This is a genomic window from Streptomyces sp. NPDC088097 (assembly GCF_044741845.1).
GTDB lineage: Bacteria > Actinomycetota > Actinomycetes > Streptomycetales > Streptomycetaceae > Streptomyces.
In genome coordinates, this window is the sequence record NZ_JBIUTJ010000004.1 from 280,269 (window position 1) to 336,926 (window position 56,658).

Genomic DNA, 56,658 nt, shown 5'->3' on the forward strand with positions numbered 1-56,658 from the left:
CCTGATCCGGCTCGGCGAGTCCGCCTCGCGGCTCCTGGGTACGTGGGCCCGCCCCTACCTCGCCCGCCTGGTCGAGGAGACCGGGGAGACCGCGAACATGGCCCTCCTGGACGGGGACGAGATCGTCTACGTCGCCCAGGTGCCGTCCAAGCACTCGATGCGCATGTTCACCGAGGTCGGCCGGCGGGTGCTGCCGCACTCCACCGGCGTGGGCAAGGCGCTGCTCGCGTACACCCCCGCGGACGAGGTGCGTGCCCTGCTGGCCCGTACCGGGATGCCGGCCGCGACCGAGAAGACCATCACCACGCCCGAGGGCTTCCTGGAGGCCCTGGAGAAGGTCCGGCTGGCGGGCTACGCGGTCGACGACAACGAGCAGGAGATAGGAGTCCGCTGCCTCGCCGTCTCGGTGCCGAACTCGCCGACCGCCGCCGCGATCTCCATCTCGGGCCCGGCGGGACGCGTGACCGAGGCCGTGGCCGAGTCCTTCGTGCCGATCCTCCAGGGAGTCGCCGCCGAGCTGTCGGTGGCCCTCCAGAGCCAGAACCCGGCCTAGGCCGGGCCCGGCCCGTACGTCGAAGGGCCCCGGCCCCCTCACACGGAGGGGGCCGGGGCCCTTCGACGTACGCGGACGCCGCGCCCCGCGCTCAGGCGGTGAGGGACTCCACCGCGAGGCTGCCGTCGGCCATCACCGCCGTACGGTCCATCCGCTCCAGGTGGGCGTGGTCGTGGGTGACCAGCACGGTGGCGGTCGCACGCTCACGGGTCAGGTTGACCAGCAGGTCGAGCACGGCCGCGCCGCGCTCGTGGTCGAGGGCGCTGGTGGGCTCGTCGACGAGGAGCACGGAGGGCTCGTTCATCAGGGCCCGGGCGATGTTCACGCGCTGGCGCTGCCCGCCGGAGAGCTGGTGGGGCCGCTTGTCGGCCTTGTCGGCCAGACCCACCGCGTCCAGCAGCTCCAGCGCGCGCCGGCGCAGCTGACGGGCAGGGCGCCCGGAGAGGTGGGCCATCACCTGGAGCTGCTCGGCGGCCGTCAGCGAGGCCAACAGGTTGGGCTGCTGGAAGACGATGCCGATCTCCTCCCGGCGCAGGGCCGCCTTCTCCGCGGCGCCGATCCGCGCGGTGTCCCGGCCCGCGACCACCACCCGCCCGGAGTCCGGGGTGACCAGGGTGGCGGCGACGGCCAGCAGGCTGGACTTGCCGGAGCCGGAGGGGCCGACCACGGCGGTCAGGGTGCCGGCGGGCACCTCCAGGGACACCGCGTCGAGGGCGGTGAGCCGGCCGTCCCCGTCGGGGTAGGTCAGCGTGACGTCGTGGACGAGGAGGGTCATCGGGCGCTCCCGAGGGCGGTCAGCGGGTCGACGGCGGTGATCCGCCGGATGGACAGGGCCGCGCCCAGCGCACCGAGCGCGATCATGATCGCGGCGGGCACCAGCACGGTGGCGGTGTCGAGCACGAAGGGCACGTCACCGCCGCTGATCAGCGCGCCGAAGCCGGCCGCGAGGGCGGTGCCGGCGCCGGTGCCGATCGCCAGCATCACGACGGCCTGCCCGAGGGCGTCCTTGAGGAGGTACGGGGTGGAGGCGCCGAGCGCCTTCAGGACGGCGATGTCCCCGCTGCGCTGGATGGTCCACACCGTGAAGAAGGCCCCTATGACCAGCGCGGAGATGGCGAAGAGGAACCCGCGCATCAGCTGGAGGGAGCCGTTCTCGGCCTGGTAGGACCCTATGGCGCCGAGCGCCTCGTCGACGGTCAGCGTGCTGCTGCCGGCCGCCTTGTCGCCGGCCGCCCAGTCCACGTTCCCGGAGCCGGTGAGGGCGATGACGGTGGCGAGCGTCTCCGGGGACGTGCCCGGGTTCCCGATGCGCTGCCAGTCGTTGAGGTCCATCCAGACCACGGGGGTGTGGCTGTAGGAGGCGGTCCCGGAGACGGCGGCGACGGTCAGCTCCAACGGGCCGATCTTGAGCTTGTCGCCGGCGCCGATCCCGCCCAGCTCCTCGGCCGCCTTCTCGCTCAGGACCACGGAGCCCTGGGCGAGACCGGCTCCGGCGGGCGCGAGCGTTCCGGTCGACTCGACGCCGAAGACGGAGACGCCGACGGTGCGCTCACCCGAGAGGGCGTTGGTGGTGCGGATCCCGAGGGGCTGCGCCGAGCCGACCCCCGGGCGGGCGCGCCAGTCCCGCCAGGCGCTCTCGGGCAGCTGGGAGTTGGTGAAGGAGACCTTCTGGTCCCCCGGTGGCGCGGCGAAGGCCAGCCGGGAGGCCGGCAACGAGGTGATCCCCGAGACGTTCTCCCGGGCCAGGCCGGCCGTGAGCCCGGACAACAGGCCGACCAGCAGCGTGATCAGCAGGACGACGGAGCCCATCAGGGCGAAACGGCCCTTGGCGAACCGTAGATCTCTCCATGCGACGAACATGTTCCCCACCCTGGTCTTCCGCGTGGACACAAGGCATCGCGCCACAGTAGAGATCCTCGTATCGAAGGAGGTACCGGGACATCGAACTTTCGGTTGACCGGGGGCCCCTCCCGGCGACTTACGCTGGTCCGGCCATGTCTGCTCCCCCGCGTACGCGCCCCCTCACCCCCGTCTCCCGTGTCCTGCGGCTGTGTCTGCACGCGCTGCTCCTCGGGCTGCTCGCGCTGGCCGCCGGGCGGGCCGTCACCGACTCCGCGCCCGGCGCCGGGTGGGTGATCGGCGCCTGCGCGCTGGTGGCCTGCGTCTACGCGGCCGGCGTACGGGCCCCCGTGGTGCGGCGCTCCCCGCGCGGCGGCGCGCTCTGGCTGGCAGCGCTGGGCCTGGCGTGGGCCGGGCTGCTGGTGGTCTCCCCCGAGGGACTGTGGATCGCCTTCCCGCTCTACTTCCTGGAGCTGCACCTGCTGCGGCTGCGGTGGGGGGTCGCGGCCGTCGCGGTCACCGCCTGCGCGGCCATCGGCGGGTTCCTCGCGCACAGCGACGCCCCCACCCCCGGCGCCTTCCTCGGGCCGCTGCTGGGCGGGGCGGTCGCGGTGGCCACGGTCCTCGGCTATCAGGCCCTGTACCGGGAGAGCGAACGCCGCCGCGAGTTGATCGAGGAGCTGATCGCCACCCGGGCCGAGCTGGCCGTCGCCGAGCGGGGCGCCGGGATCCTCGCGGAGCGCGAGCGCCTCGCCCGGGAGATCCACGACACCCTGGCCCAGGGCCTGTCCTCGATCCAGCTGCTGCTGCGCGCGGCGGAGCGCACCCTGCCCGAGGACGCACCGGCCGCCGAGCACATCGCCCGGGCCCGCGAGGCCGCCCAGGAGAACCTGGCCGAGGCACGCCGGTTCGTACGGGCCCTGACGCCCCCGGACCTGGAGCACGGCTCGCTCGCCGGGGCCCTGGAGCGGTTGTGCTCGGGGGTGCCCGGGCCGCGCGTGCGGTTCTCGGTCAGCGGCGCGCCCCGGGTGCTGCCCACCCCCTACGAGGTGGCCCTGCTGCGGATCGCCCAGTCGGCGCTGGCCAATGTGGTGCGCCACGCGGGGGCGGGCCGCGCCGAGATCACCCTGACCTTCATGGAGGCCTCCGTGACCCTGGACGTGGTGGACGACGGCAGGGGCTTCGAGCCCTCCTCGGCCCCCTCCGGCGACGGCGGCTTCGGACTGCCGGCGATGCGGGCGCGGGCCGAGACCCTGGGCGGGCTGTTCACCGTGGAGTCCGACCCCGGCCAGGGCACCGCCGTGGCCGTCACCCTGCCGTTGCCCGTGGAGGCACCGTGACCATCCGTCTCCTGCTCGCCGACGACCATCCCGTGGTCCGGGCGGGCCTGCGCGCGGTGCTGGACACCGAACCGGACTTCGCGGTGGTCGCGGAGGCCGCCACCGCCGAGCTTGCGGTGGAGCTGGCCGCCGAGGTGGAGGTGGACGTGGTCCTGATGGACCTCCAGTTCGGGGCCGGGATGCACGGCTCGGCGGCCACGGCGGCGATCACCGGGCGGGCCGGCGGGCCCCGGGTGCTGGTGCTGACCACCTACGACACGGACGCGGACATCCTGGCGGCGGTGGAGGCCGGCGCCTCCGGGTACCTGCTGAAGGACGCCCCGCCGGAGGAACTGGCGGCGGCGGTGCGCACGGCGGCGGCGGGGCAGTCGGCGCTGGCCCCGGCGGTGGCGCTGCGGCTGATGGACCGGATGCGGACGCCCTCGGAAGCCCTGACGAAGCGGGAGCTGGAGGTGCTCCAGCTGGTCGCGGACGGGCTGTCGAACCAGCAGGTCTCCAAGAGGCTCTTCCTCAGCCAGGCGACCGTCAAGTCCCACCTGGTGCACATCTACGCGAAGCTCGGCGTCGACTCCCGCACCTCGGCGGTGGCCGCTGCCGCGACCCGCCGCCTGATCCGCACCCCGTAGGGCCCGCGCCGCTGGGGGGGGGTGGCCGCGCCCGCAGGACGGGGCCCCGTCAGGCCACCCAGTACGGGCGCTCCACGCCCGGGGCGAGCGGGACGCCGTCGTGGAAGGCCTGCGCGAGGAGGCGTACGCCCTCGTCGAGGCGGTCGGCGGGCAGGGTGTACGGGATCCGCAGGCGGTGCTCGAAGGTGCCCGGGTCCACGCCGAAGCGGGCTCCGCGCCCGATGTGCACCCCGACGGCCGCGGCCCGTTCGGCCAGGGCGGAGCTGACCGGTTCGCCGAGGTCCACCCAGAGCGAGAGCCCGCCGGGCTGCGTCCGCCAGCTCCACTCGGGGGTGTGCCGCTCCAGGGAGGCCACCAGGGCCGCGCGCCGCTCGCGCAGCTGGTCGAGCCGCAGGGGCAGGCTCCGGTCCAGGTCCGCCAACAGGTGGAGGGCCACCAGCTGGTCGAGGACCGATCCGGTCATGTCCGCGGAGACCCGCAGGGCCGTCAGCTCGGTGATCAGCTTGGCGGTGGCGCGGACCCAGCCCACGCGCACGCCGCCCCAGTGGGTCTTGCTGAGCGAGCCGATGGTGAGCACGTGGTCGGCGCCGGAGCGCGGGGCGAGCGAGGCCAGCGGGGCGGCCGGGGGCACGTCCAGGGCGATGTCGGCGATGGTCTCGTCGACCACCAGCCAGGTGCCGGTGGCCCGGGTGACGTCGAGCAGTCGGCGGCGCTGCTCCGGTGGCATCAGCGAGCCCGTCGGGTTGTGGAAGTCGGGGATGACGTACGCGAGCCGGGGGACGGTCTGGCGCAGGGTGGACTCGGCGATGTCCAGGTCCCAGCCGGTGTCGGAGACGGCGATGGACCCGGTCCGCAGCCGGGCGTGGCGCAGGGCGTCGAGGGCGTTGGCGTAGGTCGGGTTCTCGGTGACGACCCGGTCGCCGGGGCGGCAGAGCAGGCCGACGACGAGGGCGAAGGCCTGTTGGGCCCCGGCGGTGACGAGGATCTGCTCGGGACGGGTGGGCAGTCCGCGTCGGGTGAAGCGGTCGGCGACGGCGGCGCGCAGGTCGGGCAGCCCGAAGGGGTGGTAGCCCGGGCTGCGGGCCAGGAGGGGCAGGCGGACAGCGGCCCGGGCGAGGGCGTCGGTGAGGCTGTCCTCGGGGGCTCCCATGGCGGCGATGGCCAGGTCTATGCCGGTGTCGCCGTCGGCGGAGTAGCCGCCCGCTCCGACGAGGGCGTGGGCGCCGACGGGCGCGTGGCCGTCGGGCAGCTCGGTCCAGGTGCCCGAGCCGCGCCGGCTGCGGACGTAGCCGCTCTGGCGCAGCAGGTCGTAGGCCGCGGTGACGGTGGCCCGGCTGGCGCCGACGGCCTCGGCGAGTTCGCGTTCGGCGGGCAGGCGTACGTGCAGGGCGACCCGGCCGTCGAGGATCAGGGTGCGGACGGCGTCGGCGAGCGAGCGGTAGCCGGGGCGGGCCACCACCTCGGCCGGGAGCAGCGCCGCGAGCTGGCGGCTGCCGATCATCCTGTCCGCCGTGTGGACCACTCGCCCGTTCGCCATGCCAACCTCCCCCGATTGGCTCTGCCGACCAGGCCAATCCAGGTCCAGACTCGCCTTATTGGACCGTGATTGGCAAGGAGAGACCATCATGTCGCACCGCCCGCTCACCGACCGTGACGAACGAGCGCTGCTGATCGCCGCGGAGAACCGCGTCGCGGAGCCGCTGCGGGTCGGGGCCGCGCTGGGTCGCCTCCTGCGACGTGCCCGCGGCTCCCTGAAGGGGCGAGAATCGCTGTCATGTCAGCAGCCGAACACCTCCCCGCCCCGCCCGCTCCCCCGGTAGCCCCCGAGGAGGCACCGGTGATCGCCGGCCTGCTCCTCGCCGCCGGGGGTGGGCGCCGCCTCGGCGGTCGCCCCAAGGCCCTGCTCCCCTACCGGGGCCGGCCGCTCGTCGAGAACGCCGTGCGCGTGTTGCGCGAGGCCGGCTGCGGCCCGCTCCACGTGGTGCTCGGCGCCTCGGCGGCCGAGGTCCGCGAGCGGGCCGACCTGAGCGGGTGCGTGGTCGTGGACAACCCGGACTGGGCGGAGGGCATGGGTTCCTCCTTGCGGGTGGGCCTGGCGTCCCTGGCCGGTACGGGGGCCCGCGCGGCCCTGGTCTCGCTGGTGGACCAGCCCGGCATCGGGGCGACGGCGGTGGCCCGGATCCGGGCGGCCTACGTCTCCCCGACGAGCCTGGTGGCGGCGGCCTACGACGGGGAGCGCGGGCATCCGGTGCTGTTCGGGTCGGACCGGTGGGCGGACATCGCGGCGACGGCCACCGGGGACCGCGGCGCGCGGGTCCACCTGAAGGAGCACGCCGGAGAGGTCATGCTGGTGGAGTGCGGGGACGTCGCGGCGGCCTTCGACATCGACACGCCGTCCGACCTGGCGCATCTGGCCTGAGCGACGCCGGCGTCTCGCTTGTGCGGGGCGTGACCGGCCTGGCACCGAGGGCCACCGGCAAGCGGAATCTGTCGACTCGGAGAATCTCGACATCAACAAACCATTGAACTTCCACCATGAGGAAATTACTATCCACTGGTCAGAAGCGCCCTGAACTTGAAGACGGCGCCCGCGACCGTTACCCGGAACTCTCCACACCCGACGGCACTGCGTGCCGTCTCGCGCGAGCATTCCCCGCGGCCGCCAGGCACCGCCGCTGAAGGAGTGACAGATATGTCCGCACCAGCGCCGTCCCCGCTGGCCATCGTCGACGCCGAGCCCCTGCCCCGGCAGGACGAGGTCCTCACCGAAGCGGCCCTCGCCTTCGTGGCCGAGCTCCACCGGCGGTTCGCCCCCCGCCGCGCCGAGCTCCTCGCCCGTCGCGGCGAGCGCCGAGCGGAGATCGCCCGCACTTCCACGCTCGACTTCCTCCCGGACACCGCACAGGTCCGCGAGGGCGACTGGAAGGTCGCGCCGGCCCCGGCCGCGCTGAACGACCGCCGCGTGGAGATCACCGGTCCGACGGACCGCAAGATGACCATCAACGCCCTGAACTCGGGCGCCAAGGTCTGGCTCGCCGACTTCGAGGACGCCTCTGCTCCCACCTGGGAGAACGTCGTCCTCGGCCAGCTCAATCTCATCGACGCCTACGAGCGCCGCATCGACTTCACCGACCCGCGCACGGGCAAGGCCTACGCCCTGAAGCCCGCCGACCAGCTCGCCACCGTCGTCATGCGGCCGCGCGGCTGGCACCTGGAGGAGCGCCACCTGCGCTTCGAGGGCGGCCCGGCCTCCGGCTCCCTCGTGGACTTCGGCCTCTACTTCTTCCACAACGCCCAGCGCCTGATCGCCCTCGGCAAGGGCCCGTACTTCTACCTGCCGAAGACGGAGTCGCACCTGGAGGCGCGCCTCTGGAACGAGATCTTCGTCTTCGCCCAGGACTACGTCGGCATCCCGCAGGGGACCGTCCGCGCGACCGTCCTGATCGAGACCATCACCGCGGCCTACGAGATGGAAGAGATCCTCTTCGAGCTCAAGGACCACGCGGCCGGCCTGAACGCGGGCCGCTGGGACTACCTGTTCTCGATCGTGAAGAACTTCCGCGACGGCGGCGAGAAGTTCGTCCTGCCGGACCGCAACGCGGTGACGATGACCGCCCCGTTCATGCGGGCGTACACCGAACTGCTGGTCAAGACCTGCCACAAGCGCGGGGCCCACGCGATCGGCGGCATGGCGGCCTTCATCCCGTCCCGCAAGGACGCCGAGGTCAACAAGGTCGCCTTCGAGAAGGTCAAGGCCGACAAGGACCGCGAGGCGGGCGACGGCTTCGACGGCTCCTGGGTCGCCCACCCCGACCTGGTCCCGATCGCGATGGCCTCCTTCGACGCCGTCCTCGGCGAGAAGCCGAACCAGAAGGACCGGCTGCGCGAGGACGTCTCGGTGGCCCCCGGCGAGCTCATCGCGATCGACTCCCTGGACGCGAAGCCCACCTACGACGGCCTGCGCAACGCCGTCCAGGTCGGCGTCCGCTACATCGAGGCCTGGCTGCGCGGCCTGGGCGCCGTCGGCATCTTCGGCCTCATGGAGGACGCCGCCACCGCCGAGATCTCGCGCTCGCAGATCTGGCAGTGGATCAACGCCGGTGTCGTCTTCGAGAACGGCAAGCTCGCCACCGCCGAGCTGACCCGCGAGATCGCCGCGCAGGAACTGGCCGCGATCCGCGCCGAGGTCGGCGAGGAGGCCTTCGCGGCCGGCAAGTGGCAGCAGGCCCACGACCTCCTGCTCCAGGTCTCCCTCGACGCCGACTACGCGGACTTCCTGACGCTGCCCGCGTACGACCAGCTCATCGGCTGACACCCCCCGCTTCGACTGAAACGCACAGCAGTCGAATCCGGCTCCGCCCCCGTCCCGCCCGCAGGCGACGGGGGCGGAGCCGTGTCCGGACGGAATCGTCCGCTCCGGGGGACCGAGGCCCCCGGCGAACGGCTCGGGTCCCGAACGACCGGTCGGTCGTTACCCAGTCGTAACCTTTCTGTACCTAGCGGTAACAAGTGGGGCCGTGTCACCTTTCCGATGCCACCGGCGCCGGCGGTACCCCCACTTACCCAGCCACGCACCGAAGTTGTTCCTGGTTTCGGCGTGGCCGACCGCAGGAGTTCCGCAGTGATCGGATTCCGCAAGGCCGGCAAGGAACACCGGGCCGCCCGCAGTCGTGTGCGACGACTGACCGGCGCCTCCATGGCCGTACCCCTCGTCGTGGGCGCACTGCTCGCCGGCGGGGCGGGCACCTCGGCCGCCAGTCCCGGCACGGGCCCCACCGCCGTGGTGTCCATGGGCGACAGCTACATCTCCGGCGAGGCCGGACGGTTCAAGGGCAACAGCCTCACCAACACCGGCAGCAGGAACGGCACGGACCGGGCCTGGACCGGCGGCAACGCGTACGACCCCGCCAAGGTCTACGGGACCACCGCCGGCGGCTGCCACCGCTCGGACTCGGCCGAGGTGCTGAGCGCCGGCGCCATCGCCGACACCGCCGTCAACCTGGCCTGCTCGGGCGCCGTTTCCGCCAACGTCTTCCGCGCCTCCAACGGGGGCGTCGCCTTCAAGGGCGAGGCCCCGCAGGCGGACCAGCTCGCCGCCGTCGCCGCCTCGCGGAACGTCAAGGTCATCGCGCTGTCCATCGGCGGCAACGACCTGGGCTTCGCCGACGTCATCAAGGAGTGCGCGTACGACTTCGTGCTCTGGGGCTCCTACTGCCACGACGACCAACAGGCCGGGATCGACGAGCGGATGGACGCCGCGATGGCCGGGGTCGGCAAGTCGGTCGACGAGATCCGCGCCGTGATGCGCGCGGCCGGCTACGCCGACCCCTCGTACCGGATCGTGCTCCAGTCGTACCCCTCCCCGATCCCGCGGGGCGCCGAGAACCGGTACACCCAGAGCGACTGGAGCCGGCTCAACACCGGCGGCTGCCCCTTCTGGAACCGGGACTCGGACTGGGCACGGGACTCCCTCGTGCCGCAGATCGCCGGCCGCATCAAGGCCGTGGCCGCGGCCAAGGGCGTCCAGTTCCTCGACCTCAAGGACATGTTGCAGGGGCGCGAGGTCTGCGCGAAGGCCGCCAAGCAGGTCAGTTCCTCCGTGCCGGCGTCGGCCAAGGTCAGCGAGTGGGCGCGCTGGATCGACAACAACGAGACCCAGGGCCTGGTCCAGGAGTCCATGCACCCGAATCACTTCGGCCAACTCGCCCTCGGGCGCTGCCTGGCCCTGGCCGTGGCCCAGCCCGCCGGCTCCGGAGCCGGCTGCAGGAACACGCCGGGCGGCGACCAGAGCGGGATGTACCTGACGCCCGTGCCGTAGGCCGCGATCGGGTCAGGCGGTGGCCGTCCGGTGGGCCGTGAGGAGGAGGTACTCCCACTCCATGACCCCGCCGCGGGTGTTCTCCTCGGCCAGGGCGTCCAGTTCCCGGTCCAGCGCCGCCGCCCGGTCCGGATCGTCGCCGATGGCGCGGTAGACCGCGACCGTCGGTCCGTAGCAGGCCTTGAAGAAGGCGCGGAAGTCTCCCCGTCCCGGAAACGCGTCGACCCGTACGGTCCTCCGGCGCGCGTCCACGTCCGTGACGCGGTCGCCGAGGAGCCCGTACACGTGCTCCTCCTCCCCCCACAGGGGTGGAGGAGCGCTCCCGGGGGGCGGGGGCGGCGCGTACGGCTTCATCGTCGCGAACATCCGCCCGACGAAGCCCTGGGGGGTCCAGTTGGACAGGCCCACCGTCCCCCCGGAGCGGCAGACGCGGACCAGCTCGTCGGCGGCGCTCTGGTGGTGCGGGGCGAACATGACGCCGAAGGAGGACATCACCACGTCGAACTCCCCGTCCGCGAAGGGGAGGTGCTCCGCGTCGGCCTCGCGCCACTCCAGTTCGACGCCGAGCGCCCCGGCCAGGGCCCGCCCCACTTCCAGCAGTTCGGGCGTCAGGTCGCTCGCCACGACGTGCGCCCCGGCCAGGGCGGCGGGGATGGCCGCGTTGCCGGCGCCCGCCGCCACGTCCAGGACGCGGTCCCCCTTGCGCACACCGCACTCCCCCACGAGTTCGGCGCCGGCTCGCGGGATCACGTGATCCGCCACGGACGGGTAGTCGCCCAGGGCCCACATCGCCCGGTGCCGGTCCTTCAGCGCGCGGTCCGCCCCGGCCCTCTCGATCGCCTCGGACATGGCTGCCTCCCGGGCTCGTCCGGACCCCTCCTGCCAGCGTAGGCGCGCCCCGGCGGGGTCGCAGTACGGGCGCCGGGCCCCGGGAAGGCGGGTCAGGCGGCCCGGCCGGGGTCCTCGGTGAGGGCGGCCATGGCGATGGTGAAGGCCGCGTGGCAGCGCAGCCAGTCCGGGTCCGGGTCCGGGGCCTGGAGGGCGAGGAGCTTGGGCAGGAGGTCCGCCGAGAAGTCGCGGGCCGCCTCCGCCGGGAGAAGGGACGGCAGGTTGTCGATGGCGATCACGTCGAGCGGCGGGCCTTGCGCGCTCACCCTGCGAACGGGCTCGTTCCAGTCGGTGAGGCGGTCGTAGACCGGGAGCAGGTGCAGGTCCGAGCCCGTGTCACAGGTGATGTCGGCGATCACCGAGAGCCTGCGGGGCCCCGGGCCGAGATCGGCCGGCGTCAGGAAGGGCGGCACCGGGCGGGTGCTCAGCACCGCGTTGACCAGGATGTCGTGGTCGAGCAGCGCGGCCCGGTCCAGCCGGTGGGTGGCGGCGCGGTCCCAGCGGGTGACTTGGATCCCGGCGGTGCTCAGCGCGTCGCAGGCGCCGCGCCCGCTGCGTCCGCCCGCCCCGATGACCAGGGCGCGCGGCGCCCGCGCCGGCACGCCCTCCCGTAAGCGGGCGTCGAGTTCCGTGCGGGGCGTCGGGACCAGCGGGGCGGTGAGCCGGCCCCGGGCGTGCAGGGCCGCCAGGGCGGCGCCCGCGTAGCCGGCCCAGTAGCCGAAGGCGGCCAGTCGGCGGCCCCGCTCGTCGGCGAGGTACTCCAGGTCCAGGAGGGTCCCCCCGCCCGAGGCGAACCGGCGCAGCAGCCCGGGGGCCTGCGGTTGCCCCTTGTAGGCGTGCCCGAAGTACACGTGCCGGTGGTGCAACCGCACGGGCGCGGGCGGGAGTTCCTTCAGCCCGAGGACGTACGCCGCTTCGGGCGCGGCCCCCGCCCAGGATCCGGCCGGGGCGAGGTCGCAGCCCGCGGCCGCGTAGTCGGCGAGGGGGAACACCCGGTGGACGGAGTCCTCCACGGTGATCCGAACGCCGCGCTCGACGAGCCGGGCGGCGTCCTGGGGGGTGAGGGGGGCCCGCCGTTCGGTGGGGCGGGTTTCGCTGCGCATCCAGAGCTGAGGGTTTCCTGCCATGGCTGTACCACCTGTCCGTGCAGAGGGGTGGGATCAGGTCCGCGCTCATGCGATGTCTTTCCGCGTCGTATACGGCGCACGCCGCGCGGGGGCCGGAACTCCGGGCCCTGCGGCCCCGCGCGCCCACCCCCGTCCCGCCCGGCTCAGACTCCCCGGTCCCGCGGCTCCGCCGGCGGGGGCAGCGGCGGGGTACGGGCGGGCACGGGGCCGCGGCCGGGATCCGCAGCCGAGGCCGGACGGCCCGTCCATGCGCGACCAACTCGGGTGCGTGTGGCCCGAGTTCCCCGCACCCGCCGAGCACCGGCAGCACCTCGGGGTCGGCGTCCTGTCGGGGCGCCCCCGACCGTCCGCCCCGACAGCCGTGCACGATCACCGCCGCCGATCCGCACGGCTGCGGTGAACTCGCGCTACACGCAGCGGATTGGGCGGACAGGTGACGCGCCGCGCGGTGGCGGACACACGCGTGCGGCGGTGCGGACGCCACACCCGCAGTGGGTGGCGTACGCACCGCCGCATGCTCGCCGGTCTTCCGGCCGGGGCACCCGTCAGTGCACCAGGACCGGTTCTCCGGCGGGTTGTTCCACGCCCTGCTTCTTGGCACCGAGGTGGTTGAAGGCGAGGTTCAAGGCGATCGCGACCACGCAGCCGGTGCTGATGCCGGAGTCGAGGACGACGAGCAGGTCCTTGGGGAAGGCGTGGTAGAAGCCGGGGGCGGCGATCGGGATCAGGCCGATGCCGACAGAGGCGGCGACGATCAGGGCGTTCTCGCCCTTCTCCATGGCCGCGCCGGCCAGGGTCTGGATGCCGCTGGCCGCGACCGAGCCGAAGAGGACGATTCCCGCGCCGCCGAGGACGGGCAGCGGGACGACCCCGATGACGGAGGCGGCCATCGGACACAGACCCAGCAGGATCAGGATGCCGCCGCCGGCGGCGACCACGAAGCGACTGCGCACCTTGGTCATCGCGACGAGCCCGATGTTCTGTGCGAAGGCGCTGCACATGAACCCGTTGAACAGGGGGCTGAGCGCACTGCCGAGGGTGTCGGCGCGCAGGCCGCCCTCGATGGTCTTCGCGTCCGCCGGACGGCCGACGATCTTGCCGAGGGCCAGGATGTCGGCGGTGGACTCCGTCATGCAAACGAGCATGACGATGCACATCGAGATGATGGCGGCCAGCTGGAACTGGGGCGCGCCGAAGTGGAAGGGCGTCGGGAACCCGACGATGTCCGCGTTGCTGACGGCGTCGAAGTTGGTCATGCCCAGCGGCAGCGCGATGAGGGTGCCGGCGACGAGGCCGAGCAGGATCGATATCTGCTGGAGGAAGCCCCGCAGGAACTTGCGCATCACCAGGACGATGGCCAGGGTGAGGGCGGCCATGCCGATGTTGCGCATCGATCCGTAGTCGGTGGCGGTCTTGTTCCCGCCCTGCGACCAGTTGAAGGCAACCGGGAGCAGCGACACACCGATCAGGGTGATGACGGTGCCGGTGACCACGGGCGGGAAGAAGCGGACGAGCTTGCCGAAATAAGGGGCGGCGAGGAAGCCGACCACTCCGGCGACGATGATCGCGCCGAAGATGATGGGGATGGCATTGTCCCCCTCCCCCTTTCCGATGGCGATCATCGGGGTCACACCGGCGAAGGAGACGCCGTTGACGAAGGGGAGTTTGGCGCCGATCTTCCAGATCCCGAGGGTCTGGAGGAGCGTGGCGAGCCCTGCGGTGAAAAGCGAGGCGCCCATCAGGAAGGCGGTCTCGGTGGCGGAGAGTCCGACGGCGGGGCCGACGATCATGGGCGGGGCGACGACTCCGGCGTACATCGCTGCGACGTGCTGGAGTCCGCTCGTGAACATCTTCAGCGGAGGCAAGGTCTCGTCGACCGGGTGCTTCTCCTCCGGTACTGCGACTGCGTCTTTGCGAAACCTGGGCGTTGCGGCCACGGCTTCCTCCGGTCGGGTAACACGTCGGCAGGGACGTGGGTGTCTGGGAGGTGGTGCGAAAGCTGAGCTAGTCGAGCCTGTATGGAGTTGTGGGGTGCTGCGAAGGTGATGTCCCAAGGGGTGCGGAAACGATTCGCCCGAGTCGTTCCACGCTGATTGCCCGCCGGCCCGAGGCCTGGCTGTGCCATGGCGGTGGCACGAGGGGTGCGCCGGCTACAAGGTGGTCGGCACGAGTCACCGCTCCCGGGAACGCCTTCGGATCTCTCCTCGGGCGCTTCCCGGGAACAGCTGCCGCGGATCCCGCTCGGATCCGCGGCCGCCGGTCGAGGGCCGTCCCCCGCGACCGGACTCCGTGGGATCAGGCCTGCGCGGAGATCCGCGCGAGGCGCTGGGCCTCTTCCCGGGTGGACACGGCGATGGCGTCCTCGTCGGCGAAGAGGAGTCGGTTGTTGTCGACGATCTGCTTGCCGTTGACGAACGAGGCCGTCACGGGGGCAGCCGCACCGAAGACCAGGGCGGTGACCGGGTCGGCGATGGACGAGTGCAGGAAGGTGTTCAGGTTCCACAGGACCAGGTCGGCGCACTTGCCGACCTCCAGCGAGCCGATGTTGTCGGCGCGGCCGAGGACCTGGGCGCCACCGAAGGTGCCCAGGCGCAGGGCCTGGCGCGCGTTGAGGGCGCGCTCGCGGTGGACCGGGTTCAGGCGGTTGATCAGCAGCGCGTTGCGCAGCTCGGTGTGCAGCTCGCCGGACTCGTTGGAGGCGGTGCCGTCCACACCGAGGCCGACCGGTACGCCGGCGGCCAGCATGTCCGGGACGCGGGCGATGCCGGCGGCCAGACGGGCGTTGGAGGACGGGCAGTGCGCGACACCGGTCTTGGTACGGGCGAACGCGGCGATGTCGGAGTCGTTCATGTGGACGCTGTGCGCCATCCACACGTCCTCGCCGAGCCAGCCGGTCGACTCGAAGTAGTCGGTCGGGCCCATGCCGAACAGTTCCTTGCAGAACTGCTCTTCCTCGACGGTCTCGGAGCCGTGCGTGTGCAGGCGCACACCCAGGCGACGGGCCAGCTCGGCGCCCTGCTTCAGCAGCTCGGTGGAGACCGAGAAGGGGGAGCAGGGGGCGACGGCGACCTGGGTCATCGAGTCGAAGGAGGCGTCGTGGTACTTCTTCACGGTCGCCTCGGTGTCGGCGAGTGCGCCTTCGAGCGTCTCGACCGCGTGGTCCGGCGGCAGGCCGCCGTCCTTCTCGCTGCGGTCCATCGAGCCGCGGGCGAGGGTGAAGCGGACACCCATCTCGGACGCGGCGCGGATGATCGAGCCGGACAGGTCGCCGGAGCCCTTGGGGAAGACGTAGTGGTGGTCCATCGCGGTGGTCACACCACCGCGGGCCATCGCGGCGAGGGAGCCCTGCGCGGCCGTGTACGTCATCTGCTCGTCGATGCGCGCCCAGGTCGGGTACAGCGAGACGAGCCAGTTGAAGAGGTTGTGGTCGGTGGCCAGGCCACGCGTGATCCACTGGTAGAAGTGGTGGTGCGTGTTGACCAGACCGGGGGTCACGAGGTGCCCGGTGCCGTCGATGCGACGAACGACGTTGACGAGGTTCTCGGGGGCCTTGCCCGCGCCGATGGACTCGATCTTGTTACCGGCGATGACCACATGGCCCGAGGCGTACTCGGTGTCATTGGCGTCGACGGTCGCAATCGCACAGTTCTCGATGACGATGCGCTCGACGGCGCTGTCAGGGGCTGCCGATGCTGCCATGGGACTTCCTCGTGCTTTCAGTGGCGGTGCGGGCACGGCAAAACCCAGGGGATTTGAGTGCCGGAGCCGGGGGCCTTGGCAGCTGACAGTACTGCCGCCCCGTGTGGTGCGTCCGGGTGCCGATTCAGGAAGTTCTGCGGGGGGGGTGTGCCCGCCCCGGGGCAACTGCGGAGCCCCGGAGCGGGTGTGCCGCACTACAGGTTGGTCATGTCCACGGGAATGCGGGCGTCAACGCCGTCACGCAGGACAGTAGCCTCGATCAGACCGTACGGGCGGTCCGCGGCGAAGTAGACCTCGTTGTCGTTCTTGAGGCCGAAGGGCTCCAGGTCGACGAGGAAGTGGTGCTTGTTCGGGAGCGAGAAGCGAACCTCGTCGATCTCCGAACGGTGGTTGATGATGCGCGAACCCATCTGGTACAGGGTCTGCTGGAGCGACAGCGAGTAGGTCTCCGCGAAGGCCTGCAGCATGTGCTTGCGGGTCTCGGCGTAGGACTTCTCCCAGTTGGGCATCCGCTGGTCGTCGTCCGACCAGCTGAAGCGCCAGCGGGCCGACACCTGGGTGGCGAGGATGCGGTCGTACGCTTCCTTCAGGGTCGTGTACTTGTCCTTCACGTAACCCCAGAACTCGGAGTTCGTGGAGTTCATGACGGTCAGGTCCTTGAGGCCGGAGATGACCTCCCAGTTCTGACCGTCGTACGTGATCTGCGTGACCCGGGTCTCCCCGCCCTCACGGACGAAGGAGTGGTTCACCTCGTCGGACCCGATGAACTTCGAGTTCGCGTCCGAGGTGGCGATCCGGGACCAGGAGTACTCCTCGATCCGGATGCGCGCCTTCTGGATCGGCTCCTGGCTGTTGACGAACCAACGCGCCAGGTGGATGCCGAACTGCTCGGCGGACTCGATGCCGTACTCCTTGGCGAACGCGTACACCGTGTTCTTGGTGGTGTCCGTCGGAAGGACGTTCGCGTTCGAACCGGAGTAGTGCACGTCGTCCATGTCGCCGGAGAGGGCGACCGAGACGTTCAGGTCCTTGATGTGGTGGGTGTCGCCGTCCCGCGTGATCTTGACGACGCGGTTCTCTGCTTTGCCGTACTGGTTCTGGCCCAGAATCGTGGCCATGCTAGCTCCCTCGGTAAACGGAGTAGCCGAACGGGTTGAGCAGCAGCGGTACGTGGTAGTGCTCGCCCGGGTTCACCGAAAACGTGATGGTGACCTCGGGGAAGAACGCACCGCTGTCCCTTACGCGGGGGGCGTCCTGCTGCGCCTCGGCTTGCTTCTTGGAGAAGTACGTCTCGGTCTCGAAATCGAGACGCACGTGAGTGGTGCCTTCCGGCAGCGCCGGCAGGTCCTTGCAACGCCCGTCGGCGTCGGTGGCGGACCCACCCAGGGACGTCCACGCTCCGTCCAGGCCCGTACGGGCCGAGAGGGAGATCGCGACGCCCTCGGCGGGCTTGCCGATGCTGGTGTCCAGGATGTGTGTGGACACCGACGCGGTGGTCTCGGTGCTCATACGCGGGTCACTCTCCTTCTGCGAGTTCGACGAGGCGGGTCAGGCGGATCTTGTTGATCTTGACGAGCTCACCGCGGGCGATTTCGCGCTCCCGCTCCGGCGAGTTCTCGATCCGGACCTTGACCGCGTCCCGCATGAACGCACCGGTCGCACCGGTGGCGCAGATGAGGAAGACGTGGCCGAACTTCTCCTGGTAGGCCAGGTTCAGTTCCAGGAGCTCGGTCTTGAGCTCCTCCGAGGCACCGGCCATGCCACGCTGCTCGCGGGCGGAGGTCGGGTCTCCCGGCTTCGGCCGGCCGATCGGCGCGTGGCCGCCCATCGCCTCGCCCAGGTCGTCCGCGGTGAGCTCCGCCATGGCGGCCTCGTTCGCGGCGAAGAGGGTTTCGGTGGTGGCGAAGGGGCGCTGGGCGAGAAGCTTGCCGCCCCACGCCGAGCTGGCGCACACCTCGTGCAGCTCGGCCGTGGCCGCGCTGTCATCCAAGGCGTTGAACCGGGTGAGACCCGGGGTCGGACTCGAAGTCACGGTAGGCCTCCGTGGCCTGTTGTTGCTGGACGGGCTGCGCATAGCTAACGCTCTCGACAACACGGCGTCAACACTTTGTTGAAACTTCCCGTACACAAAAGCCGCCGCCCGGGTGAATTGGGCGGCGGCTCGTCACGGTGGGTGAATCGACCTTTACTCTTGGCTGGTCTTCGCCGGTCCCGTCGCGGTGTTCGCGTCCCTGTTCAAGTAGTTGTAGACCGTGAAACGGCTTACGCCCAGGGCTCCCGCCACCGTTTCCACGCCGTGCCGGACGGAGAAGGCGCCGCGCGCCTCGAGTATGCGCACCACGTCCTGCTTGGCCTTCCGGTCGAGCTGGGCCAACGGTACGCCGTGCCGGCGCTCCAGCGCCGCCAGGATGTGGTCCAGCGAGTCGGAGAGTTGCGGCAGGCGCACGGCGAGCAGGTCCCTGCCCTCCCACGACAACACCACGTCGTCGGGCTGCGCCAGCGCGGGATCCATCAGCTCGCCGCCCATCGCGTCCACCAGCGGCTTGACCGCGGTGACGAAGGGGTGGTCTCGGGGGTCGGTCACGGGGTGTCCCCCCCGATCACGTTCACCTGGACCGAGACGCGCGTCGCCCCGGCCTCCAGCGAGTCGCGCAGCAGCGCCGCCACCGCGCTCAGCACCCGTTCCGAATCGCCCTCGGCGGTGTTGCCGAAGGGTCCGACGTCCAACGCGTCGAGCTGAGCCGTCTGGATGACCTCGCGGGCGGCCAGGGCATGGGCGGGGGCCTCTTCAAGATCGAAGGGCTCGGTCGTGAACTCCACTCTCAATCGCACGCTGGTCAACCTACTGCTCTGTCCCGATTTTCCGGGAGCCCGCACTTGACATCCACGCGGAATCCCATGCAGTCTTCCACCAAGTAGAAAATGACTTCCGCGATACGGAAGGAGCGCACACCCCTCATGGGATACACGGACCAGCGCTTCGATGTGAACCTGTCGATCCTCTTCACGGAACTCCCGCTCCTGGAGCGCCCCGCGGCCGCCGCCGCGGCGGGCTTCACCGCGGTCGAGCTGTGGTGGCCCTGGATCGAGACCCCCACCCCCGCCCAGTCGGAGCTGGACGCCCTCAAGAAGGCTCTTGAGGACGCCGGCACCCAGCTGGTGGGCCTGAACTTCTATGCCGGCCAACTGCCGGGCCCGGACCGCGGTGCGGTCTCGGTCCCCGGCGAGGAGTCGGACCGCTTCAACGCCAACATCAACGTGGCCGCGGACTTCGCGGCTTCCGTCGGTTGCAAGGCGCTGAACGCCCTCTACGGCAACCGCGTCGAGGGCGTGGACCCGGCGGTCCAGGACGAGCTGGCCCTCAAGAACCTGGTCGTGGCGGCCCAGGCCGCCGACCGCGTGGGTGCGATCCTCCTGATCGAGACCCTCAACAAGCCCGAGTCGCCGCTCTACCCCCTGGTGAGCGCCCCGGCGGGCATCGAGGTGGTGGACAAGGTCAACGAGGCCACCGGCCTCGGGAACGCCAAGTTCCTGCTCGACCTGTACCACCTGGCGATGAACGATGAGGACCTCTCCGAGGTCATCGAAAAGTACGCCGCCAAGACCGGCCACGTCCAGATCGCGGACAAGCCCGGACGCGGTGCCCCGGGCACCGGCGAGCTGCCTCTCGAGGCGCTCCTGGACCAGCTCAAGAAGGCCGGTTACGAGGGCTACGTAGGCCTCGAGTACAAGGCGGCCGACGCCGCCGCGTCCTTCGCCTGGCTTCCGGCAGAGGCCCGCGCCGCTCAGTAGGGCGGAAAAGTCCAGGCGTTCAGCCAGGCACCCCCCGCACTTTTCGTACAAAGCATTAAGAGAAGGACCCTCATCATGAGCAACCTCCCCAAGATCGCCTGGATCGGTCTCGGAATCATGGGCTCCCCCATGGCCGAGAACCTGCTGAAGGCCGGCTACACGGTCACCGGCTTCACGCTGGAGCAGGACAAGCTGGACCGCCTGGCCGCCGCCGGCGGCGGCGTGGCCGGCTCGATCGCCGAGGCCGTCAAGGACGCCGACGTCATCATCACGATGGTGCCCGCCTCCCCGCAGGTCGAGGCCATCTCCTACGGTGAGAACGGCATCCTCGAAAACGCCAAGTCCGGCGCGCTGATCGTGGACATGTCCTCGATCACCCCCCAGACCTCGATCGACCTCGCGAAGAACGCCGCCGAGAAGGGCATCCGCGTCATCGACGCCCCGGTGTCCGGCGGCGAGGCCGGTGCCATCGAGGCCGTCCTGTCGATCATGGTGGGTGGCGAGCAGGCCGACTTCGACGAGGCCCTCCCGATCCTGGAGACCCTCGGCAAGACCATCGTGCTCTGCGGTCCGCACGGCTCCGGCCAGACCGTCAAGGCCGCGAACCAGCTCATCGTCGCGGTGAACATCCAGGCGTGCGCCGAGGCCGTCGTCTTCCTGGAGAAGTCCGGCGTGAACCTCGCCGCGGCCCTGGACGTCCTCAACGGTGGTCTGGCCGGCTCCACGGTCCTGACCCGCAAGAAGGACAACTTCCTGAACCGCGACTTCAAGCCCGGTTTCCGGATCGACCTGCACCACAAGGACATGGGCATCGTCACCGACGCCGCCCGCAACGTCGGTGCGGCCCTCCCGGTCGGCGCGGTCGTCGCCCAGCTGGTCGCCTCGCTGCGCGCCCAGGGTGACGGTGGCCTGGACCACTCCGCGCTGCTCCGCGCGGTCGAGCGCCTCTCCGGCGCCCAGATCTGAGCCCGCGGCCCGCTCGCCGGGCCGCGCTCCTCCCCGCTCGCGGGGACCTGAGTTTCCGGATGGTGCCGGTGCTGACACCTGTCCTGTCGCGCCCAAGTGCCGGCACCGTCCGGATTACCTCTCCTCAATCTTTCTTTTCAACAAACTGTTGACGTCGCGTTCACGCCGAAATTAGGCTGTTCCGCATGACGGAAGACGGATTCCGTCAGCAGTTCCCCGTACGGAAGGTCACCATGTCGAAGCGCACGCTGACGACCGAGTCTGGCGCCCCGGTCGCCGACAACCAGAACTCCGCTACCGCCGGCGTCGGTGGCCCCCTTCTGGTCCAGGACCAGCAGCTCCTGGAGAAGCTCGCCCGCTTCAACCGCGAGCGCATCCCGGAGCGCGTGGTCCACGCCCGCGGCTCCGCCGCGTACGGTCACTTCGAGGTGACCGACGACGTCACCGCGTACACCAGCGCCGCGTTCCTGAACACGGTCGGCAAGAAGACCGAGACCTTCCTGCGGTTCTCCACCGTGGCGGACTCGCTCGGTGGCGCGGACGCCGTCCGTGACCCCCGCGGCTTCGCGCTGAAGTTCTACACCGAAGAGGGCAACTACGACCTCGTCGGCAACAACACCCCGGTGTTCTTCATCAAGGACCCGATCAAGTTCCCCGACTTCATCCACTCCCAGAAGCGCGACCCCTTCACGGGCAAGCAGGAGCCGGACAACGTCTGGGACTTCTGGGCGCACGCCCCCGAGGCGACGCACCAGATCACCTGGCTGATGGGTGACCGCGGCATCCCGGCGTCCTACCGCCACATGAACGGCTACGGCTCCCACACGTACCAGTGGACCAACGCCCAGGGCGAGGCCTTCTTCGTCAAGTACCACTTCAAGACGAACCAGGGCATCCGCAGCCTCTCCTCCGACCAGGCCGCCGAGCTCGTCGGCAAGGACGGCAACTCGCACCAGACCGACCTGGTCCAGGCGATCGAGCGCGGCGTGAACCCGAGCTGGACCCTCTACGTCCAGGTCATGCCGGCCTCCGAGGCCGCGGACTACCGCTTCAACCCGTTCGACGTCACCAAGGTGTGGCCGCACAGCGACTACCCGCTGCAGCGCGTGGGCCGTCTGGTCCTCGACCGCAACCCGGACAACGTCTTCGCCGAGGTCGAGCAGTCGGCCTTCTCCCCGAACAACTTCGTCCCGGGCATCACCGCCTCGCCGGACAAGATGCTCCAGGGCCGCCTCTTCGCGTACGCCGACGCCCAGCGCTACCGCCTCGGTGTGAACCACACCCTGCTGCCGGTCAACGCCCCGAAGGCGACGCAGGCCGAGAACTACGGCCGCGACGGTGTCATGGCGCTGCGCAACGGTTCACGCCACGACAAGAACTACGAGCCCAACTCGTACCAGGGTCCGGCCGAGACCGGTCTGGCGCTGGGCGCCCCGAAGGCCGTCTCCGGCTACACGGGCACCCACGAGGCTCCGGCCCACACCAAGGACGACCACTTCTTCCAGGCCGGTGAGCTCTACCGCCTGATGTCCGAGGACGCCAAGCAGCGTCTGGTGGCGAACATCGCGGGCGGCCTCTCGCAGGTCACCCTTGAGCACGTCATCGAGAAGAACCTGGCTCACTTCCACGCCGCGGACGCCGACTACGGCAAGCGCGTCGAGGAGGCCGTTCGCGCCCTGCGCGACGCCTGAGCCCCACAACTGTACCGGGGACCTGACGGGAGGTCAGGTTCCGGGTGCTGAGCCCGACCCGCGAACCCGGATGAGGGGTGGTACGCGGCGAGGGCAGGACGAGGACCGCGACGGGCGTGTGAGCCAGTGCGGTGGTAATGGGTTCCGAGGCCCGTCTCTTGACCTGAGGGAGACGACGCCGGAGTTCTCGTCACCGCCCGTCGCGGTCCCAGCCACTCTTCTCCTCTATATACAGGGAGCCACGCACAGAGCCCCCTGTACATGGCGGAGCGATCCCCTCCCCACAGTCTCCGCCCGGCGGTGCGAACGTCCTGTCGCGCCAGCCTCGCACCGTCGGGCGGTATCAAACCAGAGCGCCGAGTCACGGACGGTCCCGTGACTCGGCGCTTTGTCGTTCCCGGCCCGCGGGGGCCGGGCGGCACTACGCGAGGGGTTCGGTGAGTTGACCGTACAGCTCCGGGCGGCGGGTCTGGAGGAGGCCGAACTCCAGCCAGTCGCGGCGCTGGTCGAGGTCGAGGTCGGCGACGAGGACGGCCTCGCGGTCGCGCGGGGCGCGGATCTGGACGCGGCCGTAGGGGTCGGAGATGAAGGAGGAGCCGTAGAAGGTGGAACGGCCCTCGGTGCCCACCCGGTTGGGCACGATCATGAAGAGCGCGTTGGACAGGCCGTTGGCGCTGATGGCGTGCTCCCACATCGGCCGGGTGTCGAAGGCGGGGAGGTCCACCTCGGAGCCGATGGCGGTGGGGTGCACGAGGATCTCCGCGCCGTGCAGGGCGTACGCGCGCGCCAGCTCGGGGAACCACTCGTCCCAGCACGTGGGGAAGCCGAAGCGGGCCCCCTCGTGCGCGACCACCGGGAAACCGCTGTCGCCGGGGCGGAAGCAGAGGTCCTCGCGGTACCCGGGGAAGGCCGGGATGTGGTTCTTGCGGGTGCGGGCGATGAGCTTGCCGTCGGGGTCCACACAGACGGCGGTGTTGTATCCGAGGCCGCCGTCCCCGGCGCGCTCGTAGAGCGAGGCGTGGACGGTGATGCCCAGCCCGGTGGCCAGTTCTGCGGCCAGCCGGACGGTGGGGCCGTCCTCGACGTCCTCCAGGTACCGGGCGGCGCCGTCGGCCATCGGGTCGTCGGTGTTGCAGAAGTAGGGGCTGCGGGTCAGCTCCGGCAGGCACACCACCTTGGCGCCCTGTTCGGCGGCCACGGCCACACCCTCGCGCAGCCGGTCGTCGTGCCGGTCCTCGTCGGCGTGCCAGCGCGTCTGGACGAGGCCGACGCGCAGCGGTTCGCGTTCGGCGGGCCGCATGCGGGCCGGAGACCCCAGGGGGGAGCCGAAGGAGGTGTGGAGTTCGTACGAGGTCACGCGCGGGCCGCCTTCGGGAGCTGCTGGGTGATGCAGTGGACGCCGCCTCCGCCGTAGGCGAGGACGGGGGTGGGCACGCCGACGACCTTGCGGCCGGGCAGGGCGGAGGCGAGTACGGCGAGGGCCGCGGCGTCGCTCTCGGGGTGGTCGCCGCCGACGGGGACCACGCAACCGCCGTTGGCGAGGTAGAAGTTCAGGTAGCCGACCTCGACGGGCACGCCGGCGACCTCGCCGTGCGTGGTCTGCGGGACGGCGACGACCTCGAAGGCACGGCCGCGGGCGTCGGTGGACGCCTCCAGGACGGCGAGGTTGGCGCGCATCCGGGCGTAGTCGGGGTGTGCGGGGTCCTCCGGCAGGGAGACGACCACCCGGGCGGGCCCGACGAAGGCGGCGACCCCGTCCACATGGCCGTCGGTCTCGGTGTCCTCCAGGCCTCCGTACGGGAGCCAGACGATCTTCTCCACTCCGAGCCGGCGCCGCAGCTCGTCCTCGATCTCGGCACGGCTCATGCGGGGGTTGCGGTTGGGGTGCAGGAGGCACTGCTCGGTGGTGATGAGCGTGCCCTCGCCGTCGACGGTGAGGGAGCCGCCCTCCAGGATCATGGAGGAGTGGACGCGGGGGTCGCCCAGGCGGTCCAGGAGGAGCGAGGCGAGCTTGTCGTCGGCGCTCCAGGGGTGGTGCTTCTCGCCCCAGGCGTTGAAGCGGAAGTCGACTCCGACGCGACCGCCGTCCGGGGTGAGGGCGAAGATCGGTCCGGAGTCGCGCACCCAGGAGTCGTCGACGGGGAGCTCGATGACTTCGATGGGGTGGGCCCCCTCCCGCACGGCGTCGCCCGCGTCGCAGGCGGCACGCGCCTCGTCGCCCCGGCCCGGGGCGGCGATCATGACGACGGGCTCGAACGCGGAGATGGCGCGGGCGACGGCGGCGTACTCCCGCTTGGCCGCCTCGAAGGCGGGACCCCACAGCTCGGGGCGGGTCGGCCAGACCATCAGGCAGGCCTCGTGTTCGGCCCACTCGGCGGGCATGCGGCCCGTCCTGGCAGCACGGGTGGTCGTCGCTGTCATCGGTGCGGTCTCCTTCGGTCTCACAGATCCTGACTGAAAATCCAGTCAGGAAATTGGCTCCCGCCATCGTGCGACCTGACCGAAAGGCCAGTCAAGGGGTGTCCGACCGAAAGGTGCGGTCAAGAGCGGCCGAGCCGACGGAACGCACGACGGCCCCCGCTCCTCCTCAGGGAGGAACGGGGGCCGTGCGCTGCTGTCAGACCGGGGCCGGACCTGTCGGGTCGGACCCGTGGGGTCGAACCGGCGGGGTCAGGCCCACGAGGTCAGACCCGTGGGGTCGAACCGGCGGGGTCAGACCGACAGCGGGCGGATCGCGGTCGGGGCGTGACCCGGCTCGGTCGCGAGCTCTTCGAACTCGGTGACGTCGCTCATGTCGACCGTCTTGCTCATCGCGATGTTGGTGATGCGCTCCAGGATGGCCTCGACGACGACCGGGACCTGGAACTCCTGGGCCAGCTTCTTGGCCTCCTCGAAGGCCTCGCCCAGCTTGTCCGGGTCGGTGACGCGGATGGCCTTGACGCCCAGGCCCTCGGCGACCTTGACGTGGTCGACACCATAGACACCCAGCTCGGGGGTGTTGATGTTCTCGAATTCGAGGTTGACCTCGAAGTTGATGCCCAGGCCGCCCTGCGCCTGACGGATCAGACCGAGGTAGGCGTTGTTCACGAGGACGTGGACGTAGGGGACCTTGTGCTGGGCGGCGACCGCCAGCTCCTCGATCATGAACTGGAAGTCGTAGTCGCCCGAGATCGCGACGATCGGGGTCTCCGGCTCCGCCGTGGCGGCACCGATGGCGGCCGGGATGGTCCAGCCGAGCGGGCCGGCCTGGCCGCAGTTGATCCAGTTGCGCGGACGGTAGACGTGCAGGAACTGCGCGGCCGCGATCTGGGAGAGACCGATGGTGGTGACGTAACGGGTCTCCGGACCGAAGGCCTTGTTCATCTCCTCGTAGACGCGCTGCGGCTTCAGGGGGATGTTGTCGAAGTGCGTGCGGCGCTGCAGCGTCGCCTTGCGGTCCTGGGCGGAGGCGGTCCAGGCGCTGAAGTCGGGCAGCTTGCCCTCGGCCTTCAGCTCCTTGGCGATCTCGATGAAGAGCTCCAGCGCGGCCTTGGCGTCGGAGGCGATGCCGAAGTCCGGGGCGAAGATCTTGCCGAGCTGGGTCGGCTCGATGTCGACGTGGATGAACTTGCGACCCTTGGTGTACGCGTCCAGGTTGTAACCGGTGTGACGGTTGGCCCAGCGGTTGCCGATGCCGAAGACGACGTCCGACTCCAGGAACGTGGCGTTGCCGTAGCGGTGCGCGGTCTGCACACCGACCATGCCGGCGGCCAGCTCGTGGTCGTCCGGGATGGTGCCCCAGCCCATGAGGGTGGAGATGACCGGGACGTTGACCAGCTCGGCGAACTCGACCAGCAGGTCGGAGGCGTCGGCGTTGATGATGCCGCCACCGGCGACGATCAGCGGGCGCTCGGACTCCAGCAGGAACTGCAGGGCCTTGGCGGCCTGGGCGCGGGTGGCCTGCGGCTTGTAGACCGGCAGCGGCGCGTAGGTCTCGGGGTCGAACTCGATCTCGGTCAGCTGGACGTCGATCGGGAGGTCGATCAGGACCGGGCCCGGGCGGCCGGAACGCATGAGGTGGAAGGCCTCCTGGAACACGCCCGGAACCTGGGCGGCCTCCAGGACGGTGGTGGCCTTCTTGGTGACCGGCTTGGCGATCGAGGCGATGTCGACGGCCTGGAAGTCTTCCTTGTGGAGCTTCGAGACCGGGGCCTGACCGGTGATGCACAGGATCGGGATCGAGTCCGCGATGGCCGAGTACAGACCGGTGATCATGTCGGTGCCGGCCGGACCCGAGGTGCCGATGCAGACGCCGATGTTGCCCGCCTTGGCGCGGGTGTACCCCTCGGCCATGTGCGAGGCGCCTTCGACGTGGCGGGCCAGGGTGTGCGCGATGCCGCCCACGTTCTTGAGCTCGCGGTAGAACGGGTTGATCGCAGCGCCGGGGACGCCGAACGCTTGATCAACGCCCTCAAGCTTGAGGATCTCCACTGCAGCGGCGGCGGCTGTCATACGAGGCATCGAGTTCTCCTGCGGGTCTGGCGGTCAGGCGTTTTCCGTAATCCGGAAGTTTTGTTCTGCTATACGGAACAAGCTAAGCGTCGGTCCCGCGCACGTCAAGGCGGTGCGAGACCCCGGAACACACCAAAAGGCGCATCTCGTTCGGCGAGTTGTACAAATGACCAGGCGGACCGCCCGAATCGGCCTGATTCCCGGGGTGCGCGCCCCGCCCGGTCGCGGGTGGTGGAGCATGGACGTACGCACAGCGACGGAGGGGGTCCAGGTCTCATGGCGGAAGCGGTACCGGTGCGCTGTCCGGGATGTCGGCGCGAGAACGGCTACACCGTCCCGGTGTTCCCGTGCGCCTGCGGGAGCCCCGTCTCGCCCCCGCTGGACCTGGCGGCGCCGACCGTCCCGCTGACCCACCGCACGTGGTCGGACAGCTGGGTGACGGTGCGCTGCGGGTCCTGTGGGCGGGAGAGCGACTGGCCGCACCCGGAGGTGGGGTGCGGCCAGTGCGGGACGGTGGTCCGGGTGGCGGTGCACCCCCCGACCCCGACGCGGGGCCCGACGCCGCAGGGGTCGGCGCCGGGCGAGGGCTCGGGGGCGGGTTCCGGGGCGGGTCCCGGCGCGCGGGGCGGCGTACGGGAGGACGGGTCGGGGACGGACCCGCGGGCCGGGTGGACCGCCGGGGCCGCGGCCGGGGACGGGGGCGGTCGTGGTGGCGGGGCCGGTGGCGGGGGCGGGGCCCGTACATCGGTGCCGCGTCCGCCGTTTCGGCCGGTGACCATCCGTACCGCCCGGGACGCGGTGGTCACCGCCGCCCTCTACCTGCGGTGGCTCGGCTTCCAGGACGTGCGCCAGCCCGACGGACTGCCGATCCCGTCGGCGGCGGTGGACCTGAGGGCACCGGGGGTGGTGGCCCAGGTGGACCCGACGACGGCTCCGGCCGGGCTGCGGGCGGTGGAGTGCGTCTGGCTGAACGGCCTGACGGCCGCCGCGACCAGCGTCTACTTCTCCCTCGCCGGCTACACCGAGGAGGCCCGCAGCCGGGCCGACGACCTGGGCATACCGCTGTTCGTCATGGACCTCACGGGCATGCCGCAACCGGTCAACGACCCGGCGGACGACCTGGTGGGTACGGGGGCCTAGGCTCGGAGGCGTTTGACATCCGTGCCTGCCGAGGAGAGCCCGATGAGCCTGTACGACATCCAGCTGACCACCCTTGACGACGAGCCCACCAGCCTCGCCGCCCACAAGGGCAAGGCGATCCTGCTGGTGAACACGGCCTCCCAGTGCGGGCTCACCCCGCAGTACTCGGGGCTGGCCCGCCTGCAGTTCAAGTACGAGGAGAAGGGCTTCACCGTCATCGGCGTGCCCTGCAACCAGTTCGGGGGCCAGGAGCCGGGTACCGCCGACGACATCCAGACCTTCTGCGCCGCCGGTTTCGGGGTCACCTTCCCGATGCTGGAGAAGTCCGAGGTCAACGGCGAGAACCGGCACCCCCTCTACCAGGAGCTGGTGAAGACCCCGGACGCCGAGGGCGAGGCCGGGGACGTCCAGTGGAACTTCGAGAAGTTCCTGATCTCCCCCGCCGGCGAGGTCGTGGCGCGCTTCCGCCCGCGCACCGAGCCGGAGGCGCCCGAGGTCATCGCGGCGATCGAGGCCCAGCTGCCCGCGTAGGTCCTCCCTACCGCCTCGTACGCGTACGTCCCTCCGCCCCGGCACGGGCCGGGGCGGGGGACGGCGCCGGGGTGATCAGTTGATCCCGCGGTCCATGCCCGTCCAGTACGGCTCGCGGAGCTTGAACTTCTGGATCTTGCCGGTCGCCGTCCGGGGGATCGACTCGCGGAACTCCACCGTCGTGGGCGCCTTGTACCCGGCCATCCGCGCCTTGCAGTGGGCGATGATGTCGGACTCCCCCGCCGTGGCCCCCTCGACGAGGACCACGAGGGCCTTGATCGTCTCGCCCCACTTCTCGTGCGGCACGCCGATGACGGCGACCTCGGCGACCGCCTCGTGGCTGAAGATCACGTCCTCCACCTCGATCGAGGACACGTTCTCGCCGCCGGTGATGATCACGTCCTTCTTGCGGTCGGAGATGGTCAGGTGACCGTCCTCCTCGTCGATCGTGCCGCCGTCACCGGTGTGGAACCAGCCGTCGCGCAGGGCCGCCGTGGTCTCCTCCGGCTTCTCCCAGTAGCCGTCGAGGACCACGTTCGAGCGCGCCAGGACCTCACCCGAGTCCGACACCGCCAGCTTCACGCCGAGCGCCGGCAGCCCGGCGCGGGAGAGCTTGCGGGCCCGCTCCTCGGCCGGCAGCGCCGCGTCGGCGGGCCGGGCCCGGTTGAAGGTGAGCAGCGGGGAGGTCTCGGTCAGGCCGTAGATCTGGGTGAACTCCCAGCCCAGCTCGTCGCCCATGCGCTGGATGGTCCTGCTGGGCGGCGGGGCGCCCGCGCAGACGACGCGTACCGTGTCACGGCCCGGGATCTCCCCCTCCCAGGTGGCCGCCGCGTCGAGGACGGCGTTCCAGACCGCGGGGGCGCCGCACATCAGGGTGACGCCGTGCTCGTCGACCCGGCGCAGGATCTCGGCGCCGTCGACCTTGCGCAGCACCACCTGCTTCACTCCGAGGCCGGCCATGACGTACGGCATGCCCCAGCCGTTGCAGTGGAACATCGGCAGCGTGTGCATGTAGACGTCGCGCTCCCACACCCGGGTGTGCAGCCCGAAGGTCAGTCCGTTGACCCAGATGTTGCGGTGGGTGAGCTGGACGCCCTTGGGGCGGGCGGTGGTGCCGGAGGTGTAGTTGATCGTGGCGGTGGCGTCCTCGTCCGGGCGCGACCAGGGGCGGGGCTCGACGCCGAAGCGCATCAGCTCGTTCTCGGTCCGCTCGCCGAGGACGTACCGGTGGCGGGCGGTGACCCCGGAGAGCGCCTCGTCCAGCTCGGGGTCGACGAGCAGGACCGAGGCGCCGCTCTGGCGCAGGACGTACTCGATCTCCTCGGGCTTGAGCCGGAAGTTGACCGGTACGCAGATGCGGCCGCTCATCGGGATGGCGAAGAGCAGCTCCAGCATCCGCGCGGAGTTGTGGCTGACCACGGCCACCCGCTCGCCCTCGCGAACGCCGAGCGCGTCGAATCCGGCCTGCCAGGCCCGTACCCGCTCGCCGAGCCGCCCGTACGTGGTCTCGGGCACCGGAGCGGCCGGCTGGTCGGGCTCGTCGACGACCCCGGGGCTGAAGGCGAACCCCAGCTCCGCCCGGTCGAGGAAGTCCGCGACGGTCATCGGAATGCGCATGGTTCTCTCCTGAATCCGGCCTGTTTCCGGTCTGTGTCCGGGCGACTGCCGTGCGGGCGGCCCGGCGCGGAAGCGATCTTCCCCGTGACAGGCATCGTGCCGCGCCGCACCCGCCGTCCACCAGGGACGCGTCAGCCGTGGATTGACCCGAAGCGCACGGATCCGGGGGCGCCGGTCATCACGACCAGCATCTCCAGCCCTTCGGCCTCGATCTCCGCCTTGACCGCGGCCTCCGTCTTGCCCGTCCTGCCCGCCTTCCCCGCCGTGTCCTTCCCGAACAGCTCGACGGTGAGGACGGGGGCGCGGTCGTCGTCCTCGTCGATCCGCCAGAGTCCGGCGACGAAGCCGTCGACGAGCAGGGTGCGGTGGGCCTGGTTGCCGGTCCAGGTGCGGCCCTTGAACTCCGGGGCGACGACGCGGGAGCGGTCGGCGTGGGAGAGCAGCAGGTTGTCGAACTCGGGGAGGAACCGCGGCGGGGCGGGGGTCTCGGCGTCGGGACGGGGCGCGTCGGGCAGGTCGAACAGCTCGACGCCGTTCTCGTCGCAGAAGGCGAGCAGCTGCGGGCGCAGCCGCTCGAACGCCTCGCGCAGCCGGGTGAGGCCGGCCCAGGTCTGCATGTCCTTGACGGAAGCGGGGCCGAAGGCGCCGAGGTAGCGCAGGACGACGGCGTCGATCTCCTGCGGTGCCCCGACGGGCTCCCCCAGCCACTGCTCGACGGTGGTGAGCCGCACCTGTCCGCTGCGCCCCCACACCCCGCGCGGGGTGACCTGTACGAGCGGGAGCAGGCAGCGCGCGGCGACGGCCAGGGACTGCGGGTCTGCGCCCGGCCACGTCAGGAGCAGCTCTTCGCGGATCTCCCCCATGGTGCGCGGCTCGGCCTCGACGAAGGCGCGGGCGAGGGTGGCGAGGCGCTCCGGGTCGACCCCGACGAGGCCCTTGCGGAAGTGGTTGACCTCGCGGTCCCGGGCGGCCTGGACGAGCGGGCGGAGGATGAGGGCGTCTGCCGCGGTGTGGGTGTGGATGGTGGAGCGCATGGTGACGATGCGGACCGCCTCCCGGTCCTCCATCAGTCCGGCCAGCTCGGCGGGCCGGAATCCGGCGAGGCGGGCGTGCAGCTGGTAGTAGGGGGGCTTGACGTTCTGCGCCTGGAGTCCGAGGAGGTGCGCGACGGCGTCCCGGGCCGACATCTCGGCGCGGCCGAGCAGCAGCTGGCGGGCGAGCGTGGCACGGTTCAGTGCGCGGGTGTCGAGTACGGGGTTCGTCCTGGAGGCCATGACGGGAAACTATCCGTCCTTGCGGACGGATTCTGTCCGCAACCCGGAATCGACCTCACGGCGGATCCGGGACCCATTCGCCCTATATCCTGCACCTTGCCCATAAACGCCCGTTCGACCGGGAGCTGACCTGCGATGCCGGAGCGCCCAGACCGCCGCCCTTCACCCCCGTCCTCGTCCTCGCCGACGCCGTCGCCCACTCCCACTCCCGCGAAGCGCTCGGGGTGGCTCCGGCCGCCCGGCGCCGGCGCGACGCCACCGGCGACTCCTCCGGCCGCCCCCCCGCAGCCCGCGGCGTCGGCCTCCGAGGTCCCGGACGGACACCGCAGCGTGATCGACTCCGCGGTCTACCGCGACGGCCGCCGGGTGGCCTCCCCCGCCACCCTCGCGGACACCTTCCGACAGCTGCGCGAGCAGCGGGGCGGCATGGCCTGGATCGGGCTGCACCGCCCGACGCAGGCCGAACTCCACTCCCTGGCCGCAGAGTTCAACCTCCACCCGCTCTCGATCGAGGACGCCCTGGAGGCCCACCAGCGCCCCAAGCTGGAGCGCTACGGCGACACCCTCTTCGTGGTCCTGCGCGCGGCCCGCTACCTGGACGCCCCGGAGGAGGTCGACTTCGGCGAACTCCACGTCTTCGTCGGCCCCGACTTCCTCATCACCGTCCGCCACGGCGCGGCCCCCGACCTCTCCGCCGTCCGCCGCCGCATGGAGGAGACCCCGGACCTCCTCTCGCTGGGCCCGGAGGCCGCCCTGTACGCCATCCTCGACGCGGTGGTGGACGGCTACGCCCCGGTCGTGGCGGGCGTGCAGAACGACATGGACGAGATCGAGACGGAGGTCTTCCGGGGCGACCCCGAAGTCTCCCGCCGCATCTACGAACTCTCCCGCGAAATGGTCGAGTTCCAACGCGCCACCCGCCCCCTGGTCGGCATGCTGCACGCCCTGATGGCCGGCTTCGCGAAGTACGGCACGGACGAGGAACTCCAGCGCTACCTCCGCGACGTGGCCGACCACGTCACCCACACCAGCGAACGCGTCGACGGCTTCCGCCAGGCCCTCACCGACATCCTCACGGTCAACGCCACCCTGGTCTCCCAACAACAGAACGCCGAAATGCGCGCCCTGGCGGAAGCCGGCTTCGAACAGAACGAGGAGATCAAGAAGATCTCCTCCTGGGCCGCCATCCTCTTCGCACCCACCCTGGTCGGCACCATCTACGGCATGAACTTCGAAACCATGCCGGAACTCCGCTGGGCCGCGGGCTACCCCTTCGCGATCCTCCTGATGGCCATCGTCTGCGTGAGCCTGTACGTCATCTTCAAGAAGCGCGACTGGCTGTAGACCACACACCGGCGCCATTGATCAACTCAGCTCTTGCGAACCCTCATGAATGGCCGGCGGGGCTCGCTGGGGAGAATCCACAGCCCGGGAGCGAGGAGCATCTCCCGGGTGGGAGACCCAACCGGCCGCTCCCGGGGGGCAGTCGGGCCCTGGTCAGATCGTGACCGGACCGTGGGCGGTGGCGAACTCCACCGAGACCAGGCCCTGTTCCTCGTCCTCGACCCAGGTGACGTCGATCTGGTCGAGGGGGTGGTCGGACGGTTCGCCGAGGAAATCGGCGATGGAGGCGGCGTCTCCGGCGATGGAGACGCCGTGGATGGTGGTGGAGGTGCGCGGGTCGGCGCTCGGGCGTTCCTCGATGGGGACCGACCACTGGAGGAAGTAGGGCAGTTGCGGGTCCTCCATCAGTTCCAGCAGGCCGATCTGCTTCCACCTCAGGTCGAACCCGTCGGGGCGGACACGGTGGCCCTCGGCCGAGGTGCGGCCGAGGCGGGCCTCGACCGGGGTGATGTCGTCGACGGACACCACCCAACCGAGCCAGCCGCCGCCCTCGGCGGCGCGGCGCGCGACCGCCTGGCCGAAGGGTGCGCGGTCGGCGGCGGGGTGGTCGAGTGTCGTGACGACCTCGACGTAGGTGCCGCCGCTCAGCGGGAGAATGAAATTGCGGGTGCCGAATCGCGGGTGCACACCCCCGTCGACGAACCCGGCGCCTAGGGCCGATCCGATCCACTGGACGGTCGAGACGAAGCTGTCGCGGGTCACCGCATAGGACACGTGATCAAGTCGCACTCCGGCATCATCACCCGGCAACCCACACAAATCCCGATGCCACGCCCGCCGCCCCGGCCGCGTCCGCCGTGGATTCAACCGTGGGGCGGATCGCTCATCGTCATCCCGGCGGGGGCGGCCCGGCCGAAGCCAGGCAGCAGCGCTGCCGCCACAGGATTTCGATCCGGCACGCAGCGCCATGCGTACGGCACTTCCAAGAGACAAGCTCCGGCAACCGGCAGTCGCCCCACAACCCGGCCCGTAGAGCGCCGATGTCCGACCACTTGGCCGCCGACGACCTGGGCGACTTCCTGTGGCCGCCGGTCGACGGCTTCGTCTCCCGGGAGGCCGCCACCTCGCACGAGCCCGACTGGAAGGCCCACCCCATGGGGACGCGCTGGTTCTGGAGGCTCGCGAGATGCCGACCACCGGACGGGGCGCGGCGGAGGACTTCGCCGAACTGGCCGCGCGCACCGGTGAGTGGGACGCCTGCGCTTTGGCCCCATGCCTGGCCTTGGGGGTGCCCCGGCCGGACGCCGAAATCCGGGTCCGCGAGGTTCGGCCCCTCTGCGACGAGTTCGAGGCGGGAGAGGAAGGCCTCGTCGCCATCGCGCCTGTGGCGGGTACGTACTCCGCCACACCGCGGAGGATGCCCGCTGCGGGGTGTTGGCGGGCGGGCGAAAAGCGGTGGAACCGTGCTCGCCCGTGCCGTTAGCGTGCTGGCGTCCGCTGTCGCCTCGTCAAGGACCTGCCGTTGTACACCAAGTGAGAACCCCCGAGCGCTGATCCGTCGCGCGTCGCACCTGTGCGCCGTGCTCCTTTTCGCTGCGGTCTTCTCACTGGAACCGGTGTATCGCTGTGTCCGAAACCTGGGTGGTCGTGCCCACCCGTCTGCCGATAGTCCTCCGCCGTTGCCACAGGTGCGCCTCCGGGCGCTTCCGGGCGAACGGGAGATTCCGTGTCAACGCGAGCCACAAGCTCCTCGACGTCTGGCTCCTCGCCCTGTGCCTCGGGTGCGGGGACACCACCAAGCTCACCGTCCTGGAGCGGATGAACGTGCGTGCCGTGCCGGCCGGGCTCCTGGAGCTGCTGCACGGCAATGACCCCGGCCTGGCGGCCGAGCTGCTCCAGGACCCGGGCGTACGGCGTCGCAATCGTGTCGCCCTCGACTGGGACGACGCCTGGCGCCTCGACCGCGGCGCCCCGGAACAGCCACAACAGCCGCCTCAGCCGCATCCGCGGGAGGGTGAGGCGGTCGAGGTCTCGGTCCGGTTCGCGGCGCGGGTGCCCGTGCGGCCCGTGCGTTTGATCGCCGAAGGGTTCGGCCTTCCGCGAGCCGAGGTCGAGAGGTTGCTCGCGGAAGGGAAGCTCGTGTCGACGGTCCGGCTGAGCGGCAAGCTCTCGGGGGACTTCTCCTTCACCTTCAAGCACTAAGCCCACCCGGTCCCGGCCTGTCCGGCGGCATCCGATCCGCCGGACAGGCCGGGGCCGTGTCCACGGGCGCTCGCGGCGAAGGGGCTCCGTGGCGCGGACGCCGACGCTCACCTCGGGGAAGCAGGTTGACGGGGGCTCAGGTGGATGTGAGGGATTGCCGTCCCTCTCGTGAAGAACTGCTTAACGGATCGGTGGCGAGACGGCCGCCGGAGGGCAGGTGCTAGGCCGTAACGGCATGTCAACCCGCTGTTGTGGGGGCCTGGTTGGGGGTACGGGGCACCATGGGGCGCGTCCGGAAGGTGAAAATCCGGTGATAGCATCCCCGCATCTGTGATCTTGCTCCATTTGACGCAGATGTCGACTTGCGATCGGCGGCGTGCTCACCGCGTAACAGCAGGTGAGCCGGTGTCGATCAGCTGTGTTGCGGGGCCTCGCGGGGTGTATCTGCAGCCGTCCGCATGCCATGCGCCGGGAAAGGTTTCCATGAATCGAGACGCACTTGTGTGGTGCTTGGTTGCGGTGGCGGCGATAGCCGTTGTCGCGGTCGTGGCACTCGTCGCCCGCAACAGAGCGCTGGGGGCGAAGAAGGAGCACACCGAGGCCGAGTTGAGGCACCAGCTGCTCACGACGGACAGTCACCTGCACGCGTCGCGGGTCGAGCTGCAGAGGTTCCACAACGAGCAGGACGCCACGCTCCGCGAAGCCAAGGAAGCGGCGGAGGAGAACACCAAGGCCGTGCTCAAGGGCGCCGCCAGTCTCCTGCAGAGCCTCGCGGCCGAGCAGACGACGCTTCTGGACGGCATCCAGCGCAAGTACGGCGGACACGCCGTCCTCAGCGACCTGCTGGACGTCAACCACGCCAACGCTCAGATGGCGCGCAAGGCCCAGGGCATCGCCGTCATGTGCGGTGCGCCGCTCGGCCGTCGCAACAGGGCCGCCAGCGTCTACGACGTCGTGCGCAGTGCCCAGGGCCAGATCCGCAACTTCCACCGGGTCGCGATCATGCAGCAGACCGGTCTCGCCCTGAAGGCGTCGGCGGTCGCGCCCGTCGCCCTCGCCGTGGCGGAGCTGCTCGACAACGCCGCCAGCTTCTCGCAGCAGGACGCACCGATCGAGGTGACGTTCCAGCGCGTCCAGAACAACCTGTGCATCGTCATCGACGACGCCGGCGTCAGCATGAACGACGAGGATCGCCAGCGGGCGACGGCGCTGCTCTCCGGAGAACTCGCGCCCCGTCTCTCACAGCTCGGGACCCAGCCCAAGTTCGGCTTCCCGGTCGTCGGCCTGATCGCGCGGCAGCACGGCTTCAGGGTGGACGTCACCGGAGTCTCCCGATACGGCGGCGTCAGGGCCGTCGTCCTCTTGCCCGAGGAGCTGTGGACCATGGAGGAGATACCGCCCGCCCAGGAGGCTCCGGTCAGCAACATCCGGCGCGCCCCGGAGAGCCGGCCCGAAAGCCGGCCCCAGAGCGCGCCGTCGCGCACGATGCACGGTCTGCCCAAGCGCGGCTCACGCCAGGCACCCATCGCGAGCGTCCCCGATCCCGACGCCGCCCCGCCGGCGCCGCGGACCCCGGGTGAGACGGGCCGCGCCTCCGGGCGCAGCCTCGGGGCCTTCCAGCGCGGCACGCTCTCCGGCCGCGACCTTGACGCCACCTCGTTCGAAGGGCCCGAAGAGGCATGACCGCAGACCTGTCGTGGATGCTCGAGGACATCGTGCACAACGTGCCCCGTGCACGGCACGCCGTCCTGCTGTCCGCGGACGGCCTTCCTCGCGGCGCGACGGAGGGCCTGGCCGAGAAGGACGTACGCACCATCTCCGCCGCCATGGCCGGGATGCAGTCGCTCAGCCGGGCGACGGCCCACTTCGCCGGGCCCGAGGCGGACCGGCAGTGGAACCAGACCATCATCGAGTTCTCGCACGGCTGGAGCTTCCTGATCGGGGCGGGGCAGGGTTCCTACCTGGCCGCCGCGGCAGCGCCCGACGTGGACATGCAGCAGATCTCCTTCCGCATGCACCGCCTCGTCGCCCGACTGGGCAACAACCTCACCTCACCGCCGAGGGTGAGCTCCGAGGACGCCGGAAGCGCGCGGGGAGGCGGCCCCGGGCAGCAGGTCTCCGGTGACGCGGGCTTCGTGCTCGGCGAGCTGGACCGGGTGATGTCCGAGGTCAAGGGCGCCCGCCACGCGGTGCTGCTGGGATCGGACGGACTTCCGCGCGGGGCGACCAAGGGGATGAGCCGCGACCTCGCGGACACGATCTCCGCGGCCATGACGGGCATCCACGCCTACAGCCGGGTGACCTCCCAGTTCGCGGGGGCCGTCGAGGACGCGGAATGGCGTCAGACGGTCATCGAGTTCCAGCACGGTTGGATCTTCCTGATGGCGGCCGGCCCCGATGCCTTCCTGGCCGCCGCCGCCGAACACGACTGCGACATAGAGCAGTTCACCACGCGGCTGCACGAGGTGGTTCCCAGACTGACCTCAGCGGCGACACCGGGGAAGGGGACAGGCCATGCCTGACGGGCCCGAACAGGACGATGAGCTGGAACTGACGTCTCCGTTAGTCCCCCTCTTCGTGATCACGAACGGACGAGCACTGCCCCCGGACCACGAGTACGAGCACACGACGCTCGTGACGGCGGCGGCGGAGAACGGACCGGTCACGGCGCGCACGCTGTCCCCGGAAGCGGGGCAGGTCATGGACCTGGTCGCGAACGGCTTCCTGTCCGTGGCCGAGGTGGCGGGGCACACGCACCTGCCGCTGGGCATCGTCCGCATCCTGCTGGCGCAGTTGGAGGAGGACCGTCTCATCCTCGCGAGAACACCGATACCGCGCGCCGAACGTGTCGACAGAGAACTGGTCAGCGCCGTCCTCGAGGGCCTGAAGAATCGATTCGGAGCATAACCCGTGTACCTGGATCCAGATGTCTCCCACGCGGTGAAGATCCTCATAGTGGGGCACTTCGGGGTCGGCAAGACCACCTGCATCGGCAGTCTCTCCGAGATCGAGCCCCTGCGGACCGAGGAGGAGATCACCGAGGCCAGCGTCGGCTTCGATGACCTGTCGGGCACCCCCGACAAGAAGACCACCACCGTCGCCATGGACTTCGGTCGGCTGACCCTGAGCGACACCCTGGTGCTCTACCTCTTCGGAACGCCCGGCCAGGAGCGGTTCAAGGAGATGTGGGAGGAGCTCTCCCGGGGCGCGCTGGGCGCTCTGGTCCTCGTCGACCCGGAGCGGTTGCACGAGTCCTTCCCCGTCCTGGACCTCGTCGAACGCTTCGGGCTGACGTACGCCATCGCCGTGAACCACTTCGCGGGCACCACGCACTACCCGCTGGACGAGGTGCGCGAGGCCCTGAACCTCACCGCCGACACCCCTGTCGTGGAATGCGACGTACGGGACGAGAACTCCTCGGCGCAGGCCCTCATCACCCTCGTGCAACACCTCATGTCACAACTCGGCTAGGAGCGCAGGAATGCAACAGCCACTTGATCCGCAGGAGATACCCCCCGGCTGCCCCGCGCACGGGAACATCCAGATGTACGGCCCCTCGTTCGGAGCCGACCCCGACAGCCACTACGCACAGCTGCGTGGGTACGGTCTCAGCGCGCCCGTGGACATCGCCCCCGACGTCCAGGCCGAGCTGGTCACGAGCTACGACGCCGCTCTGTACGTCCTGCAGAACCCCGCGTCCTTCGTGCGCGACTCCCGCCGCTGGAACGCCCTCAACGAAGGGCGCGTTCCGGCCGACAGCCCGGCGCTGCCCATGATGGGCTACCGCCCCAACGCGCTCTTCAGTGACGGCGCGGCCCACGCGCGCCTGCGGCGGGCCGTCACCGACAGCCTGGCCACGGTCAACGAGCACCAACTGATCAGGCAGACACAGCAGTCCGCCAACTACCTGATCAGTCAGTTCAGTACGGACATCCGCGGCCAGGCGGAGCTGATGGCCCAGTACGCCCAACCGCTGCCCCTGCTGGTCTTCAGCGACCTGTTCGGCTGCCCGCCCGAGATCGGCGACCGCGTGATCGCCGGGATCAGCGGCATCTTCGAGGGGACGCCCGGGGCGGACGAGGTCCTCGGCGGGGCGCTCACCGAACTGATCGCCCTCAAGCGGCGCCGTCCGGGCTCGGACCTGACGACGCGCCTGATGGAGCACTCGGCCCAGCTGAGCGACGAGGAGGTGCTGCACCAGCTGGTCACCCTGCTCTCCGGCGGCACCGCGCCGCTGGCCGCGGCCATCGGCACCAGCAGCGCGCTGTACCTCGATGAGGACTGGCAGGTCGGCCTCCCGGTCGAGGACGCGGTCTCCCAGACCCTGTGGAACTACGCGCCGATCTCCAACTACGCGGCCCACTATCCGACTCACGACGTCGAGCTCGGCGGCCGGGTCGTTCGGGCCAACGACCCGGTCCTGATCTCGTTCGCCGCGGCCAACACCGATCCGAAGCTGGCCGAGCACCGCGAACAGCTGAGCGCCAAGGCCCACTTGGCATTCGGCGCGGGACCGCACGCGTGCCCCGCCAAGGACCCGGCCTTCATGATCGCCGTGACGGCCGTCGAGACACTGCTCAACCAGCTCCTCGACGTCGAGATGCGCGTCCCGTTCAAGTCGCTTACCTGGGCGCCCAGTCCGTGGAGCCGCTCGCTGGTCACCCTCCCGATCCGCTTCACGCCGAAGGCCGTTCCCCAGGCGGCCGAACCGGCCGGGACGAATGCGGGACGGACGCCCCAGCAGCAGGCGACCGCCTCCTCGCCGATGAACTCCGGCCCCTCGCGCACGAACACCGGCGCCGCGCCGCAGCCCAAGGGCGGCTTGTTCAGCCGCTTCCTGGCATGGACCAAGGGCGAGTGAGACGAGTGTGATTCTAGTAACCTTCTGAGTACTCAGTGGTAGTGGATGCTCTAACGATCATGTGGGTATGCATGGCGGCTGGTTCTCAGAAAGGAGCCGCCATCATGGGCGTTGCCTCTACTTCGACGTACGACCGCCGGGCGTCCGCCTCCCTCTTCTCCCGTCTGCGGACGGCCAGAGGGCAGGCCGACCCCTTCCCGATATACGCCGAACTCCTCGCGCGCGGCGAGGTGGTGCCCGCCCCCTGGGGCGGTTCCGTCGTGACGGGCTTCGCCGCCTGCGATCAGGTGCTGCGCAGCCGTCAGTGGCTGGAGCCCGATCGGGAATGGCGTGAGCGCCAGGGCCCCGGGACACGTTGGAACGCGCCCTCCTCGCGCGAGATGAGCCACACGCTCGCCGCGCTCAACCCACCGGACCACACCAGGGTGCGGCGGGCGGCGGGCACGTTCGACCGGGCCGCCATGGAGCGCATCGGCCATAATGTGAGCCGGGCCGCGGATCAACTCCTCGACGCCTTCACGGAGCGAATACGCACCGGCGAGGCGGACTTCCAGGAACTCGTCTGCGAGGAACTGCCGGTGGCCACCATCGGTGAATGGCTCGGGCTGCCGCAGGCCGACTGGACCAGGCTCCGGCAGTTGACGCACGACCAGGTCTTCACCCAGGAGCTGCTGCCCTCGGCCAGCCAACTGGCCCTCTCCGACGCGGCGACGGCCGAACTCCGCACCTACTTCATGGCCCTGGTGCGTGATCGGCGCTCCCACCCCGGCGAGGATCCCGTCACCCAGTGGATCCGGACGTGGGACGCGATCGAGCCCGACCGCGACAAGGCCGACGAGGCCGTCTACTTCCTGGTGTTGTTCGTACTGCTGGCCGCTCTCGAAACCACCGCGACCCTGCTCTCGACGATGACGCTCCGGCTCGTCGAGAGCCCGGAACGCTGGGACATGATCGCCGACAATCCGGACCTCGTCCCCGGATTCGTGGAGGAGACCCTCCGCTACGACCCGCCCACCCACGTGATCAGCAGGATCGCCTCGCAGGACTCCGTGCTGGGTGGCATCGAGATCCGCCGCGACGAGATGGTCCACCTGCTGGTCGGAGCGGCGCACCGGGACCCGGCCCGACACAGCGATCCGGACCGGTTCGACCCCCAGCGCACGCCCGGCCACCTCGCGTTCAGCGGCGGCATCCACTACTGCCTCGGCGCGCCGCTGGCCCGCCTCGAAGCCCAGACCCTCCTGCGCCAACTGATCCGGCGCAGCCCCCGCCTCACCCTCGTACGCCCTCCGTCGATGGCGCCCCGTGTGGCGTTCCGGCGCCTGCTGAACCTGGACGTAGCACTCGCATGACCGAATCGACCCCCGCACACGCCTGGACCACTCCCAAGGCGATACGTGTCGAGCAGGACGGACCCGTGCTGCACGTCGGCCTCAACCCGTGGGGTCAGGAGGACACGTTGGACGCCGCGGTCCTCGACGACCTCGTCAACCTGCTCGACGACCTCCACGAGAGACCCGACGTCCGGATCCTGACGCTGTCGTCACTGGGTACGGACTTCTGCCTGGGTGCCGACCGCAACGAGTACCAGGAGGCGCTGGTCGCCGATCCGACCGGTGTGGCCCTGCGGCGCATCGCCGACAAGGCACACCGGCTGTGCCAGGCCCTGGAGAACACGCACGCGGTCACCATCGCCCGGCTGCACGGGCGGGTCATCGGTGCGGGCCTCGCCCTCGCCTCCTTCTGCGACCTGCGCGCCGGCGCGGACACCAGCCGCTTCCGCATGCCGGAGGTCGGCATAGGGCTGCCGCCGGCGTGGGGCGGTGCGATGGGACGCCTGGTCTCCGAGGCCGGCGCCTCCAGGATCCGTGAGCTGATGCTCACCTGCGACGTCTTCGACGCCCAGACGGCCCACCGCATCGGTCTGCTCCACAAGGCCGCCCCGCTCGACCAGTTGGACAAGGTGGTCGATTCCTGGATCAGGCCCCTCGTCCGACGCTCGCCCGAAGCGCTGGTCCTGACCAAACGGATGCTGGCCGGCTACGCACGGGCGGACAGGACGGCGGACGTCTCCCTGCTCGACTCCCACCTCTTGGCGGCCACGCTCCACCAACACGCACGGGGCTGATCCCCCGGTCCGACGCGGGCACCCGGCCCGCCACCAGCCGCCGAGGCTCGTGGACGGCCGGGTGCCCGCCGCGCGTGGCGGGCGCGCTGTCGACGGTGGTCGAGCGCCGTTCTCGTGCCGTGCGGCCGTTCGGGGTGTCCGGGGGGCCGGGTCAGGTGGTGGGCTGTGGTGTCGGGAGTTTCCGGACGCGGGACAGGGCGCGGATCGCGGGAACACAGAGCATCGCGGCGATGCACACCACGCCCACCACCGACGAGAACAGCAGGACGCGGTCGGCGCCGTAGGTTTCGGCCGCGGGGCCGGCCAGGGCGCGGCCGAGCGGGATGACCATGATGGAGCCGGCCACGTCGTAGGCCGAGACGCGGCTCAGGACGGCCAGGGGGATGTGGGACTGCACGCTGGTCGCCCACATGACGCCCCAGAACGCGAACCCGCAGCCGGCCAGGATCCCGGTGAGGACGGTCACCGCGAAGGACCAACCGAGCGCCGGCGCGAGGGGGTTGAGCGAGAAGAAGAACATCGCGCAGGCCCCCGCGACGAGTGGGCGGCGCGGCCTGACCCGCATGCCGAGCAGGCCGCCGATGATCGTGCCGGCGCCGTCGGCCGAGGCGATCCAACCGTATCCGCCGGCCCCGTGCTGTTCGGTGAGCAGAGCGGCGCCCAGCGGGAGGGCCGGGCCGAACACGAAGAGCCCGTACACCGCCCATATGGAGATGACCCCCCACAGCCAGGAGCGGGAGCGGAACTCGTGCCAGCCGGTCGTCAGCCGGTGCCACATCGGGTCGTCGCTCTCGTCCCGGGCGGTGCCGAGCTTGCGCAGCGGGGCCAGGCCGAGCGCGCTCAGCGCGTACGCCGCCGCGATGACCACGAACGATCCGGCCACGTCCCAGTAGGCGACGAGGAGGCCGGCGACGCCGGGACCGAGCAGGGTGCAGATGGCCTCGGAGATCCGCAGGAGCGCGTTGGCCCGCTGGATGTCCTCGGCGACCTGGGGCACCAGGCTCGCCAGGCCCGGCTGGAACATGGCGGTCGCGGCGCCGCTGAGGGCCAACAGGGCCATGATGTGCCAGAGCCGTACGTCCGTGGTGATCAGCAGCACCGCGAGCGCGAGCATGGCGACCATGCGCACCACGTCGGCGCCGACCATCATCACCTGTGGGGTGAACCGGTCGGCGAGGACTCCGCCGAACAGCACGAGGACGACGATCGGCGCCATCCACGCGGCGAGCGCGTAGCCGACACCGGACGCCCCGTAGCCCGCCCCGAGCACGGCGGTCGTCAACGACACCATCAACATGCCGTCGCCGAGCAGCGAGGTGCTGCGGGCGGTGAAGAACAGCCGGAAGCGGCTGGAGCGCCACGGGCTGGGCGGGGAGCTTTGCTCCGGCCGCGCGGTTGCCTCGTTCGTCGTCATGTCACATCCGCCGGAGCCCGGCCGGTCCCTTCGCTGAGAATGCGCTGCCGGAGCCATGCGCTGCTCCGGTCCGCCTCCGCCGGCGGGTACTGGACGATCACGTACCGGCGCGGGGCCAGTACGCCGGGGCGGCCGGGGAGCGCGTCCATCAGTGCGGTGTGGGCCTCGCCCGGTGTGAGCGGGGTGTCGCCGGCGGCGATGTACGCCGTCAGCGCGTCCTGCGGCGGCGCGCCGTCGGGGGCGTCGGCGGTGACGTCGGCGTCGGCGTCGGCGTCGGCGGTGACGTGTACGGGCAGGCCCGCCAGGGCCTCGCTCAGCGTCGCCGCCACGAGGGGCGGCGAGGTCCAGGAGCCGTCCACCCGGCGCCACCCCGGACCGCGGTCGACCGGGTGGACGCCCGTGACCCCGGTGAGCGAGGCGAGCGGCACGTCCCGTTCGGCGGCCGCCTCCAGGAGCCGTACCAGGCCGGTGAGGAAACCTTCCGCCTCGTCGCGCTTGAACAGTGCGGGGTCGGCCCACAGGGCGAGGTGGACCAGCGGTTCGATCGCGTAGACGAAGGTCAGGACGCGGGTCGGCAGTACCTGGTCCGGGCCCCAGGTCAGCTCCAGCTCCGGCCCGGCCGGGGTCCGGCCGCCGTCGACGGTTTCGGCGCGCGGCCCTTCCTCCACGAGGGAGGCCACGGATGCGGGGAGGGTGCTCACGTCGTTGAAGACGACGTCGCGCGCGAAGCGGCTGCCGCGCTCGAACGTGGTCTCGTCGATCATCTCCCAGAGGCTGAGGGCGTCGAACTGGCTGTGCCGGTAGGCATTGAGCGCGGCCCCCCATGCCTTCTTGAGGAGCGCGTCGAAGGTCGGGACACGGACGTCGAGGGAGAGCAGGGCGTCCTGGGAGAGGGTGTTCACCGCACGCGCGAGCCGGGGGTGGTACCGGTTGGAGGTCGGGACGGCCGTGACGCAGGCGCTCTGCCCCGTACGGTGCGCGACGAGCGCGCACCAGGCGGTCAGCAGCACGGTGGACGGCAGACCGCCGGTGCGCTCGGCCACGCGGGCCAGGGCGCGGGCGGCCCGTGTCGATCGGAGGGTGAGCCTCGGGATCGGTGCCTCCGTGCCCTCGGCGCCCGGTTCCGCGAACATCGCCTGGGGTTCGGTGCGGATGATCCGCTCCCAGTACCGCAGCGAGGCCGCGGACTTGCGCAGGCCCGCCGGGGTCGCCTCTTCGGCGGCGAGATCGAGCGGGGTGAGCGTCGCCGGTGGGGCGAGCGTCTCGCCGGCGAGCAGGGCGAGCCACTCCTCCCGCAGCACCGTGAGGGCGCCGACGTCGGTCACGGCGTGGCTGGCCGCCATCGTCACGAAGACGGGTGCGCCGTCGACCGTCACGAGTGTGGGGCGCAGGGGGAAGTCCCGGTCGAGGCGGAAGCGTTCGACGCGGGCCGCACGGGCCAGGGAGTCGGCGTATCCGGCCGGGTCGCCGGGGAGTTCCCCGTGGTCGAGGACGGTGACCGTGAACGTCCCCCCGGACGCCACGACCTGTTCGCGGGGCGCGCTGCCCGGAGCGTGCGGAAAGGTCGTACGGAGTGCCTCGTGCCGGACGACGAGGGCGCGCAGGGCCTCGATCGCCGCGTCCGTCGGGGTCCCTTCGGGCACCGGCCACACATCGTGGATGTTGATGTGCTCGGGCTCGTCCCGCAGCATGCAGCGGATCATGTTGGCCTGCCCCATGGTGACGGGGCCCCGGCGCTCCTCACCGCCCGCGTACGCGACGGTGAGGGTGTGCGTCGTACTGCGGGGCGCGCGGGCCTCGCTGGTAGCACGGGCCTCGCGGGTCGTGCGGGCCGCACGCGTCAACTCGGCCCACACGTAAGTCAGGTGGGCGAAGTCCTCCATGTCCCGGCGGGCCTCGTCGAGGAGTTGTTCGCGCCGGGAGACGAGGGCGTCCGCGACCGTGGCGTAGCGGCCGCCCAACGCCCGGTAGGAGCGGTCGAGGACGTCGAGGCGTGCGGCGTTCTCGGCGCGGTCCGCACGGGCGCCGTCCCTGACGAGGCCGGCCACAACGGGGGCCAGGAGGTGGCCGTCGGCGTCGAGCAGCGCGTCACCGGCCGCCTTCGTCGCGGCGTACACGGTGTCGAAGTGGGCACTGAAGAGCAGAAACTTGGCGAACCGGCCCTGGTAGGCCAGGAAGCCGGCGTCGGAACGGCGCTCCTTCGTGTGGAAGTTGACGATGTGCCGGTTGTGCAGGACTCCCGGCAGCCGCGCGTCGTGAACCAGGTGGGTGAGGAAGTAGTCACTGCCGATGGTGTCGGTGGCGGGTGGCAGGGGGACCCGTCCGTAGACCTCGCGGTCGAGGGCGATGTTGCACATGTCGACGCGGGTCGGGCTGACGCTGGTGAGGGTGGTGTGGTCGCCGGTGAACGCGGCCGTTCCGGCGCCCCGGAAGGACTCCGCGATCAGGTTTCGCCGCCAGATCTCCGGATAGCCCGCGGGCACCGAGAGGCCGACGACCTCCTCGTAGACGGACGGGTCGAGTCGGCGGATCTCCTCCAGGTCCACGGACATCTCACCGACGAAGGAGCCGCCGACCAGGGCCACGGGTCGGTCCGCGCAGGCCGGGTCGAGTCTGCTCCGGGTCACCAGGCCGGCCTCGGAGACTTCGGCGGCCCGACGCCCGAGGGCCGTCAGCTCGTGGTGGAGGGGGAAGACCGGCTCGCCGTCCAGGTACTGGTACCGGCTGTCCGAGTCCCGCCGGTGGACGGACGTACAGCCCAGGGTCTCCGCGATGAGGAAGGCACGGTTGGTGCAGGCTCCGTAGGAGACGCGGGACGGCAGCATCAGGTCGAGCGTCCGCTGCGGCTCGGCGACGCCGGAGCGGGCGATCACCTCGCGCAGGAGGGTCCGTTGCCCGTCCTCGTCGAGGTGGTGCACGACCACCCCGGGGACCGCGGGCAGCGCGGCCACCGCCTCCCGGTGCTCGGCGAGCACCGGGGCGTCGGAGGAATCGAGGACGAGCAGGTGCACCTCGACGTCGAAACCGCGGGCGCCGTGGGCGGCCTCCTCGGCCACGGCCCGGATGGTCGCGGCGCAGGACCGGTTGGTGGGCAGGGTCAGACAGACACGGCGCACGCCGGCTCCCCGCTGTCTTCCGGGGCGCCGGACTTGGTGCTCACGTCGCCGGGCGCCTCGATCGGCGCTTCCTTCCACGACGTGAGTCCGAGCAGGCGACTGCCGAGTTCATTGAGGGTGGCCGTGGGGTACCGCTTGGACTCGTGCAGGACGGGGTCGCCGACCAGGGTCCGGTTCCAGCGCGGGGTCCGCAGGTGCCGCCAGGACTCGACGCGGGACCGCTTGAGCCGCTCGTGCTCTTCGAGCGCGGGCATCATCGACAGGTACTGGACCGCGCGCACCTGGTCCAGGGAGACGTTGCGCGCCACCCCGTGCGCCAGCAGGCCGTTCCAGATCAGCAGGTCGCCGGGGTTCAGGTCGGGGCGTACGACGGGGTACTCCTCCCGGTCCACGTCGGGGCGCAGGGGGTCCCGGTCGGCGGGCCGGTCGACCTTCCACTCCTCGAACCGTCGGAACAGCTCCGGGCAGCACTGGAAGCCGCCCGACTCCGGCCGGGTGTGGTTGAGCGCGATGATCCCCTGGACCCGCTGCGGCGGGACGCCGAGGGTCGTGTCGATGTCCCAGTGCAGCTCGATGTCGAAGCCGCGGTCCGTGGGCTCGATCAGGGCGCGGTCACGGTTCCCGACGTTGGGCGGGTTGAGGTTGAGCCGGTCCTGGGTGACCCACAGCTCCTCGCAGTCCCAGACGTCGACGAAGGCGTCGTAGACGCGCTGGGCCTGCCGGTTGTCCCACAGGAGCTGGTGGTGGTAGGCCTCCACGAAGCCGTACACGTGCAGCTGCATGTCCAACTCGGAGCGAAGCGGCCGGTCCTCGTACCAGCTCTCCGGCCTGCTCGGGTCGAGGCCCTGGAACTCCCAGGTGAAGTCGAGCAGTCGGCCCGCTATCTCGGCCGGCACCGCTTGGCGGACGATGACGTAGCCGTACGTCTGCCAGTGCGCGAAGTCCTCCTCGGACAGCACCCGCAGCGGTCTCGACTTCTTCAACTCCCGCAGCGTGGTCTGCGCCAGGTAGGACTCGCCGTCCGCGCTGAAGTACGGCCGGTCCGAGGCCGCCCGGTGGAGGTGGGGGCGGCGGGGGTCACGGGGGGCGGGGGTCGTCATGTGGTCCCTCCAGAACGGGAGTCGGTCGGGGAGGCGGTCCGGCTCAGCGGCGGGCGCGGGCCGCGCCGGGACCGCGAGCGACCCCTCGCGGAGCACCCGTCGGGCGTCGTCGGCAGGTCGCGTGTAAGCGGGCGGGGAGCGGGAAGGGTGAGGCGGGGGGCAACGGGGACACGCGCATCTCCTCGGCCGGTGGACAGCACGGGGCGAGCCTCGGCGCGGGGGCCGACGGCACACGGCATGGACGGACGGCAAGGCCGCGGCGCGGGTCCGATGACCACGCCATTCAGCACAATTGGTTTAGACCATAACCGCTGCCAAGTGGGTTCTCAACAGGTGGAGTTCTCGGAACCCGAAGATCACCGACGGGCGCGGACGACCACTCGACCGCATCCGAAATTTGGTCTAGACAATAGGCGCACGGACGGCCTAGTGTCCCCTTTGCGCAGTCCGGTCCCGCTTACGGGACATCAGCCGGTCCCTTCGCTGCTGCGCACACGTCGCGGTCAACGGCGACCACGCTCGCGGACGTTCGCATTCCGTCCGCGTTCCCGTGGAAACCCGTGGGGCCGACCGGTCGCACGACCGGTTCCACGACCGGCGCCGCGACGACGCCGCGACGCACGCGTCCCGATCTCCGGCCGACACCTCCGACTGTTCGCCCACGCCCAGAGGGAGCGGTTTCCATGAGCACACCCAGCACCACGGCCCTGCCGGACGGGTTCCTGAAGAGCCCGGGTGCGGGCCTGATCACGCTGGATCCGGTCCGGACCGCCCTGCTGCGCGGACTGGACGACCTGCTCACGGGGTTGGCCGCACGGCTCCACGCACCCGAGGTCGTCGGCCCGCCGCTGCTGTCCGTGGAGGGCCTGGCCCGGCTCGACTTCTTCCGCAACTTCCCCCACCTCGGCGTCTCCGCCGGGCGTTTCGCCCCGGAGGCCCTCGACGGTCTCGCCACCGGCGAGACGCCGGGAGAGCTGCCGCTGCGGCCGACGGGCTACCTCCTGCCCTCCGCCACCTGCTACGGGCTGCTGCTCTCCCTGGAGGGCAGGGACGTCGGCGAGGACGGCCTCCGCCTCTCCGCCACAGGCCGTTGCTTCCGCAATGAGACCCATTACGACGGGCTGCGCCGCCTGTGGGGCTTCCACATGCGGGAGGTCCTGTACCTCGGTACCAAGCAGGGGGCCGTCGAACACCTCGAACACGGTGCCGTGTTCATCCAGGAGGCCGCCGCGCGCCTCGGACTGGAACTGACCAGGGCCGTGGCCGACGACCCCTTCTACGACAAGGGCGGCTCCCGGGCCCGACTGATGGCCCTGGACCCCGTCAAGCACGAGTTCTCCGCCCCCGACGGCACGGCCATCGCCTCCGTCAACCGGCACCGCAACTTCTTCGGCGAGCGGCTGGACATCCGGGCCGGCTCCGAGGGCCCGGCGTACAGCGGCTGCGTCGCCTTCGGCGTCGAGCGCTGGGTCCACGCGATGGTCCTCGCCCACGGCACCCCCGAACAGGCCCTGGAGCGGCTCCGCGAAGCCGCCCGTCCCTGAGCCGCTCCCCCGGCCCCCGATCCTCGGCTTCGGCCCCACCACATGTCACCCGCAACAGCAGCAAGGAGCGACCCTCCCCATGGAACGCATCGCCACGTGGCTTCACGAGAAGAACCCCGGCCTCGACGGCCCCATCGACGCCGACGAGGACCTCATCGAGGCGCGGCTCATCGACTCGATGGACTTCCTTGAGTTCATCGACCTTCTGGAGGAGCTGTCCGGCAGCACCATCGACCTCCAGGAGGTCACCATCGACGACTTCCGCACCCTCGGCCGGGTCCGCGAACGCTTCCTGAGCGCCGCCGGCTGAGCGAGTGCGGATGACCGGCGACCCGGACCCCGCGCCCCCGCCCGACCGGGGCGGTGGCGACCGGGGCACGGACGACCGGGGCACGGGCGGCCCCGACGCGGGTGGCCACGACGCGGGCGACCCGGCCACGGGCCTCGCGGTGGTGGCGACCACGCGGGAGGTGCTCGCCCGCCCCGAGTTGCACGAGGGCCTGCTCGCGCCCTGGGAACTGCGCCGGCTCGATGCGATACGGGTGCCGAGCCGCCGCGAGGACGTGCTGGCGGCGCGGCTCCTGCTGCGCTCGTGCGTCGCCCGCCACACCGGCCTGCCCCTGCACCGGTCGGGCCCGGCGCAGCTCTGCCCCGGGTGCGGGCGGCACGGCCACGGGCGCCCGTACCTGCCCGGCCTTCCCGGGGTGGGCCTCAGCCTGAGTCACGCCGACGGCGTGGTCGCGGCGGCCGTCGGCCCGGGCGCCATCGGCATCGACGTCGAGCCCTCGACGCGGCGCCCCGGCCCCCTGCGGGTGCTCCGCCGCCTGTTGCCCGAAGCGGACCTCCGTGAGGCGGGCGCCCAACCGGATCCCGGACCGGCGCTGCTGCGCCTGTGGGTCCGTGAGGAGGCCCTGCTGAAGGCCGGCCGGGAGACGCCGCTCCCCCTCGCCGAGTGGTCGGACCACGACCGGGCCGCCGTCGCGGCCGTCGCCTCGACGGGCCCCACGACGGTCCTACCGCAGCTGTGGGGTCCGGGCTGACGGCCCGGACGTCCGCCGCGGAGACCGCCGACCGGTTCCAGGCGTGGACCACGGCCGTCGCCGAACGGTTCGCCCCGGACCGGCGCCGATCGGCCGCCACCGTGATCGAGTCGGCCGTCCGGGAGTTCACCCCTTCGCCGACGCCGTCGCGCGGCTCTGCCGCTCACCCGGGCCGTCTCGGCCCGGGCCGTGTCGTCAAGAGTCCCGGGCGGCGGGGGCGGCGGGCGGCGGGGCCGGGAGGAAGCCCGTGGCGGTGAAGTGGCACACCGCCGCCGCGAAGGCGCTCGGTGTGGGTGGGGGCGGGGTGTGGGTGGGGAGCAGCGCGCGGGTCTCGGTGGTGTCGTAGTGGAGGGCGGTTTCCGACGTGCCCTCGCGGAGGGTGGCCAGGAGGGGCAGGCCGGCGGGGAGGCGGTGGGCCTCCACGTGGGCGGTCCAGGCGGCGGTGGTGGTGCCGGTGACGGAGTGGCCCAGCTCCCGTAGGCGCTCCACGGCGGTGCGCAGGCCGAGCCTGTGGTCGGCGGCGATGTGGAAGGTGCGGCCGATGGTGTCCGGGCGGAGGGTGAGGGCGACCACGACGGCCCGGACGTGGTCGACGGGGACGAGGTCGAAGGTGATGTCCCGCCCCGGGTCCTCCGTGGGGGCGAGGCCCGCTTCCACACAGGCCTTGAGCAGCAGCCAGAAGTAGTCGGAGGGCTGGCAGATGCCGGTGTCGGTGTCCGCCGCGATGCGGGTCGGACGGTGGACGGTGACGGGCAGACCGCGGGCGGCGGCCTGTTCCAGGAGCTTCTCGGCGACCCACTTGCTCTGGGCGTAGCCGTGCCGGAGGAGGTCCGGGCCGGGCAGCGGATCGTCGGCGCGCACGAGCGGTCCGGCGGCGGGCCCGGGGGCAACGGCTCCCACCGTCGAGATGTGGTGCAGGGGCACCGTGCGGTGGCGGGCGGCCAGGCGGAGCAGTTCGATGGTGCCGTCGACGTTGGCGGGCTTCGACCGGGCGTAGGAGTGGGCCAGGTTGACCACGGCTCCGCAGTGGTAGACGGCGTCGACGGTACGGGCCAGCTCCTCGGCGGTCTCCGGGGCGAGTCCCAGGCCCGGCGCCGCCAGGTCGCCGGGGACCGCCCGGATGCGGCCGGCGAAGGCGGGCCGCCACAGCAGGTGGGCCCGTAGGGCGCCGAGGACCCGGGCGTGGGCCGCTTCGGGGTCGGCGGCGCGGACCAGGCAGTGGATCTCGGCGCCGGTACGGGTGAGGAGTTCGTACAGCAGGTGGGCGCCGAGGAAGCCGGTGGCTCCGGTGAGCAGCAGCCGGCCCGGGGTGGCGGTCGTGGCGGCGACGCGCGCCGCGGGCCGGATGTCCGGGGGCAATACGGCGTCGGCCGCCAGGTCGCCGGCGGGGGTGTCGGACGGGGCCGCTCCGTCGAGGCGGGCGGCGAGCGCGGCGGGGGTGGGCGAGGCGAAGACGGCGTGGGCCGGGAGGGCCTCACCGGTCGCGGCCCGCAGCGCCAGCACGAGGCGGACGGCGAGGAGGGAGTCCCCGCCGGCGTCGAAGAAGTTCTCGTCCCGGTGCGCCGGCCGCTCGCCCAGCACCTCCCGCCAGGCCCGGTCGACGAGCCCTCGCGCCCCGGCGGACAACGGGGGCGACGGGGACGGGAACTCGGGCCGGGAGCCGGGCCGGGAGCCGGGCCCGGAGGTGGCCGGCGCGCGGTCCAGCGCCAGGCGGTCGAGCTTGCCGCTCGCGGTGCGCGGGAAGTCGGCGTGGGCCAAGGTTCGGGAGGGCACGCAGTACGCGGGCAGGACGGCGGCCAACGCGGCGCGGACTCCGGCCGGGGTGGGGCCGGACGGGCCGGGGACGGGAACGAAGTGGGCACGCAGGCGGGGCCCGGCGGGACCGGGGACGACGGTCACCGCGGCCTGGACGACCCCGGGCAGGGCGCGCAGCGCGGTCTCCACCTCGCCCGGCTCCACGCGGTGGCCGCGGATCTTGACCTGGTCGTCGTCGCGGCCGAGGAACTCGATGGCGCCGTCCGGGCCGAACCGGCCCCGGTCCCCGGTCCGGTACAGCAGGGCGCCCGGGACGGCGGGGTCGGGGAGGAAGCGGCGGTCGGTCTCCTCGGGGCGGCCCAGGTAGCCGTGGGCGACGGGCACGCCACCGACCCGGATCTCCCCCGGGGCGCCCTGGGGCACGGGCCTGCCGGCGCGGTCCAGGATCTCGACACGGGCGTTCTGGACGGGGCGGCCGATGGGCGGGCGGGCGGGCCAGTGGGCCGGGTCGCCGGTCAGCCGGTGCGCGGTGACGACGTGGGTCTCGGAGGGCCCGTACTGGTTGTCCAGCACCGCCCCCGTACCGGCGAAGAAGGCGCGGACGGCGGGGGTGACGTGGAGTTGCTCGCCGGAGGTGACGACTTCGGGGACGGGGCAGCTCAGGCCGGCGGCGGACGCGTGGTCGGCGAGCTGCTGGAGGGCGACGAAGGGCAGGAAGAGCCGGTCGACGCGCTGTTCGGCGACGAGGGCGAGGAGGAGCGCGGGGTCCTTGCGCACGGCGTCCGGGGCGAGGACCAGGGTGCCGCCGGCGGCCCAGGTGGCGAACAGCTCCTGGAAGAAGACATCGAAGCCGACGGGCGCGAACTGGAGGGTGCGGGGGGCGGGCGCGGAGCGGCGCCGCTGCCAGTCCGTGAGGTTGGCCAGGCTCCGGTGCGGTACGGCGATCCCCTTGGGGGCGCCGGTGGAGCCGGAGGTGTAGACGACGTAGGCGAGGTCCTCGGGGCTCGCGGACGGCAGGGCGGGCCCGGCGGCCGGCGGTGTGCTCGGCCGCGCGTCCAGGAGCACGGTCCGCACGCCGTCCGCCGCCGGTCGGGGGCCCGTGGTGTCGGTGCGGGTGAGCAGGATCGCGGCGCCGCTGTCGGCGAGCAGCAGCTCCGCCCGGCCGGTGGGGAGCGCGGGGTCCAACGGGACGCAGCAGGCTCTGGCCTTGAGCACGGCGAGGACGGCGAGGGGCACGTCCGGGCCACGGTCGAGGCGGACGGCGACGCGTTGCCCGGGGCCCGCACCGAGGGCGGCGAGCCGGTGTGCGAGCCGATCGGCGGCCGCGTCGAGGGCGGCGTAGCCGAGGGTGCGGGAGCCGTCGGACACGGCCGGCCGGTCGGGGGTGAGCCGCGCCTGGCGGCGGAACTGTTCGTGCACGGGCGGCAGTTCTCCCGAGATCACGGGGCCGCTCGCGAACTCCCGCGCCACACGCTCCTGTTCGGCGTCGGAGAGGATCCGCAGGGCCCCGATCGGCGTGTCGGGCCGCTCCAGCGCGTCGGCGAGCAGGGTGGTGAACCACTGGGCGACGCGCTCGGCGTGCGGGGCGTCGTACAGCGCTTCGGCGAAGGTCAGCAGGCCGAGGTAGCCGCCCTCCTCGGGCACCAGGTGGAAGAACAGGTCGAACTTGGCGGTGCCGTGGTCGGCGCGCACCGGGCGGGAGGTGATCCCGGGGAGGTCGAGGCCGGGGGCGGCGGCGTCGTCAACGGTCAGGACCACCTGGAAGAAGGGGAACCTGGCCGGATCGCGCTCGGTGTCGAGGGCCTTCACCAGGTGCCCGAAGGGGATGTCGCGGTGGGTGACGGCGTCCCAGACGGTGGCCTTGGTGGAGCGCAGCAGATGGGTGAACGGCTGTTCCGGGTGCACCCCTTGGCGCAGGGGCAGCACGTCGGTGAGGCAGGCGAGGAGGGGTTCGAGATCGGGTTCGTCGCGGCGGGAGACGGGGGTTCCGATGATGACGTCGTCCTGCTCGGAGGTGCGGGCGACCAGGGCGGTGAGCGCGGCGGCGAGGACGCAGAACGTGCTGGTGCGGTGGAGGCGGGCGAGCGCGCGCGTCCGGCGTCCGGCGTCCGCGCCGATCCGGAAGCGGACCTGACCGCCTCGGTGGTCGGGGGCGTCGGGGCGGGTGTGCGCGGAGGGGACGGTGGACTGGGCGGGCGCCCCGGCCAGGGTCCGCTCCCAGTGGGCGAGCAGCTCCTCGTGCCGACTGTCGGGCCGGGACCGCTGCTCGTGGGCGAAGTCCGCGAAGCTCCGCTCCAGTGGCGGCAGTTCGGGCGGAATGCCGGCCAGCGCTGCCCGGTAGCGGGCGCTGAACTCCAGGTCGAGCAGGCGGAAGCACCAGCCGTCCACCAGGGCGTGGTGGAGGGCGACGGCGAGGACGGCCTCGTCGGGGCCGAGGTGGAGCAGTGTGGCGCGCAGCAGCGGGGGGCGGGTCAGGTCGAGGGGCCGGGAGACCGTCTCGCGCAGCACCCGGTCCAGCTCGCCGGGCGGTACGGTGCGCCGCTCGACGGTGACCGGGGGGCAGTCCTCGGTGTACTGGACGGCCCGTCCGTCCTCCAGGGCGAACCGGGAGCGGAGTCCGGCGTGCCGCTCGACGATGCCGGCCAGCGCGGTCTGGACGGCGCGGTGGTCCAGGGGGCCGCTGAGGTGGTGGTTCCAGGACTCGACGTAGCGCGAATTGCCGTCGTGCAGCTGGTCGTTGAGCCAGATCGACTCCTGCTCGTACGTCATGGGGTACGGGGCGGAGGAGGAGGCGGTGGTCATGACGTGCTCCGTGCGGCGGTGAGGGTGGACAGCAGGGCGGCGGGGTCGACCTTGCCGTTGGCGGTGACGGGCAGGTAGGGGACCCGGTACACGGCGGCGGGGACGCTGTAGCGGGGCAGGCGGTCGGCGAGGGAACGTCGGATGACGGCGGCGGTGAGCTCCTCGGACCAGGAGGTGTAGAAGAGCGCCAGGTGGTCGGGGGCCGCGCCGCCGGGGGCTTCGCCTGTCCCGGTCCCGCGGGCGGGGACCGGCAGGACGTGGCAGTTGCGGATTCCGGGCACGGTGCGGGCCACCGACTCGATCCCGGCGGGCTCCAGCCGGTGTCCGGCGATCTTGACCTGGCGGTCGGTGCGGCCGAGGAAGTGGAGCACCCCTTGCGGGTCGAACTCGCCCCGGTCGCCGGTGCGGTAGGCCCGTCGGGGCCGGCCGTCGAGGGTGAGGGTGGTGAAGGCGGCCCGGGTGGCGGCCGGGTCGCCCAGGTAGCCGAGGGCCAGGCCCTCGCCGGTGACCCAGATCTCGCCGTCCACCAGGTGCACGCCGGTGCCGGGGACCGGGCGGCCGATCGGGATGCCGTCGGGTCGGTCGCAGTCCGGGGCGAGGACGGTCCGGGTGGTGGCGAAAACACAGCTCTCCACCGGGCCGTAGCCGTTGATCAGGGTGATGTCGGGGTGCCGGGCCAGGAAGGACCGTACGTGGGGCGGGGAGAGCGTCTCGCCGCCGGTCAGTACGGTGCGCAGCCCGGTGAAGGCCTCGACGTCCTCGTCCACGAACAGGTTGAAGACGGCCGAGGTGAGCCACAGGGTGTCCACACCGGCGTCCGCGCGCAGTCGGCGCAGGTCTTCGGGGAGCAGGTGGCCCGACGGGGCCACCACGCAGGTGCCACCGGTGGTGAGGGGGCCCCACACCTCCAGGGAGAAGGCGTCCCAGGAGGCGGGCGCGGCCTGGGCCATCGTGCGCCCGGGGCCGAGTCCGGCGAGTGGCTCGGTGCCGAAGAGCCGGGTGGTGGCGGCGTGCGGGGACAGTACGGCCTTGGGCGGGCCGCTGGTGCCGGAGGTGAGGAAGACGGCGGCGGTGGAGGTGGCGTCGACCTCGTGGTGGACGGGTCGCACCCGGCGGGCGGCGGCCTCCGCCAGGGACTCGGTCGGCGGGGTCCAGCGGGCGGACCGGCGGACCGTGGCCGACTCCGCGTCGGGCTGCCCCGGGGCGGCCTCGACCAGGACGGGGCCGCCGAGCCGGCCGAGGATCTCGCGCTGCCGGAAGGCGGGCTGCGCGGGGTCCGCGACGGCGTACCCGGCCCCGCACTTGAGGACGGCGAGCAGGACGGCGATCAGGCGGGCGCCGCGCGGCAGCCGGACGGGCACCAGGTCTCCGGGGCGCACGCCCAGCTCCCACAGGGCGGCGGCGTAGGTGTCGGCCGCGCGGTCGAGGGTGCGGTACGGGGTCCGGGTCGTGCCCTCGACGAGGGCGGTGGCGGCGGGCCGCAGCCGGGCCTGGCGGGCGAAGGCTGCGTGGATGGTGCGAGGGCCGCGGTCCGCGTCCGGGTCCGCGCCTGCGGCATCGAGGTCCGCGAGCGGGGCGGGGAGGGCGGGCAGGGGTGCGGGTGCGGGGTCAGGCGACATGTCGTATGTCCACGCCGGGCAGGAGGAATTCCTCCAGGGAAAGGCATTCGAATGCGTCCTGCGGGGCGAAATCGATTCCCGTCAGATTCCGCAATCGGGCGCAGATGCGCATGGCTTGGAGGGACGTTCCGCCGATGTCGTGGAATTGTGCGCCGGCCGCGAGTTCCGGAAGGCCGGTGACGTCCCGGACGATGTCCATGAGCGCGTCGAGGCGCGGGGTCGTGTTCGCGCCGGCGACGCTCTCGGGCGCGGCGGTCACGGCGGGCGCGGCGGTCACGCAAGTCACGGCGGTCACGCAAGTCACGGCGGCCGAAGCCGTGCCGTCCGTCGCGGCCACCGGC

47 protein-coding genes and 1 pseudogene (2 of these 48 running past the window's edge) are annotated in these 56,658 nt (G+C 71.6%); 23 read left to right on the forward strand and 25 right to left on the reverse strand.

Features of this window, described 5'->3' with window-relative positions; genetic code table 11:
* Positions 1 to 553: the 3' portion of an IclR family transcriptional regulator gene (locus tag ACIOD1_RS15320; protein ID WP_365619235.1), read on the forward strand. 251 nt of this gene lie to the left of the window's left edge; only the last 553 of its 804 coding nucleotides appear in the window; the start codon falls outside the window, past its left edge; its stop codon occupies positions 551 to 553.
* A 91-nt stretch (positions 554 to 644) separates the two neighbouring features.
* Here ACIOD1_RS15320 and ACIOD1_RS15325 read toward each other — a convergent pair whose 3' ends face one another.
* Both ACIOD1_RS15325 and ACIOD1_RS15330 read right to left on the reverse strand, forming a co-directional pair.
* Positions 645 to 1,328, reverse strand: a complete 684-nt coding sequence (locus ACIOD1_RS15325; protein ID WP_365619238.1) for an ABC transporter ATP-binding protein — start codon at positions 1,326 to 1,328, stop codon at positions 645 to 647.
* Positions 1,325 to 2,413 (reverse strand): ABC transporter permease, encoded by a 1,089-nt coding sequence (locus ACIOD1_RS15330; protein ID WP_401902626.1) that lies wholly within the window; start codon positions 2,411 to 2,413, stop codon positions 1,325 to 1,327. Before ACIOD1_RS15330 ends, ACIOD1_RS15325 begins: the two co-directional genes overlap by 4 nt.
* 134 nt (positions 2,414 to 2,547) lie before the next feature.
* Here ACIOD1_RS15330 and ACIOD1_RS15335 point away from each other — a divergent pair, with 134 nt between their 5' ends.
* Positions 2,548 to 3,732, forward strand: a complete 1,185-nt coding sequence (locus ACIOD1_RS15335; protein ID WP_401902628.1) for a sensor histidine kinase — start codon at positions 2,548 to 2,550, stop codon at positions 3,730 to 3,732.
* Positions 3,729 to 4,358 carry a response regulator gene (locus ACIOD1_RS15340; RefSeq protein ID WP_401902630.1) on the forward strand — a complete coding sequence of 210 codons (630 nt, stop codon included), beginning with the start codon at positions 3,729 to 3,731 and terminating at the stop codon, positions 4,356 to 4,358. The genes ACIOD1_RS15335 and ACIOD1_RS15340 overlap by 4 nt, the downstream gene beginning before the upstream one ends.
* 49 nt (positions 4,359 to 4,407) lie before the next feature.
* Here ACIOD1_RS15340 and ACIOD1_RS15345 read toward each other — a convergent pair whose 3' ends face one another.
* Complete coding sequence (locus tag ACIOD1_RS15345; RefSeq protein WP_401902632.1) at positions 4,408 to 5,895, reverse strand: PLP-dependent aminotransferase family protein; 1,488 nt, start codon at positions 5,893 to 5,895, stop codon at positions 4,408 to 4,410.
* A 237-nt stretch (positions 5,896 to 6,132) separates the two neighbouring features.
* Here ACIOD1_RS15345 and ACIOD1_RS15350 point away from each other — a divergent pair, with 237 nt between their 5' ends.
* From ACIOD1_RS15350 to ACIOD1_RS15360, 3 genes are all read left to right on the forward strand, one after another.
* On the forward strand, positions 6,133 to 6,777 hold the full coding sequence (locus ACIOD1_RS15350) for a nucleotidyltransferase family protein (RefSeq protein ID WP_365619253.1): 645 nt from the start codon (positions 6,133 to 6,135) through the stop codon (positions 6,775 to 6,777).
* A 273-nt stretch (positions 6,778 to 7,050) separates the two neighbouring features.
* A complete protein-coding gene (gene aceB / locus ACIOD1_RS15355) occupies positions 7,051 to 8,670 on the forward strand; it encodes a malate synthase A (protein ID WP_365619256.1) in 1,620 nt (539 codons plus the stop codon).
* 309 nt (positions 8,671 to 8,979) lie between these two features.
* Entirely contained in the window at positions 8,980 to 10,176 is a 1,197-nt protein-coding gene (locus ACIOD1_RS15360; protein ID WP_401902635.1) for a GDSL-type esterase/lipase family protein, read from the forward strand.
* Between the two features lie 12 nt (positions 10,177 to 10,188).
* Here the strand turns inward: ACIOD1_RS15360 and ACIOD1_RS15365 are convergent, their stop codons facing one another.
* From ACIOD1_RS15365 to ACIOD1_RS15405, 9 genes are all read right to left on the reverse strand, one after another.
* Positions 10,189 to 11,025 (reverse strand): class I SAM-dependent methyltransferase, encoded by an 837-nt coding sequence (locus tag ACIOD1_RS15365; protein WP_401902636.1) that lies wholly within the window; start codon positions 11,023 to 11,025, stop codon positions 10,189 to 10,191.
* Positions 11,026 to 11,117: 92 nt separating this feature from the next.
* The gene (locus tag ACIOD1_RS15370; RefSeq protein WP_365619263.1) at positions 11,118 to 12,191 is read right to left on the reverse strand and encodes a saccharopine dehydrogenase; all 1,074 of its coding nucleotides are present in this window, start codon (positions 12,189 to 12,191) and stop codon (positions 11,118 to 11,120) included.
* A gap of 545 nt (positions 12,192 to 12,736) precedes the next feature.
* Entirely contained in the window at positions 12,737 to 14,128 is a 1,392-nt protein-coding gene (locus ACIOD1_RS15375; protein ID WP_365619266.1) for a nucleobase:cation symporter-2 family protein, read from the reverse strand.
* A gap of 358 nt (positions 14,129 to 14,486) precedes the next feature.
* Positions 14,487 to 15,890 (reverse strand): 8-oxoguanine deaminase, encoded by a 1,404-nt coding sequence (locus tag ACIOD1_RS15380; protein ID WP_365619269.1) that lies wholly within the window; start codon positions 15,888 to 15,890, stop codon positions 14,487 to 14,489.
* A 194-nt stretch (positions 15,891 to 16,084) separates the two neighbouring features.
* A complete protein-coding gene (pucL, locus tag ACIOD1_RS15385; RefSeq protein WP_365619273.1) occupies positions 16,085 to 17,008 on the reverse strand; it encodes a factor-independent urate hydroxylase in 924 nt (307 codons plus the stop codon).
* A gap of 1 nt (position 17,009) precedes the next feature.
* The gene (uraH, locus tag ACIOD1_RS15390; RefSeq protein WP_365619276.1) at positions 17,010 to 17,399 is read right to left on the reverse strand and encodes a hydroxyisourate hydrolase; all 390 of its coding nucleotides are present in this window, start codon (positions 17,397 to 17,399) and stop codon (positions 17,010 to 17,012) included.
* Positions 17,400 to 17,406: 7 nt separating this feature from the next.
* The gene (gene uraD / locus ACIOD1_RS15395) at positions 17,407 to 17,922 is read right to left on the reverse strand and encodes a 2-oxo-4-hydroxy-4-carboxy-5-ureidoimidazoline decarboxylase (protein ID WP_365619279.1); all 516 of its coding nucleotides are present in this window, start codon (positions 17,920 to 17,922) and stop codon (positions 17,407 to 17,409) included.
* 153 nt (positions 17,923 to 18,075) lie between these two features.
* Positions 18,076 to 18,474 (reverse strand): helix-turn-helix domain-containing protein, encoded by a 399-nt coding sequence (locus ACIOD1_RS15400; RefSeq protein WP_365619281.1) that lies wholly within the window; start codon positions 18,472 to 18,474, stop codon positions 18,076 to 18,078.
* Positions 18,471 to 18,722, reverse strand: a complete 252-nt coding sequence (locus ACIOD1_RS15405) for a hypothetical protein (protein ID WP_401902641.1) — start codon at positions 18,720 to 18,722, stop codon at positions 18,471 to 18,473. The genes ACIOD1_RS15400 and ACIOD1_RS15405 overlap by 4 nt, the downstream gene beginning before the upstream one ends.
* A gap of 126 nt (positions 18,723 to 18,848) precedes the next feature.
* On the opposite strand from ACIOD1_RS15405, the gene ACIOD1_RS15410 reads away from it, so the two are divergent.
* The 3 genes from ACIOD1_RS15410 (at position 18,849) to ACIOD1_RS15420 (ending at position 22,339) form a co-directional block, all read left to right on the forward strand.
* On the forward strand, positions 18,849 to 19,682 hold the full coding sequence (locus ACIOD1_RS15410; protein WP_365619287.1) for a TIM barrel protein: 834 nt from the start codon (positions 18,849 to 18,851) through the stop codon (positions 19,680 to 19,682).
* Between the two features lie 75 nt (positions 19,683 to 19,757).
* Positions 19,758 to 20,648, forward strand: coding sequence for a 2-hydroxy-3-oxopropionate reductase (locus ACIOD1_RS15415; RefSeq protein ID WP_365619290.1), 891 nt, complete (start codon positions 19,758 to 19,760; stop codon positions 20,646 to 20,648).
* Between the two features lie 233 nt (positions 20,649 to 20,881).
* Positions 20,882 to 22,339 (forward strand): catalase, encoded by a 1,458-nt coding sequence (locus ACIOD1_RS15420; protein ID WP_365619404.1) that lies wholly within the window; start codon positions 20,882 to 20,884, stop codon positions 22,337 to 22,339.
* Between the two features lie 421 nt (positions 22,340 to 22,760).
* Here ACIOD1_RS15420 and ACIOD1_RS15425 read toward each other — a convergent pair whose 3' ends face one another.
* From ACIOD1_RS15425 to gcl, 3 genes are all read right to left on the reverse strand, one after another.
* A complete protein-coding gene (locus ACIOD1_RS15425; protein ID WP_365619293.1) occupies positions 22,761 to 23,696 on the reverse strand; it encodes a nitrilase-related carbon-nitrogen hydrolase in 936 nt (311 codons plus the stop codon).
* On the reverse strand, positions 23,693 to 24,760 hold the full coding sequence (locus ACIOD1_RS15430; protein WP_401902645.1) for an agmatine/peptidylarginine deiminase: 1,068 nt from the start codon (positions 24,758 to 24,760) through the stop codon (positions 23,693 to 23,695). Before ACIOD1_RS15430 ends, ACIOD1_RS15425 begins: the two co-directional genes overlap by 4 nt.
* Positions 24,761 to 25,051: 291 nt before the next feature.
* Positions 25,052 to 26,839: a glyoxylate carboligase gene (gene gcl, locus ACIOD1_RS15435; protein ID WP_365619299.1), complete on the reverse strand. Its 1,788-nt coding sequence runs from the start codon at positions 26,837 to 26,839 to the stop codon at positions 25,052 to 25,054.
* 267 nt (positions 26,840 to 27,106) lie between these two features.
* On the opposite strand from gcl, the gene ACIOD1_RS15440 reads away from it, so the two are divergent.
* Together ACIOD1_RS15440 and ACIOD1_RS15445 are read left to right on the forward strand one after the other, a co-directional pair.
* Positions 27,107 to 27,970, forward strand: a complete 864-nt coding sequence (locus tag ACIOD1_RS15440; protein ID WP_401902647.1) for a hypothetical protein — start codon at positions 27,107 to 27,109, stop codon at positions 27,968 to 27,970.
* A gap of 42 nt (positions 27,971 to 28,012) precedes the next feature.
* Positions 28,013 to 28,501, forward strand: coding sequence for a glutathione peroxidase (locus tag ACIOD1_RS15445; protein WP_401902649.1), 489 nt, complete (start codon positions 28,013 to 28,015; stop codon positions 28,499 to 28,501).
* 75 nt (positions 28,502 to 28,576) lie between these two features.
* On the opposite strand, the gene ACIOD1_RS15450 is transcribed toward ACIOD1_RS15445, so the two are convergent.
* Complete coding sequence (locus ACIOD1_RS15450) at positions 28,577 to 30,118, reverse strand: AMP-binding protein (RefSeq protein WP_365619307.1); 1,542 nt, start codon at positions 30,116 to 30,118, stop codon at positions 28,577 to 28,579.
* Positions 30,119 to 30,249: 131 nt separating this feature from the next.
* The gene (locus ACIOD1_RS15455) at positions 30,250 to 31,392 is read right to left on the reverse strand and encodes a winged helix DNA-binding domain-containing protein (protein WP_401902651.1); all 1,143 of its coding nucleotides are present in this window, start codon (positions 31,390 to 31,392) and stop codon (positions 30,250 to 30,252) included.
* Between the two features lie 135 nt (positions 31,393 to 31,527).
* Here ACIOD1_RS15455 and ACIOD1_RS15460 point away from each other — a divergent pair, with 135 nt between their 5' ends.
* Positions 31,528 to 32,736 carry a magnesium and cobalt transport protein CorA gene (locus ACIOD1_RS15460; protein WP_401902652.1) on the forward strand — a complete coding sequence of 403 codons (1,209 nt, stop codon included), beginning with the start codon at positions 31,528 to 31,530 and terminating at the stop codon, positions 32,734 to 32,736.
* Between the two features lie 153 nt (positions 32,737 to 32,889).
* Here ACIOD1_RS15460 and ACIOD1_RS15465 read toward each other — a convergent pair whose 3' ends face one another.
* A complete protein-coding gene (locus ACIOD1_RS15465; protein WP_365627610.1) occupies positions 32,890 to 33,525 on the reverse strand; it encodes a VOC family protein in 636 nt (211 codons plus the stop codon).
* A gap of 837 nt (positions 33,526 to 34,362) precedes the next feature.
* On the opposite strand from ACIOD1_RS15465, the gene ACIOD1_RS15470 reads away from it, so the two are divergent.
* From ACIOD1_RS15470 to ACIOD1_RS15505, 8 genes are all read left to right on the forward strand, one after another.
* Positions 34,363 to 34,938 carry a DUF1062 domain-containing protein gene (locus ACIOD1_RS15470; RefSeq protein WP_401902656.1) on the forward strand — a complete coding sequence of 192 codons (576 nt, stop codon included), beginning with the start codon at positions 34,363 to 34,365 and terminating at the stop codon, positions 34,936 to 34,938.
* Between the two features lie 483 nt (positions 34,939 to 35,421).
* Positions 35,422 to 36,621, forward strand: a complete 1,200-nt coding sequence (locus ACIOD1_RS15475) for an ATP-binding protein (RefSeq protein WP_401902657.1) — start codon at positions 35,422 to 35,424, stop codon at positions 36,619 to 36,621.
* Positions 36,618 to 37,460, forward strand: a complete 843-nt coding sequence (locus ACIOD1_RS15480) for a roadblock/LC7 domain-containing protein (protein ID WP_401902659.1) — start codon at positions 36,618 to 36,620, stop codon at positions 37,458 to 37,460. Before ACIOD1_RS15475 ends, ACIOD1_RS15480 begins: the two co-directional genes overlap by 4 nt.
* The gene (locus tag ACIOD1_RS15485; RefSeq protein WP_365627598.1) at positions 37,453 to 37,845 is read left to right on the forward strand and encodes a DUF742 domain-containing protein; all 393 of its coding nucleotides are present in this window, start codon (positions 37,453 to 37,455) and stop codon (positions 37,843 to 37,845) included. Before ACIOD1_RS15480 ends, ACIOD1_RS15485 begins: the two co-directional genes overlap by 8 nt.
* Positions 37,846 to 37,848: 3 nt before the next feature.
* Entirely contained in the window at positions 37,849 to 38,409 is a 561-nt protein-coding gene (locus ACIOD1_RS15490; RefSeq protein ID WP_365627595.1) for an ATP/GTP-binding protein, read from the forward strand.
* 10 nt (positions 38,410 to 38,419) lie between these two features.
* Entirely contained in the window at positions 38,420 to 39,799 is a 1,380-nt protein-coding gene (locus ACIOD1_RS15495; RefSeq protein WP_401902662.1) for a cytochrome P450, read from the forward strand.
* 104 nt (positions 39,800 to 39,903) lie between these two features.
* Positions 39,904 to 41,151 carry a cytochrome P450 gene (locus ACIOD1_RS15500; RefSeq protein WP_365627589.1) on the forward strand — a complete coding sequence of 416 codons (1,248 nt, stop codon included), beginning with the start codon at positions 39,904 to 39,906 and terminating at the stop codon, positions 41,149 to 41,151.
* Complete coding sequence (locus ACIOD1_RS15505) at positions 41,148 to 41,927, forward strand: enoyl-CoA hydratase/isomerase family protein (protein WP_365627586.1); 780 nt, start codon at positions 41,148 to 41,150, stop codon at positions 41,925 to 41,927. The genes ACIOD1_RS15500 and ACIOD1_RS15505 overlap by 4 nt, the downstream gene beginning before the upstream one ends.
* 151 nt (positions 41,928 to 42,078) lie before the next feature.
* Here the strand turns inward: ACIOD1_RS15505 and ACIOD1_RS15510 are convergent, their stop codons facing one another.
* The 4 genes and pseudogenes from ACIOD1_RS15510 to ACIOD1_RS15525 all read right to left on the reverse strand — a co-directional run bounded on the left by ACIOD1_RS15510 (position 42,079) and on the right by ACIOD1_RS15525 (position 47,557).
* On the reverse strand, positions 42,079 to 43,341 hold the full coding sequence (locus tag ACIOD1_RS15510) for an MFS transporter (RefSeq protein ID WP_401902665.1): 1,263 nt from the start codon (positions 43,339 to 43,341) through the stop codon (positions 42,079 to 42,081).
* Positions 43,338 to 45,197, reverse strand: a complete 1,860-nt coding sequence (locus tag ACIOD1_RS15515) for a condensation domain-containing protein (protein WP_401903066.1) — start codon at positions 45,195 to 45,197, stop codon at positions 43,338 to 43,340. Before ACIOD1_RS15515 ends, ACIOD1_RS15510 begins: the two co-directional genes overlap by 4 nt.
* A pseudogene (locus tag ACIOD1_RS15520) lies at positions 45,171 to 46,457 on the reverse strand (DUF6271 family protein); the annotation flags it as partial. The gene ACIOD1_RS15515 and the pseudogene ACIOD1_RS15520, both read right to left, overlap by 27 nt.
* Complete coding sequence (locus ACIOD1_RS15525) at positions 46,439 to 47,557, reverse strand: phytanoyl-CoA dioxygenase family protein (RefSeq protein WP_401902667.1); 1,119 nt, start codon at positions 47,555 to 47,557, stop codon at positions 46,439 to 46,441. The pseudogene ACIOD1_RS15520 and the gene ACIOD1_RS15525, both read right to left, overlap by 19 nt.
* Before the next feature lie 683 nt (positions 47,558 to 48,240).
* Here ACIOD1_RS15525 and ACIOD1_RS15530 point away from each other — a divergent pair.
* From ACIOD1_RS15530 to ACIOD1_RS15540, 3 genes are all read left to right on the forward strand, one after another.
* A complete protein-coding gene (locus ACIOD1_RS15530) occupies positions 48,241 to 49,101 on the forward strand; it encodes an aminoacyl--tRNA ligase-related protein (protein ID WP_365627577.1) in 861 nt (286 codons plus the stop codon).
* A 79-nt stretch (positions 49,102 to 49,180) separates the two neighbouring features.
* Positions 49,181 to 49,411 (forward strand): acyl carrier protein, encoded by a 231-nt coding sequence (locus ACIOD1_RS15535; protein ID WP_365627574.1) that lies wholly within the window; start codon positions 49,181 to 49,183, stop codon positions 49,409 to 49,411.
* Positions 49,412 to 49,421: 10 nt separating this feature from the next.
* Entirely contained in the window at positions 49,422 to 50,141 is a 720-nt protein-coding gene (locus ACIOD1_RS15540; RefSeq protein ID WP_401902670.1) for a 4'-phosphopantetheinyl transferase family protein, read from the forward strand.
* 195 nt (positions 50,142 to 50,336) lie between these two features.
* Here the strand turns inward: ACIOD1_RS15540 and ACIOD1_RS15545 are convergent, their stop codons facing one another.
* The 3 genes in view from ACIOD1_RS15545 to proB are tightly spaced (each overlapping or abutting the next) and all read right to left on the reverse strand, a layout consistent with a single transcriptional unit that may run on beyond the window.
* Positions 50,337 to 54,698: an amino acid adenylation domain-containing protein gene (locus ACIOD1_RS15545; RefSeq protein WP_401902672.1), complete on the reverse strand. Its 4,362-nt coding sequence runs from the start codon at positions 54,696 to 54,698 to the stop codon at positions 50,337 to 50,339.
* A complete protein-coding gene (locus ACIOD1_RS15550) occupies positions 54,695 to 56,317 on the reverse strand; it encodes an AMP-binding protein (RefSeq protein WP_401902674.1) in 1,623 nt (540 codons plus the stop codon). Before ACIOD1_RS15550 ends, ACIOD1_RS15545 begins: the two co-directional genes overlap by 4 nt.
* Positions 56,307 to 56,658, reverse strand: partial view of a glutamate 5-kinase gene (gene proB, locus ACIOD1_RS15555; RefSeq protein ID WP_401903068.1) — the 3' end only. 788 nt of this gene lie beyond the right edge of the window; the window shows 352 of its 1,140 coding nt (coding positions 789-1,140); the start codon falls outside the window, past its right edge; it ends in the stop codon at positions 56,307 to 56,309. Before proB ends, ACIOD1_RS15550 begins: the two co-directional genes overlap by 11 nt.

Excerpts from the sequence above, each read along its gene's own strand:
- ACIOD1_RS15325 (WP_365619238.1), bottom strand. The coding sequence starts at position 1,328 with ATGACCCTCCTCGTCCACGACGTCACGCTGACCTACCCCGACGGGGAC.
- ACIOD1_RS15330 (WP_401902626.1), bottom strand. The coding sequence starts at position 2,413 with ATGTTCGTCGCATGGAGAGATCTACGGTTCGCCAAGGGCCGTTTCGCC.
- ACIOD1_RS15335 (WP_401902628.1), top strand. The coding sequence starts at position 2,548 with ATGTCTGCTCCCCCGCGTACGCGCCCCCTCACCCCCGTCTCCCGTGTC.
- ACIOD1_RS15345 (WP_401902632.1), bottom strand. The coding sequence starts at position 5,895 with ATGGCGAACGGGCGAGTGGTCCACACGGCGGACAGGATGATCGGCAGC.
- ACIOD1_RS15350 (WP_365619253.1), top strand. The coding sequence starts at position 6,133 with ATGTCAGCAGCCGAACACCTCCCCGCCCCGCCCGCTCCCCCGGTAGCC.
- aceB (WP_365619256.1), top strand. The coding sequence starts at position 7,051 with ATGTCCGCACCAGCGCCGTCCCCGCTGGCCATCGTCGACGCCGAGCCC.
- ACIOD1_RS15365 (WP_401902636.1), bottom strand. The coding sequence starts at position 11,025 with ATGTCCGAGGCGATCGAGAGGGCCGGGGCGGACCGCGCGCTGAAGGAC.
- ACIOD1_RS15370 (WP_365619263.1), bottom strand. The coding sequence starts at position 12,191 with ATGGCAGGAAACCCTCAGCTCTGGATGCGCAGCGAAACCCGCCCCACC.
- ACIOD1_RS15380 (WP_365619269.1), bottom strand. The coding sequence starts at position 15,890 with ATGGCAGCATCGGCAGCCCCTGACAGCGCCGTCGAGCGCATCGTCATC.
- pucL (WP_365619273.1), bottom strand. The coding sequence starts at position 17,008 with ATGGCCACGATTCTGGGCCAGAACCAGTACGGCAAAGCAGAGAACCGC.
- uraH (WP_365619276.1), bottom strand. The coding sequence starts at position 17,399 with ATGAGCACCGAGACCACCGCGTCGGTGTCCACACACATCCTGGACACC.
- ACIOD1_RS15410 (WP_365619287.1), top strand. The coding sequence starts at position 18,849 with ATGGGATACACGGACCAGCGCTTCGATGTGAACCTGTCGATCCTCTTC.
- ACIOD1_RS15415 (WP_365619290.1), top strand. The coding sequence starts at position 19,758 with ATGAGCAACCTCCCCAAGATCGCCTGGATCGGTCTCGGAATCATGGGC.
- ACIOD1_RS15420 (WP_365619404.1), top strand. The coding sequence starts at position 20,882 with ATGTCGAAGCGCACGCTGACGACCGAGTCTGGCGCCCCGGTCGCCGAC.
- ACIOD1_RS15430 (WP_401902645.1), bottom strand. The coding sequence starts at position 24,760 with ATGACAGCGACGACCACCCGTGCTGCCAGGACGGGCCGCATGCCCGCC.
- gcl (WP_365619299.1), bottom strand. The coding sequence starts at position 26,839 with ATGCCTCGTATGACAGCCGCCGCCGCTGCAGTGGAGATCCTCAAGCTT.
- ACIOD1_RS15440 (WP_401902647.1), top strand. The coding sequence starts at position 27,107 with ATGGCGGAAGCGGTACCGGTGCGCTGTCCGGGATGTCGGCGCGAGAAC.
- ACIOD1_RS15445 (WP_401902649.1), top strand. The coding sequence starts at position 28,013 with ATGAGCCTGTACGACATCCAGCTGACCACCCTTGACGACGAGCCCACC.
- ACIOD1_RS15450 (WP_365619307.1), bottom strand. The coding sequence starts at position 30,118 with ATGCGCATTCCGATGACCGTCGCGGACTTCCTCGACCGGGCGGAGCTG.
- ACIOD1_RS15455 (WP_401902651.1), bottom strand. The coding sequence starts at position 31,392 with ATGGCCTCCAGGACGAACCCCGTACTCGACACCCGCGCACTGAACCGT.
- ACIOD1_RS15460 (WP_401902652.1), top strand. The coding sequence starts at position 31,528 with ATGCCGGAGCGCCCAGACCGCCGCCCTTCACCCCCGTCCTCGTCCTCG.
- ACIOD1_RS15475 (WP_401902657.1), top strand. The coding sequence starts at position 35,422 with ATGAATCGAGACGCACTTGTGTGGTGCTTGGTTGCGGTGGCGGCGATA.
- ACIOD1_RS15480 (WP_401902659.1), top strand. The coding sequence starts at position 36,618 with ATGACCGCAGACCTGTCGTGGATGCTCGAGGACATCGTGCACAACGTG.
- ACIOD1_RS15485 (WP_365627598.1), top strand. The coding sequence starts at position 37,453 with ATGCCTGACGGGCCCGAACAGGACGATGAGCTGGAACTGACGTCTCCG.
- ACIOD1_RS15495 (WP_401902662.1), top strand. The coding sequence starts at position 38,420 with ATGCAACAGCCACTTGATCCGCAGGAGATACCCCCCGGCTGCCCCGCG.
- ACIOD1_RS15500 (WP_365627589.1), top strand. The coding sequence starts at position 39,904 with ATGGGCGTTGCCTCTACTTCGACGTACGACCGCCGGGCGTCCGCCTCC.
- ACIOD1_RS15505 (WP_365627586.1), top strand. The coding sequence starts at position 41,148 with ATGACCGAATCGACCCCCGCACACGCCTGGACCACTCCCAAGGCGATA.
- ACIOD1_RS15510 (WP_401902665.1), bottom strand. The coding sequence starts at position 43,341 with ATGACGACGAACGAGGCAACCGCGCGGCCGGAGCAAAGCTCCCCGCCC.
- ACIOD1_RS15525 (WP_401902667.1), bottom strand. The coding sequence starts at position 47,557 with ATGACGACCCCCGCCCCCCGTGACCCCCGCCGCCCCCACCTCCACCGG.
- ACIOD1_RS15530 (WP_365627577.1), top strand. The coding sequence starts at position 48,241 with ATGAGCACACCCAGCACCACGGCCCTGCCGGACGGGTTCCTGAAGAGC.
- ACIOD1_RS15535 (WP_365627574.1), top strand. The coding sequence starts at position 49,181 with ATGGAACGCATCGCCACGTGGCTTCACGAGAAGAACCCCGGCCTCGAC.
- ACIOD1_RS15540 (WP_401902670.1), top strand. The coding sequence starts at position 49,422 with ATGACCGGCGACCCGGACCCCGCGCCCCCGCCCGACCGGGGCGGTGGC.
- ACIOD1_RS15545 (WP_401902672.1), bottom strand. The coding sequence starts at position 54,698 with ATGACCACCGCCTCCTCCTCCGCCCCGTACCCCATGACGTACGAGCAG.
- ACIOD1_RS15550 (WP_401902674.1), bottom strand. The coding sequence starts at position 56,317 with ATGTCGCCTGACCCCGCACCCGCACCCCTGCCCGCCCTCCCCGCCCCG.